The following is a 57,671-nucleotide window of genomic DNA, read 5'->3' as shown; positions in this document are numbered from 1 at the left end:
GGATAAGATAGCCTGGTCAGATACAGAAGGGCGTATACAATCCGCTGCAGCCTCATCAGATTCCAGTGTGAATATGGCGGTTAAGTACAGGACCATCATTGGTGAAAGTGAGAAGGGGAGCCTGGCAGTGTTCCCTGCACCACATCAATACTTCTATCCTTTGGATGAAGCCTTCAATTTAAAATTCACCTGGTATGGCAAAGACTACCGGCAGCTGGCGAAGGGATTCGGCATCGGGATCAGGCAGGACCCCATGGGTGATAACCGTTTTGTGCCCTGGTTTAATGCTCCGCCCAATACACAGCAGCGCCTTAACTTCTTTTGCCTGCTGGATACAAAGAAGGCTCCCGAAGCATTGGAAGCAGTAAAGCAGTTTACCCACGGCGATACTTATAAACCCCTACCCGGGTATAAAACCATGAGCAGCCATTTTCACAATGAATATGTGATGAAGCATATACTCGCTGGTAAACCCGTACCGGAAGATCCTGATTTTATGAAAGTGTTCAGGAACACCGGTATCAATATTGTGCACCTGGCGGAATTCCATTACACGGCACATCCAAAGGGCCCGGATGCCCAGCGGCTGAAAGAACTGAAAACGCTGCATGATATGTGCAAACAGTTCTCTAAAAACGACTTCCTGTTACTGCCGGGAGAAGAACCCAACGAGTTCTACGGTGGGCACTGGCTCAGCTTCTTCCCTAAACCCGTCTATTGGATCATGTCCCGCAAGCCGGATGCACCCTTTGTTGAAGCAGATCCGCAATATGGTAAGGTATACCGGATAGGTAATAAAGAAGAGATGCTGAAGTTGCTGGAGCTGGAAAAAGGCCTGGCGTGGACGGCGCATCCGAGAACAAAAGGTTCTACCGGTTACCCTGATAAATATAAAAATGAGCCCTTCTTTACCTCAGACCGCTTTTTTGGCGGGGCCTGGAAAGCAATGCCGGCAGACCTTTCCATAGAAAGGCTGGGCATCCGTGTACTCGATCTCCTGGATGACATGGCCAACTGGGGAGGTAAAAAACATATACTGGCAGAGGCGGACCTTTTTACTATTACCCCTCAGAACGAAATGTACGCCCACCTGAATGTGAATTACCTGCAACTGGATAAACTACCGGCGTATGAAAATGGCTGGCAGCCTATCCTGGATGCTATGCAGCAGGGGAAATTCTTTGTAACAACAGGAGAGGTGCTGATCCCTTCGGCCAAGCTCTCCCCGGATCACTCGCAGATTACGATGCGTATTAACTGGACTTTCCCTTTGAGCCATGCTACCATTATTTCAGGGGATGGGGAAAAGGTATACCGGGAACGGATCAACTTAGATGAAACGAAGGCTTTTGGGGATAAGGAGTTTACTTTTAAAACCAAATTGCAGAACAGGAAATGGGTAAGAGTAGAGGTTTGGGATGCTGCCGTGAACGGAGCATTTACCCAGCCCTTCTGGTTGGAATAATATAGGATTTTCCTATGTTGAGCCTATGTGAAGCCTATGTCAGGCATTAAAATCTTCTCCTTTTAAATGAAAAGAGGCCACTATGGCCTCTTTTTTCATGCTCCAAGGCCCCAAACTTATCCTGCTAGTTTAAAATCTTTATCATGATTATAAAAAACTATGAGTACTTTTTATTTTTTTTCAAAAGTAATTCCTACTTTCGTAACTGATACCATGAAATAGATCGGGGTTATAAGCTAACGTTATGTGCCTTCATTCAACCAAGAGGCCTTGATATTTCCAGGACGAATTTTTCGGAGAAGTTTTTATTTATAGTCAAACCAAAATTCTAATTGCAATGCGAACATCTCATGCATTTCTCATGCTGACGTTGCTACTATTCGGCAGTACGTCATCCCTTCTCGCACAACAAAAACAAACTATTACCGGAACTGTTACGGACAGTAAGGGTGGGTTGGTTATTGGGGTTACGGTGCTGGAAAAGGGAACCAGGAACGCCACATTTTCGGACGCAAATGGCTTCTACCGTTTGTCAGTGGCGCCTTCAGCCACATTGGTATTTTCGTATGTAGGATTTGCAACAAAAGAAGTTGTTACAGGTTCAAACACATCTATTAATGTAACCATTCAGGAAGATGCTAAAAGCCTGAATGAGGTAGTAGTTACAGGTTTTGGTGAAAACCGGGCAAAAAGGAATTTAGGATATGCCGTTACCCAGGTTTCCGGTGATGATATCAGAAGGACTGCTGCGGTGAACCCTATTGCTGCTTTGCAGGGTATGGTACCGGGCCTGCAGATCTCTCCAAACGTGGGTGGTCCGCAATCTTCCGTAAGATTCCTGATCAGGGGTAGCGCAAACCTGGACCCATTTGGAAACCAGCCGCTGATTGTAGTAGATGATATTGTGATGGATGAGCAGGTGGTTTTGCCTAACCGTGGTGGTGAGCAGGATTTTGGTAACATTCTGAAAGACATCAATCCGGATGATATTGAGTCTATCTCTGTACTGAAAGGTGGTGCCGTTACAGCGTTGTATGGTAGCCGTGCATCGAATGGTGTGATCCTGATCAAAACAAAGAAAGGATATTCTCAGAAGGGATTGGGTGTTTCTTTCTCCCATTCTATGATGTTTGAGCGTGCTTATAAAACAGTAGAACTGCAAAACCGTTTTGGTGCAGGTATTCATGGCAATGACTGGCTCAGAGGTACTAACGATACCTTGTCCATCAACCCTAACTATTACTATATGAGCTTTGGCCCTGAAATGAAAGGCCAGATGTTTAAAGATATCACGGGGATATACCGGGCTAATAATACAGGATACAATGATGTATTAGATCTTTACGAAACCGGTATTAACCGCAATACGAATATTGGTATTTCCGGTGGTAATGATAAAACCACTTTCCGTTTTTCCTTCTCTAATCTCGGTGCAAAATCCGCCACACCCAATAATGGTCTGGACAGGAACAGCTTTAGTTTCAGAGCTACACACCGCCCTGGTAAAGGTGTATTACTGGACGTAAATACTTCCTATACAGCAAGTACAACTAAAAACCCTGCATTGCAAGGTGGTAATGCACTTTTGTATGCTTTTACCTATGGTGTGCCAAGGAACTATGATGTGAATTACTGGCGGAACAATTACCTTGACCTCGTTAATGGTGGTGACGGTAACAGGGATATCACCAATGCTTCCAATAATGCTTTCTGGATGGTTGACCAGAATAAATATGAGCAGAAGGAAAATAACCTGAGAGCAGGTTTGAACCTGAGAGCTGATCTTACGCCATGGCTGCGTTTTGAAGGAAGCACATCCCTCAATACTTTCCAGACGGATTATTCTGCTAAAGTAAGAGGTAAAGATGCGCTCTTTGCAGGTGGTGACTATACAGTGAGCAATACAAACGTTAAACAGTTCCGCCACAGGGGAGCCTTGAACTTTACAAAGAAATTAGGTCAGATTGACCTGTTGGTGCAAGGTGGTGGTGAGCTCAATAAGTCTGAGCAGACTAATCTCTGGAACAGTATGCAGGGCATGGTTACGCCTGATCTTTTCCGCCTTTCAAATTCAAGAGAGAGACCGGAAGTCAGGGAAGGAAAACCTATGGAGTCAGAAATGGCTTCCTTGTTCTTCCAGAGCAGCATTGGGTTCAGGGACTATCTGACATTGAACCTGTATGGCCGTAATGACTGGAACAGTACGCTGGTGTACAACGATGGCCATGGTGACTATTCTTATTTCTACCCTGGTGCGGACCTCGCTTTTGTGTTCTCCGATATGATCAAATTACCAAAGGCAATTGACTTCGGTAAACTACGCTTTTCTTATGTAGAAGCCGGTGGCGGTACAACCCCATACAGGACCAGCACAGGTGCTTATCAGCCTAATGGTGTTTATGTGGATGCATATGGCGCGAGCATACTCAGGTATGGCTTCACATCAAACGAACTGGGAAACCAGAACCTTTTACCAGTGCGCAACAAGAAAGTAGAGGGAGGCCTGGAGTTTAAAATGCTCAACAACAGGCTGGGTGGTGACATTACTGTGTACAGGCAGATCTCCAGTAACCAGATCCAGGGTTTCAGTGTGGCTCCGCCATCAGGTGTTACAGCTGCACTCGTTAATGGTGGGAAGGTACGGAATCAGGGTATAGAGATCCAGTTGTACGGAACACCTGTTAAAACGAAAAATTTCTCATGGGATGTTATTGCTAACTATACCCGCAACAGGAACACTATTATCAGCTTATCATTCAATGCTAAATATGCATTGCTGGACGGCGGAGATGGTATCTATTCTGTAGGTCAGCCTGGTGGCGAGTATGGTGCTATCCGTTCCAACTATGGTTATGCCTCTTACCAGGCAAAAAATGGCGGTAACAATGTGGCCAGCCCATTGAACGGCATGCCGGTAGTAGTTTTCAATCCAACCGGTAATGTGTTGGGAGGTGGCTCCATTTACTACCAAAGAGCTGGTACCTATAATGGTACTGTGGGTGGTGAAACAGACCCGGTTGTTGGTTCTGCAACGCCTGATTTCCTGGGGAGCCTTCGTAATACATTTAACTATAAAAGACTTGCCCTTAGCATATTCCTGGATGGTAAGTTCGGTGGTGATGTTTATTCCTCCACACTGGCATTTGGTTCCCAGTATGGTATGCTGAACAGAACACTGGCTGGCCGTACTGCAGACCTGGGCGGTTTAAAGTATAACGGTACCACCAGTTACAACGGTATGTTACCCGGAGAACGTAATGATGGTATTCTGCCGGCAGGTGTATTTGCAGCAGGTACTGTAATACCGGCCAGTGCCAGCGGCGATGGTGTGCAGCATGATGTTGGAGGTATGACCGTAGCTGATGCACTTTCTAAAAACTTTATCAAACCTAACGCCGCATATGATTTTTATGATAAAACTTATGGATGGCAGTTCGGTATCAGACAAGCCAGCATGTTCGAATCTTCATGGGTATCTGTACGTGAGGTAACACTTACTTATGACCTGCCTGAGCGTATTGCCGGCAAATTGAAGCTGAATAACCTCAGGGCTTCCCTGATAGGCCGCAACCTCTTCTTCCTGTATAACAGCGCTCCTGACAAAGTGAATCCGGACAACCTGAGTTCTACCAGCAGTGGTGCGTTTATCGAGAATGGTGGTACGCCTTATTTCAGACAATTTGGATTCTCTCTGAATACCAACTTCTAAGCAGGTATTCAGCATAACAGAGAAGAACAGAAACAATAACAATCAGAATATTTAAAATATTTTTATGAGGAAGAAATTATTACAAGCCGGTTGCCTGCTGGCGCTTTTAGCAACTTCCTGCAGCCGCGAGAGATATGCGGAAGTAAATACAGATCCTGACCTGGTGCAGGTAGGTGAGATGAATCCTGCAACGTTTTTCCCTACTGCTCCTATTGCTATACATGCGAATGACTTTGAGGCGTTCTATGATATTCACCGTAACCTGGAATACTGGATCGGCGCCTGGGTACCTATTGGAGGTAATGGTATTATCATTACCCGTTTTAAAGTACCTATTTCTGCTTCCAACTACCCTTACAGGTACGAAAACCTGTATACAAGGGAGTCAACAGGGGCTGGTGGTGCTATGAGAGAATTAAGGAATATCATTGACAAAATGGCGCCGGCAGATGCTGCAAAGTATCAGCATATGAGGGCTATTTCCTATATTCCTGCTGCACTTGCTGCTTTTAATGTAACGGATATTATGGGAAGCATCGCTTTCTCTGATGCTTTTAAAGCGAGATATACCACACCTCCGGTATTCAAGCCTGTTTACGATACCCAGGAAGCATTGTATGATACCTTGAATAATCAGCTGAAAGCAAGTGTTGCCGCATTAAAGCTGCCGGCCCATGCGGATGAAAAGTTTTTAGGTGCATCTGATCTGTGGTTCCGTAGCGCGAATGCAGCTGCTGAAGCTACTAACTGGATCATGGCAGCAAATTCCCTGAGGATGCGTATTGCTATGCGCATGCTGAAAAGAAAACCCGCTGCAGCTAAAGCCATTATTGATGAAGTACTGGCAGACAATGTTGGACCTATCAACAGCAGGGCGGCCAACTGGAACTTCAAAGGTGGCCCTAACGTGGCCAACGGTGGTAACTATAACCTGGCAGCAGGTATTTCCGGCCAGAAAGCAGCTGTTGATTTTATGTATAAAACAACAGATCCCCGCATGAGAATGATCTATGCTAAGGTTGCATTGACTAAAGCTGACTTTGATACTTACAAGGCTAATGGTACCATTGCACCCGGTGAAGTATACCAGGAATACCGCGGCCGTTATACAAGTCCTGATGCTGTGCTGGAGAACGACAAGAAATTCTATTTCAACTATATTTTTGGTTCTACTGCTTATGTGTCTTTCATCAATCAGGGAATGTTCAATAATGCGGTAGGAGGTGTGGGTAGTTTTGTGAATTACCCGGTGATCACCTATGCGGATGTTTGCTTTATGAGAGCTGAGCTGGCTGCAAGAGGGGTTACAAACGAAGTAGCTGCTGACTGGTATTACAAAGGTATAGATGCTTCTGCGGCTGACTATGATGAATGGGGTAAAGATGCCAAGGTACCAGGTTACACAGCTGTAACAGCTGGAGAGCTGACTACATATAAAACTCATCCGGATATTGTTTACAATCCTGCAAAAGGTATTGAACAGATCTGTATCCAACAATATTTCAACTTCTGGAGAAATCCGAATGAAATGTGGGCGGTGATCAAAAGGACCGGATTCCCCAGCCAGACAGGCGTGGTGTTCCAGGCTGAAAGAATAAGAAGTGGCGGTATTGAAGCGGTAATGCCAAGAAGATGGAGCTTATTTGTTCCGCCTGTTGCTGATCTGAACTACGATAACGTGAAGAAGGCCATCACAGATATGCAGGCTGATCCTGAACTGGGCGACCTGACTGATATTACCGGAAGAGTTTGGTGGGATAAAAAATAGTTAATTATCTTATACAGTGAATTCAGGTGAAAACCTGAATTCACTGTATCTAAAATATGAAATGCCATAATAAATCGTTTTCCATGAAGCCTCTTTTTGTTATCTGCTGCTGCCTGTCCCTTTTATCGTTGCATGCACAGCAGCCTTCTCAGGAGGACATTAAAGTAAAAACAAACGGCGGTACTTCGCTTCCTTTATCAGGTGTCAAAAAACAATTGACGGCCATTGTATTCCTTTCCCCGGATTGCCCCCTTAGCCAGAACTATACACTGGTTTTGAACGAAATTCAAAAAAGCAGGAAAGAACTCCTGCAAATAATAGGCGTTCTCCCGAACGCAGGTGATTACAGTGAACAAGAAATAGTCACATTCAAAAACAAGTACGCCATCGGATTCCCGCTTTTGCGCGATAAGAAGGGCGTACTTGTTCATTACACCCATGCCACCATTACACCCGAAGTTTTTTTATATGACAGTAAAGCCGTTCTTTTGTACAAAGGCGCCATAGATGATTGGGCCATCAGCTTAGGCAAAAAGAAACGGCAAACAGATCAGCATTATCTACGTAATGCGATCGATAATTATTTACAACATAAAGAAGTTAGCCCTTCTGAAACCAAAGCAGTTGGTTGCTTTATCAGTAATAAATGACCCTATGCGGAGAGTTTTAATCACGATATTATTCAGCTGCGCGTTTGTAGGTCTTCGTGGACAAACTTTCCATGATGTAGAACCAATACTACAAAGCAAGTGCTCAGGTTGTCACAGACCGGGAGAAGCGGGACCATTCCCGCTTTTGAAGTATGAGGACTTTACCAAACGGCTTAATTTTATCAGGGAAGTGGTTTCCACAGGTTATATGCCGCCATGGCGGGCTGATACTTCCTATTCCTGTTTTGCCAATCAACGGGGATTAACGGCAGCCGAGAAAACAAAGATCCTGGCATGGATAGACAATAAAGCGCCGAAAGGGAATGCGCCTAAAAAGCAGGCGGTAAATACTGCGGTTGATAAACAACGGGCACCGGACCTGGTATTGCAGGTAAAAGATGCCTTCCTCGTTAAAGGAGATAACAAGGAGCGATTTATAGAATTTAAAGTGCCTTTTGAGTTACCTGCTGAAAAAAGCATCGAAGCAGTAGAGTTCGTGACCAACAACAGGAAGATCATACATCATATCAATTATGGATTCTATGATGTGCCTGATAAAGCTATTGATCTGAACGCCGGGATCAATGTAATCAACACAGATGAAGATCGTATCAACAGAATAGCTTTTGATCACTATAAAAAGAAGATGGTCTATTATACCGGATGGATTCCGGGATCTTCAGCAGAGTACTATCCAAAGGAATTTGGCTGGATGCTTCCGCGAAGAGGTGTAGTGATCTTCACCACGCATTACGCAGCAGTTGCGGCCAATGAAGAATCTGTAATAGGGGTGAACCTGTATTTTAAAGATGCACCCATACAAAGACCGGTACGGATCATCAGCCTGGGATCAGGCGGAGTAGGAGAACGGGACATTGATCCCATCTTCATGATCCCGGCAAATGAGGAAAGGACTTTCACATTGAAGATGAAGACACCGGAGGAACAATCCCTTTTATACGTATGGCCACACATGCATTTTCTTGGCAAGTCCTTTGAAGCATATGTGGTTACGCCGGCCAGTGACACTATCCGGTTGATAAGTATACCGCAATGGGATTTCCGCTGGCAGGAGCTCTACCGGTTCAAAAAGCCGGTGAAGGTTCCACGGAACTCTGTTATCTATATGAAAGGGACTTATGACAATACGAAGAACAATCCGCAAAACCCGAGTAACCCGCCGAAGTTTGTGTTTTCAGAAGGGAGCATGAATTCAAAAGATGAGATGTTTACGCTTCTGCTGATCTACGCACAGTACCAGGCGGGGGATGAATCAATGGAACTGGATTAGATGAGTGAAAATTTAATATTGTAATTATTTGGAGCGTGTTTGCATTTCGGAAGATTTAATTGTTTTTTTGCCAGAACATAATGTGTTTTTTATAAACAAAGTATAGAGATATGTGCATATGGTAAATAAAAATTATTATAAGACACTGGCCTTAAGAGAATTTTATTTTTCAGGTAAGCTTTCATCTACTGATCTGAGTGAGCGCATGGGTAAAAGTATCCCACACGTGATGAAGGTGATTGACGACCTGATAATAGATGGCTCCATTGCAGAGTCCGGGTATGCCCCTTCCAGTGGTGGAAGGCGTCCTGTTATTTATGCCCTGCGGCCCGATGCCATTTATATTTTGTCTGTATCCATGGACCAGATGTTTACCCGCATTACCCTGATGGATATTGAAAACAAAGCGGTTACGCCCGTTAAAGAGTTTGAACTGCCACTTAACAATAATCCGGATGCCATTGTACGGCTGGCGGAAAAAATGAGCGAAGTGATCCGTGAATCAGGCGTAGACAGGAAAAAGATCGTGGGCGCAGGTATAGGCATGCCAGGGTTTGTGGACTTTAAGAATGGCATCAACTATTCTTTCCTGCACGCAGGGAATAAAACGGTTACAGAATACCTGACAGACGAACTGAACCTCCCGGTATATATAGATAACGATTCCAGTCTGATTGCACTGGCGGAATTCCATTTCGGCGCTGCCCGCCAAAAGAAGAATGCCGTAGTGGTGAATATTGGATGGGGTATTGGATTGGGTATGATCTTAAATGGTGAACTGTTCCGGGGGCACGATGGTTTTGCCGGAGAGTTCAGTCATATTCCCATTTTCGATAACAATAAATTGTGCAGCTGCGGTAAAAGCGGATGTCTTGAAACAGAGGCGTCTTTGTTAGTGGTGATTGAAAAGGCTGCACAGGGTTTAAAGTCAGGAAGCCTTTCTTCACTGGGGGCCAAATTCCCCAGCGGCCATCCGGAAACGGATTGGGAAACCATTGTGAGGGCTATTCACAAAGGAGACCGTTATGTAATAGAGCTTTTGTCGCACACCGGTTATGATATCGGAAAGGCGGTGGCCATCCTTATTCACCTGATGAACCCGGAATGTGTGGTATTGAGCGGGCGTGGTACTTTAGCCGGTAAAGTATGGCAGGCGCCTGTGCAGCAGGCATTGAATGAGCATACGATCCCCCGGCTTGCCGCTAACACCACGCTGGCCATTTCAACATTGGGTTATCATGCGGAACTGATCGGCGCCGTTGCTTTGGTGATGGAGAATAAAGTAAAGGAATACAAAGTCAATCGTAAAAAAATAAAGGTGAAGGAGTTTTCCGAGTAGAAGTTCTTTCCGGCCTTAATCTATCTTTTTACATGAATAAGCTACACCGAGTAGTAGTTCTTTTCGCCGTTAATCTATCTTTTACATGAATAAGCTACATTACGCGTTGCTGCTTGTTTTAACATGCATGCAGGCTCCTGCTTTTTCCCAGGATACCTACCAGTTTAAGCAAGGTTTGATGGTTACCAGTCCTCAACGTTACGGAAGGGAAGCTATCTACACAGATCACCTGGCTTACCAGCTTTATACCAATCAATTAAAAACACCAATAGAAGGAGCCACCTTTGGCAACGGCGATAACGGGCAGCCATTAGTATGGCAGGCCGTTACTGCAGACAGTGCCAACCGCTTGTTCCGCCGTGGCGGAGGAAGAGGTGCTTTCGGAAGAGGGGCTTACATGTATCTTACCTATCAATCAGAGAAAGCAGGTCCTGCACTCCTGAATATTAAAGGGAACAGCGGATTGTATTTTAACGGAGAACCGCATACCGGTGACCCCTATAGTTCCGGTTGGTTATATATACCTGTACAATTAAAAAAAGGTCTCAATGAGATCTATGTACGTGGGGCGATGATCACAGCCAGCCTCAGTTTCCCTGCCAAAACGCTTCAGCTTATTACAGAAGACCCTACCATGCCGGCTATAGTGATCGGGGAAAAGAATGATGCGCTGCAGGGAGCCGTGGTAGTAATGAACACTTCTTCCAAAGAATGGAAAGGCCTGCAATACCGTGTAACATTACAGGGGAAACAGGTTACTACAGCTATTCCCGCTATCCCTCCCATGTCGTCACGGAAAGTTCCGTTCTCTTTTGATGGCAGTGCGGTGAATGCCACAGGAAAACCGGAATGCAGTATTGCATTACTGGATAAGAATGCTGTAGTGGATGAAAAGAAAATAATAGTGGAAGCAGTTACCGCTGCGGATAAATACAGCAGTACTTTCATTAGTGAAATAGATGGAAGCCTGCAATACTTTGCAGTGGCGCCACAATTGAATGGTACCAAAAAAGGATCAGCATTGTTCCTTTCCGTACATGGTGCCGGTGTGGAAGCGATCGGGCAGGCCAGGGCTTACCAGTCTAAGGATTGGGGAACACTGGTAGCAGCTACTAACCGCAGACCCAGGGGATTTAACTGGGAAGACTGGGGAAGATTAGATGCCCTGGAAGTCCTGAGCATTGCACGCAATAAATTCCAGCCGGACCCGCAACATATTTACCTTACCGGCCACTCTATGGGAGGTCATGGTACCTGGTTCCTTGGTGCTACCTATCCTGATAAATGGGCAGCTATTGCTCCCTGTGCAGGATACCCTACGCTGAAAGGATATGGATCTGCAGACGGGTTAGTTCCAGACAGCAGCAATTCTCCCATGGAACAAATGCTGCTGCGTTCCGGCAATCAAAGTGATGTGATCAAACTGGTACAAAACTATAAACCACTGGGTGTGTATGTATTTCATGGAGATGCAGACCGTACGGTATCCGTTAACTATGCAAGGCAAATGCGCGGTTTGCTGGGTGGATTCCATACAGACCTCAGTTATTATGAATATCCCGGAGGAGAACATTGGTTCGGTGATATCAGTGTAGACTGGAAACCTATCTTCGACTTCTTCAAATGGCATAACCGGCCGGTAGATACAGCGGTGAATGTGATCGATTTTATTACATCCAACCCTGGTATTTCTTCTTCCTTCCGTTGGGCTGCCATACAACAACAGGAACATCCTTTGCAGTACAGCCGCATTAAACTTAACAGGAACAGGGGAGCTAAAACCATCAATGGTACTACAGAAAACGTGCGCTTGCTGAAACTCGACCTCCATGATTTTGCTGCGGGATCAGATGTGAAAGTGAGTATTGATGGAACGGAGATCACTTCTAAAAACAATGGCCCGCTTTATCTGCTGCATACAAATGGAAAATGGGCAGCGCATCAGCAGCCTTCTCTGGATGAAAAAGGCCCGCACCGTTATGGCACATTGAAGGACGCTTTCAATAACAGGATGGTTTTTGTGTATAGCACAGGCGGATCACGCGAGGAGAATGAATGGAGTTTCAACAAAGCGCGTTATGATGCGGAAACCTGGTATTACCGCGGTAACGGAGCTGTAGATATTATTTCAGATAAAGAATATGCACTGGATAAATACAAAGACCGAGGCGTGATCATCTATGGGAATAAAAGTATCAACAAAGCATGGAACACCCTGCTGGCTAATTGCCCCATACAGGTAGAACGTAATAAAGTTACTGCAGGCAGTAAACAATGGACAGGTGAAGAGATCAGTGCCTGTTTTGTCTGGCCGCTCACAGGTTCCAATACAGCCTCTGTTGCAGTTGTAAGTGGAAGTGGTTTAACAGGTATGAAAGCAGCTTATGCTAACCAGTATTTTGCCGGTGCCAGCGGTTTCCCTGATTTCATGATCTACGATGCCAAAATGCTGATGACAGGTGTGGATGAAGTAAAGATGTCTGGCTTCTATGATAACCTGTGGAAACTGAGTGAGGCTGAAATGATATTGAAGTAATTCCATATATTTGCCGGGTAATTTATTTACCTATGAAAAAACTGCTCTTGCTGCCCCGCTGTTACAGACCATGAATAAGAACATAGAAGTGTTTGATGACGTGATCATAGTTGTATACCGGACTGAGATTGAAGAAGAGGAGCAAACAGCAGCCTACTTCAGGGGACTGAAGTTTTCGCCCGCTAAAGCAAAGGAACTGACAGATTATTGTTTGTATGCGGTTGCAGAGAGAAGTAAAGAGCGAACAGAGTCAGGTGATAAGGAGCGGGCGATCATTGGAATTGCTGATGAGGGAATTGTTACGGATGAGGATGATATCTTTACAGTGGTAGAACAACCGCCAACCTTTAAGGGTGGTAATGATTCCCTGATGCGATACCTGGACAGTAACATCAAATACCCAAAGGAAGCTCTTAAACAGAAGATCTCAGGAATAGTGGTTGTAATGTTCGTGATAAATAAAACCGGGAAGATTGAACAGGTGAAAACTATCAGCAGCGCAAAAGGAGGCGGACTGGAAGAAGAAGCCATGCGTGTTATAGCTGCTATGCCGGACTGGAACCCTGGTAAACAAAATAATAAATTTGTTATGGCGCAGTATACTTTGCCTGTAATTTTTAAATTGCCTTAAAAAAGGGAAGCATTTGCTTCCCTTTTTTATTTCACGCTATAAGGCAGTGATAACTTCTTAGACAGGATATTGTATACTTTATATACGCCGATCATCGGCATATTCTCTTTACTGGTATTCACCTGTAAATAGGATGATAAGGCATCAAACTTAAAGGATGTTTTAAACCTTATCCTGTAATCAGGCACTACTACACGAATGGCGTTACCTGCTGTGATCACCTGGAAACCCGGGGAATCAAAATAGGCAGCTAACCCCGGGTTGGTAGGCGGCAGTTTGACTGTTTTATCATTTTTATCGAACTGTTTAACGGAGAAACCTCCCGCCACTCTTTTGTCTTCTACCAGTACCACCCAATGTGGGTGCCAGTGGATCTTATCGTTTGCATAATCACCATCTCCATTCTCATCAAATAAAGGGGTGTCATCAAAATCAGGGTGAGCCGTTAATGCAAGGGCTACAATGCCTGCTGTTTTTGAGAAACCAATATCTTCTGCATTGAGGGTGGTTACAAATACATAAGCATCAATGGGGGCTTCATCAAACTGGCCACGGGGGATGGATATGCTGGCCCCCGCTCTTCCTGCCACACGTATCTCAAATTCGACCTGTCCCCACTTTTTATTATGGGTAACAGTAGCGCCTGTGATATTGTAGTCGGCTGCATTGATCTTTCCGATCCGGATCTTCATGCATGAATCACAGAAGGGACTTGCATACGTACTGAGGGCTGCTAAAGAAAGCAAAACAGATAGGATCTTTTTTCTCATGGAGTTTTAGAACAAATCTCCATAAGCAAATGAGAAAGGTCAATATCTATAACTACTGAAGAGTTGTATATCCTATTGATCTTTGAAAAGAGAGCGATCAAAACCTGTTCTTTTGATTCAGGGAGCGGGAGAAAGTCCGGATGGAACCGGGAGAGAAAAGCCTGCCTGGCAATCTGCTCAGGATCAATTGACGTATAATAGTTTTTGTCAATAAAAACCCTGGCTGCGGCAATTCGCTGGTATATATCCGTGGCCAGTTGCATTGCACCTTAATATAATTCATTTTTCTTAGATTAGTTTTTATAGTTTAGCGGAATATATCTAAAATAAAGTATTGTCAATCAACCAGGCATATGAGGAAAGGGCGCTGATCTCATCTTTTCAGCAGGGCGAACACAAAGCACTGCACCAGATCTATGAGTTATACATGCGGCCGCTCTGCTTTTTTACGGAACAGCTTATTTCCAATACCATGGCTGCGGAAGATATTGTTTCCGAATGCTTTATTAATGCTTTCCAAAGAAAAGAAAACTTCCCCACACTTGGCCAGCTGAAGGCCTTCCTTTTCACGGCAGCAAAGAATGCCGCACTCAATTATCTTAAGGCACAAAAAAGGCATGACGACATCCACCACTCCATAGAAAGAGGAGCGGAGCGTTTTACTATAGATGCGGAAAACGCTTATATCAAAACAGAAGTGATGCAGGTGATTTTCGGAGAGATCGAAAAACTGCCTCCGCAATGCCGGCAGGTGGTCCGCCTGTCTGTTGTTGAAGGAAAACGGGCGCAGGAAATAGCGGAGGAGTTAAATATGGCCTACCAGACGGTTCTGAACCAAAAGGCAAAAGGGATAAGCCTGCTCCGTACCGCCCTCCTGAAAAATGAGCTCCTTTCCCTGCCAGGGCTTGCTTTTGCACTATTCCTGCTGCAGCGGTAATTTTTTTTGAAAGAGGGCGGTATAAAAAGAAGAGTTAGTTGTTTTAGTAGTATAGCATGACTGAAAACATTCATTACATAGCCGGCCTCATCGGCAAACATCTCGAGAATAGCCTGAATGCTGAAGAGAATAGCGCATTGGAAGAGTGGATCAACTCATCCGAAAACAACCGTTCACTCTTTAATGAGATCAACGACCAGCAGCAGCTGACAGCTAACCTGCATCGTTTCTATGCATATGATTCAGACCGTATCTCTGCTAAGATCCGCGAGCAGATACCGGCATTCGGTCAACCTGTTCAAAAGCCAGCCAGGATTGTACACAGCAGATGGAAATGGGCTGCCGCGGCAGCTGTATTGCTCCTGGCAGGAAGCACCTACCTGTTGCTGACAGATCAGCAAAAGCAGCCGCCTGTAGTGGTTGCAGCGGATCCTGTAACCATCGCTCCCGGTAAAGAAGGTGCCATCCTTACACTGGCAGATGGCCGGGAAGTAGTACTGGATAGCCTGGGAAATGGTGTTATTGCGCAGCAGAACGGAACTTCAGTTGTGCTCTCCAACGGGCAACTGATCTACGATCCTGCCCGGGAAAATGCATCCGGTATGCAGTACAATCAAATGACCACGCCTAAGGGACGGCAGTTCCGGGTCACTTTACCTGATGGTACAAAAGTCTGGCTGAATGCTGCCAGCTCCATTCGTTATCCTACCGTATTTGCCGAAAACGAACGCAAAGTAGAAGTTTTCGGAGAGGCATGTTTTGAAGTTGCAAAAGATGCCCGCAAACCTTTCCTCGTAACCGTCAATAATAAAGCAGAAATAAGCGTACTAGGCACGTTGTTTAACGTAAATGCCTACGAAAATGAAGAAGCCATTAATACAACCCTGCTGAATGGAAGCGTGAAAGTAGCGATCCCCTCTTCAGCGCGGGCAGATGGTGTGATCCTGAAGCCCGGCCAGCAGGCAAGGATCGGTATGCATAAAGCCACAGAGGAAATACAGGTGCTCAATAATGAGGACCTGGAAAAAGTAATGGCCTGGAAGAACGGGTTGTTCAACTTTGAGGGCGCTCACCTGGAAGAAGTCATGAGACAGCTGGAACGCTGGTATAATATAGATGTTGTATATGAAAATGGGATCCCGGATATCCGGTTCCTGGGCGAAATGAGCAGGCAAATTGCATTAGCGGACCTGCTGGAGATATTAAGAAGAACAGAAGTGGATTTCAGAGTAGAAGGGCGCAAACTGATCGTGCTGAATAAATAAGTACCTGAAGAATTACAGAAAAGGCTGTATTTGACTATCCCCTGAAAGTAGATAGATAGGCCAGCTATTGGATAAAAAAACCGTCACGGATTGCGGCCATGACGGTGGATGACTTAGCTGGTCTCTAAACGGTTTATTGCTATTCACATTTATTAACAACCAAATCTCTTGCAATTTATGCAAAAAAAATGCTATTGCCCACCCGATCGTCCGGGGGAATATGGGCCCCTTACCAAAATCTTGTTGGCTATGCGACTTACTGTCATTTTATTAACAGCCGTTATGTTGCAGGCAAATGCTTCGGGCCTTGCACAAACCGTTACACTATCCGGTAAAGAGATTCCTTTAAAGAAAATATTCACTGCTATCAAGCAGCAAACAGGTTATGTTGTTTTCAGTAATACAAACACCATCAACGATGCACAGCATGTATCACTTTCTGTACGTGATATGCCGCTGAGAGACTTGCTGGATATAGTGCTGAAAGACTTTCCTGTTAGTTATCTGATCAAAGATAAAACGATTGTGCTCTCCCGTAAGGTGGTGCCGCCTGTTAACTTCCTGGAAATTCCGGCGCCGCCAGCCGAAATTTCAGGGGTTATCCGTTCAGCCACGGGAGAGGTATTGCAGGGTGTTTCCGTACGCATTAAAAATACCAGCAGTGGAACCAGTACAGGCCCCAACGGGGAATTTTCCTTTCTGCGGGTTCCGGAAAACGCTGTTGTGATTATTTCCATGCTGGGTTATGAAACCATGGAAATAGGGATCCGCAAAACGGGTAAGGGGTATACTGCCTATGCTGTTAATAATGCACAATCCGGCGGTGTAAAGTCTTCAGAGGGGAACATGGTGAATATCAATGTAACGCTGAATAAAAAAGAGCTGGAGATGCAGGATGTGGTGGTAACAGGTTATATGAACGTGAACAAGGGCATGTATGTGGGTGCTGTGTATTCCGTGAAGGCAGACGATATAAGGATAGGTGGTGAAACCAGTATTGACCAGATGTTGCAGGGCGTGGTACCAGGTATGTCTGTAATGGTGCAATCCGGCCAGGTTGGTGCTACTCCCAAGATCCGTATCCGTGGTACTTCCACTATCCTCGGAAACCAGGAACCACTTTGGGTAGTGGATGGCGTGATCCAGCGTGATCCTTTGCCTATTCCCAGTGGCAGCGGCGCACTGGCAGGAGATCCCGGAGAATTACGATTAATTGCCTCTAATGCTATTTCCTGGCTGAACCCTAACGACATTGATAATATCACCGTATTGAAAGATGCTTCTGCTACTGCCATCTATGGCTCGCAGGCTGCTAACGGTGTGATTGTACTCACTACCAAAAAAGCACGGCCGGGGCAGTTATCTGTTTCCTACAGCGGTAGCTTTTCCGTTGGCCAAAGACCCACCTATGGTACGTACGACCTGATGAACTCACAGGAGCTGATGCAGTTTTCCAAAGAGGTGTACCAGGGCCGTGACAGTTATACTTATGAGGTATTGCCAATAGGTTATGGCGGATTGATCCAGCAGTTACAGGATAAAACGATAGATTTTGCTACCTATACAGAAAGGTACAGGAAGATGGAAAACCAGAATACAGACTGGTTCAGTGCATTGTTCCGCAATACCTTTAACCAGAACCATAACGTGAGTATTGCCGGTGGTACTGACAGGATCGTAAACAGAACTTCCTTTAGCATGCAGCAGCAGAAAGGGGAAGCGAAAGGGAATGACCTGAAAACTTTCACGGCATCTTCTAATACAACACTCCGGTTCGGAAGCCGCCTTACTGTTAACCTGATGCTGAATGGAAGTATCAGGGAAACAGATGGTTTTACCTATGGTGTGAGCCCGTTTGATTATGCCTATAATACCTCCAGAACAATTCCGATGTATAATGATGATGGAACACTCTTCTATCATGAGAAAAGAGGAGAAGGCAGTACATCCATTCCTAATAAAACAAGTTACCTGTATAATATTCAGAATGAAATTAATAATACAGGTACAAAAAATACGACTACCACACTTTCTTCCACAGTTGATGTAAGGTTGCAGGTACTGAAAGGCCTGGAATACCAGGGGCTGCTGTCTTATACCACTGCTTCTTCCAATGTGAAATCCTTTGCTACGGAATTATCCTATTTCATCACACAGAAAAGAGGATATGAATTTGGCAGTGTACCGTCCAATTCCCCGGAAGAGCTGAGCAGCCGCTTGCCTTTTGGTGGCTTGGCACAGCTGGAAGCTGCCAGTAATAAAGGATATACTTTCAGGAACAGCCTCGTCTATAACAAACAGTTCGGCCACCTCCATAACATGATCCTGCAGGGAGGGGTAGAAGCAAGGTCTTCGCTTGCCGAGGGCAACACGGCCACGCGTTATGGTTATCTGCGTTACCGCGGGGAAAGTTATGCGCCCGTTCCGCTTGCCCCCACTTTTATTGTGGGCAGTGGTTTGGAGAACCTGCATGAATCCATGCGTTTGAATTCAAGGATCGTTAACCAGGAAAGTAATTACCTGAGTGAATACTTCTCTGCTGTATATGGTTTTGATCAGCGTTATATTATAAACTTTAATGGAAGGCTGGATGCCTCCAACCGTTTTGGCCAGGATAAGAATAAAAAGTTCCAGCCTACTTGGTCTGTGGGTGGAAGATGGCGTGTTGGGAACGAGAAATTCATGCAAAGGGTGAAATGGCTGAATTCATTCGACCTGTCTGCCACTTATGGTTACCAGGGAAATGCCGTAGAAGCGGTGTCGCCTTACCTGATCGCTACAGATGGCGGGCTTAGCCAGATATTCAGACAATATACCCTGAACATCAAATCACTGCCTTATCCTGATCTGGGTTGGGAAAAAACAAAAACCTGGAACCTGGGACTTGATTTCTCTCTGTGGAATGGCCGCTTTAATGCAGCGGCTAACTGGTACAAAAAGAGCAGTAACATTCTTGCATCCCGGCAGGTGCCTGTGGAGAATGGTATGAACTCAGCGATCGTTTTCGGTTCCCTGATGGAAAATACCGGGTACGATCTGATCATCAGCCTGATACCTGTACGCACAAAAGATTTCAGCTGGCAGTTCTCTGTTAATACAGGTCTTGCCAGGAATATACTGAAGCAAAATGAAAGAGTGAATACGAGAGAAGACTATCTCAATGGATCGGCTATTGTGAACGGAGAATCTTATTCCACATTCTACTCCTATGCATTTGCAGGTCTTGACCGCACGAACGGACGTCCTACTTTCAGATACATGGACATTAAACCAACACAGAACGACCTGGATTACCTGGTGAAGAGCGGTAAACTGGAGCCCGATTTCTCAGGTGGTTTTAATACCATGCTCAGGTATAAGAACATTTCACTGAGCGCGCAGTTTGCCATGGCTTTCGGAGCAACCAAACGTCTGCCGCTTTACTACAATAATAATGGTGCACCTACGCCGGAACAAAATGTTCCCCGGGCACTGAAGGATCGCTGGAAGCAACCCGGTGATGAACAACATACCAATATTCCTTCCATCCCTCCCGGCAATCCCCGCAGGTTTGAATTCAGCCTGCCGCTGTTGAATTCAGTATTTGTTACGCCTTATCAATTGTACAATCAATCTGATATCATGACAGCCAGTGCTGATTTTATCCGCTGCCGTTCCATAGGAATGAACTATGAGTTTACGCAGAAGCTGCTGAAACCAATGCGTATAAAACGCTTGAGTACATCGCTCAGTATGACCAATCCATTCCTGGTGGTGTTTGATGATGCATGGAGAGGATATGATCCGGAAACAGCCGGATGGCCTGCCCGCAGAATGGCAAACTTATCTTTTAATATGACCTTTTAATAATAGCGTATGAAATATAAAATATTCTATCTCTCCTTCATCGCCGGCCTGCTTGCTTTAAGCAGCTGCTCCAAACTCCTGGAAGAAAAATCCCAGAGTGAGGTGATCCCGAAAACCACGGTGGACTTCAGGGAATTGCTGATGGGATCCGGTTATATGCCTGCTGTGGAACCCATCAATTTTCTCTATTACATGGACGATGATGTGGATTTTTTCATTGAATATGGAAATGGCAATGGTTCACCTGTAGGTAGTTCCGCCGCTAAAACCAATTTCCTCTTTTATACCTGGCAACCCAGGCTGGGGGACAGGAACGGACTGGGAGACCTTATCAGTGAAGATCCTGCTTCCACAGCATACTACCGCCATTATGAATGGATAAAAGGATGTAATGCGGTATTGGACAATATCAATAATGCGATCGGCAGCCAGCCGGAAAAAGACAGGGTAAGGGCAGAAGCGCTGGCCATACGGGCTTTTTATTATTTCCGTTTGGTGAACCTATACGGAGAGCCTTATAACAGCAACCCTGCGGGACTGAGTGTACCATTAAAATTAACTTCCGGTCTTGTAGCAGAGAATATGCCAAGAGCCACAGTTGCGCAGGTATATGAAACGATCGTGAACGATCTGAAAGAAGCTTCCCGTTTAATGGACCCGCTGCCTATCGTTCGCAGGGATTTCCATATCAACCAGCCTGCTATTCATATCCTGTTATCAAGAGTATACCTCCATATGGAGAAATGGGCAGAGTGTAAAGCAGAAGCGGATAAGGTTTTTGAGCAGGGAGGCATGCTGAACGATCTCACAAAAGCTCCCGCCAGTTACTGGCTCTCTTATACAAACCCTGAAGTGGAATGGATGTTTGGCGGCAGCCCACAGGCTAATCAGAGCACCTATACACCCGCAGCTGATTTTCGTGCTACTTTCGATACAACAGATGTGCGCTGGAAGTATGGTTTCCTTATTCAACCGCAGAGTTTTAACCCGCTCCTTACTAAAATGATCCTGAGTTCCATAGACCTGGTACAATCGGTCCGTACAGGAGAAGCTGTTTTAAACAGGGCAGAAGCCAATGTGCAATTGGATAAGCTGCCGGAAGCCATGAAGGACCTGAACGATCTGCGCCGTACGCGTATTGTTGGTTACAGAGATACCAGCATCATCAGCAAAGCTGATCTGCTGCAGGCCGTAAGGACTGAACGCCGCAAGGAATTCTGTCACGAAGGTTTCCGCTGGTTCGATCTGCGCCGTTATGGAATGCCTTCCATCACGCACCGTTATCAGCATGAGCTGACAGAACCTATCGTGCATTACACACTGGCTGCAAAAGATCCGATGTATGTATTGCCTTTCCCCACCAGCCTGTTGCTGAGGAACCCTGCTTTGAAGCAGAACCCATCCGGCAGTATGCCAGACAGAATAGGGCAGTAATGTTTAACTATTAATTCAACACTAACATGAAAAAGATATTTATCATCGGTTGCCTGTTCCTGTTCTCCTGCAAAAAGGATGCAGAGATCGGTGCACCTATACCCATAGAAGTGGATTATGTTTTGCCGCAGGGGAATGCCTCCGCAGAAGCAAATGCTAAAATTCAGCAACTCTACGATAACTACGGGTCCTATTTCCTGTATGTATTTACACAGAAGGATTTTGAATGGACACAGGCTACCAGCACAGGCGCTTCAAAGATAGATTCTGTGGTACTGGGCAATCCTGCTTATGTGGGTGATATGCTCAGCTTCCTGGATGATATATGGCTGAAATTCCTGCCGGAATCATTTAAGAAAAGCCAGGGCATCCCTTACAGGGTAATGATGGCGGATACCATCAAACAACGCAGAGGTGGTACCGGATGGCCTCCGGGTATGGAATTCCTGTACTTCGATTATAAAGTGGTAGGTAAGTCCATCACTTTTGCAGGTATGAACAGTTCATTGCGTACTCTCACAGCAGCCCAGAAACTGGCGAAGAAAAATATACTCACAGGGGTTATCTGGAACTATTACATCAACAGCAAAATACTGGATGTGCCTGCAGCATTTTATAATGTGAGCAATTACGCAGCCGCTGCGCCTGCAACTCCGCTGAATGCAGCGAACCCTGCAAACGTAGAGGCATACCGCCAGAAGGGGTTTTTACCAAACGGCTATAATGCGGTGAGTGGCGTACCCACTGAATGGCATAACGGCACTTTTTCATGGACCACTGCCAGAACGAACGATATCAATTCCTTTATATTTAACCTTACGCAAAGAACGGATGCCCAGCTGCAATCTTATCTCACGTATCCGCTGATAAAGCAGAAGTATGATATACTGGTTAACCATTACAAAACAAAATACAATATAGACATACGCGCTATAGGTAATGCCACCTATTGATCCCTGATCTAACGGCTCCGGACCTGTTCCGGGGCTGTTATTTCCAACGCACATCATATAAGCACACCAGCTTATACAGATATTTTATTGATTAAACAATCCGTAATGAATGGAAAACGCCATTGTAAAAGTTGAAAACTTATCTCACCGTTACTCTTCGCAGTGGGCGGTAAGGGATATAAATTTTGAGATCCGCAGCCAGGGAGTTGTGGGATTGCTGGGTTCTAACGGAGCTGGTAAATCCACCACCATGAATATCATCTGTGGTGTACTAAAGCAAACAAAAGGAGAGGTATTCATCAACGGCATCAGCCTGAAGGATAACCCGGTAGCAGCTAAACGTAATATCGGTTTTATGCCGCAGAAGCTACCGCTTTACCAGGATTTTACGGTGGAAGAATACATCACCTATTGTGCAGACCTGAGAATGGTAGAAAAAACCGAGGTGAAAAAAGCAACGAAAGATGCGATGGAAAGATGCGGTGTACTGCACTTCCGGGAACGTTTGCTCCGCAACCTCTCCGGTGGTTATCAGCAAAGGGTGGGTATTGCACAGGCTATTGTGCATAATCCAAGATTTGTTGTGCTGGATGAACCTACCAATGGGCTGGATCCGAACCAGATCGTAGAAGTACGGAACCTGATCAAGGAAATTGCACAGGACCGTTCCGTATTGCTGTCTACCCACATTCTTACAGAAGTACAGGCTACCTGCCATGAGATCAAGATGATTGAAGAAGGGCAGATGGTGTTCTCCGGAACATTAGAGATGTTCGACAATTACATTGAACCAAATACACTCGTTGTTTCGCTGGATACACCTCCTGCCCAGGATGAATTACTGAAGCTGGAAGGCGTGAAGTCTATTGAACAACTGGCGCCTTCCCGTTTCAGAATAGGGTATGACGGGGACAAGAAAACTGCACAACGGATAGCAGAAATAAGTGTGAACAGCGGCTGGGGACTGATGGAACTTATCATTGAAAAGAGCTCGCTGGATGCTGTATTTGCCAGATTGTCCAGGAAAAACACCAAATAAAAATCTGATAAAAGATATTAAATGAGACGAATTTATAAGATCGCCAAGGCGGAATTATTCACCTTGTTCTATTCACCCATAGCCTGGATGATCCTTGTTGTATTTGCTTTTCAGACAGGGATGGCCTTTGTTGAACATCTGCAGGAAGCGGTAAGGGCACAGGCCACCGGTTGGGGAAATTCATTTATTACCGCCGGTATCTTTTCAGGGCAAAGGGGCTTGTTCGCTTCAGTACAGAATTACCTGTACCTCTACATGCCTTTGCTGACAATGGGGCTGATGAGCCGGGAATTAAGCAGCGGATCTATTAAGCTGTTGTACTCTTCCCCGGTAACGTCTTCCCAGATCATCCGCGGTAAGTTCCTTGCTATGATGACCTATAGCCTGATGCTGATCGGTGTACTCCTGGTGTATGTGGTGATCGGCTTATGTACAGTGGATCATTTCGACCTTCCATCTGTATGGTCAGGCCTCCTGGCTATTTACCTGCTGATGTGCGGATATGCAGCCATAGGATTATTTATGTCCAGCCTCACCTCTTACCAGGTAGTAGCGGCTTTGGGAACACTGGTGTTGCTGGCTGCATTGAGCTATATGAACAAGATCTGGCAGGACATTGATTTTGTACGTGATATCACTTACTGGCTTTCTATCTCCGGCCGTTGTAATGAAATGATCAGCGGACTGATCTGCAGCGAAGATGTACTGTATTTTGTGATCGTGGTATGCATGTTCCTGGCATTAAGTATCCTGAAACTGCAGTCTAACCGTACACATGCTTCCTTTTCGAGGGTCTGGGGGCAATATGCACTGGTAGTTGTTGCTGCTATGCTGCTGGGATACGCCACCTCCAGGCCAACGCTGATGGCATATTATGATGCTACTGAAACCAAGCGGAATACACTTACCCCTAACAGCCAGGAGATCATGGCAAAGCTGGATGGTGGAATGACCATTACCACTTATGTGAACCTGCTGGACAGGGAATACTATCATGGCATTCCTGCCCAGGTAAATGAGGATAAAGAACGGCTTAAACAATACATCCGCTTTAAACCGGAAACCAAACTGAAATACGTTTATTATTACGATAAGCCCAGTAATAATCCACGCCTGAATTTTGTTTATCCTAAAAAGAGCCTGTTTGAAATGGCCAAAGGAGAAGCAAATATCCGGGACCTTGACCTTGACCTGTTCATGTCGCCCAAGGAAATAAAGAAGAAGATCGATCTCTCAGGTGAAGGCAACACTTTTGTACGCCTGGTGGAAAGAGAGAACGGGCAAAAGGCCTGGCTGAGGATCTATGATGATATGATGAAATTCCCTTCTGAAGCAGAAGTATCCGCTGTTTTCAAACGGATGGTGATGAAGCTGCCCAGGATCGCTTTCCTGGAAGGGCACGGCGAGCGGAGGATTGAAGGAGAAAGGATCAAGGATTACACCATGTTCTCTTCCGTTAAAACTTTCCGTTACGCACTCACCAACCAGGGTTGTGATGTGGAAACACTGGATCTTTCCGGTGATAAACAGATCCCTAAGGAAGTGGATATCATTGTGATTGCGGATATGAAGGAAGAAATGGATTCCGTTGAAAAGAAAAAGCTGGACGTTTACATTGCCAACGGTGGTAACCTGGTGATCGCACTCAAGCCGAAATCAGAAATAATGGAAGCCTTCATTTCACAGTTCGGTGTAAAAACAGTGCCTGGTCAGTTAGTGCAACCCAAGCAGGATGTGGCAGCTAACGTTGTAATGAATGTGCCTACGGAAGCAGCCAAAGCACTGGCACCCATTTATGAGAGCATGCTGGAACGCAGGCAATGGGTAGGCACGGTGATCTCTGCAGGCCTTATTCAGGCGGAGAACAAAGGTTACAAAGCAATACCTGTTCTGCAAACAGTAGATACCATGAAAACATGGAGTGAAGTGCAGACCATAGATTTTGTGAACGATTCCGCTACCATAGACGAAGCAGCCGGAGAAAAGGCAGGCGTGTATACTACGGCCATGGCCTTAACCCGTAAGATAGGAAAGAAGGAACAGCGTATCATGATCCTGGGAGATGCTGATTGTATCAGTAACGGTGGCATGACACCTCCTTACAGACGTTACGGTGCAGCTAACTTCTCTATGATCCCGGGGATCTTCCATTGGCTGTCTTATGGTACAGTACCTGTTGATGTAAGCCGTCCGCGTTCTTCAGACAATGAGATATCGCTTACCAAAGACAGTGTGAAAATGGTGAAGTATGGATTAATGTGGGTGATTCCCGGCCTGTTGCTGTTAGGCAGTGCCATTTTACTGATCAGGAGAAAAAGAAAGTAGGTATATGAGCCTGATGACTGATAAACAAACGCTGAACGATCTGAATATTTTCGGCAAAGGAGGAGGAGATACGGTGTATGCCATCTTTAACCGCACCTTTACCCGTGGCGGATCAGAACTGCTGGAAGAAATGTTCCGCAGCCCGCTGTCTGATGAAAATGCGATCAATGCACGCAGTGCCATCATCCGTTCCTTTTCTGAGCGGGAAGTTAACTTCCCTTACGAAAGCGAATGGTTCGATGCGGCAGAGCAATACCTGGAAAACACAGATGAACGGACCCGGCTGACAGAAACAGATAATACGCTGAGCAGAAAGTTCAATCACCTGATCGCTGCTGATACGGAATATAAAGCCATTGAAAAAAGCGTACTGAGCCTGATCAGTATCCTACAGGCTACCAGGGCATTTGCCACTACTATCCGGCAACTGGCGGATATAGATGCGCTATTACAAATAGAAGAACTGCAGCCGCTTTTGCAGGAGAGCACTAAACAGAAATTTTCCTTTGCCAGGATAGCGGAGTACGATAAAGTACTTCGCTTCCGGCAGCGGGAGAACATCAAAAAACTGCTGGGGCATATCTACCTGGCAGATGTATACCTCTCTGTTGCACGCACCGCCAGGGAGCGTAAATTTGCCTTCCCTGTGGCATTAAAGAAAGAACTGCAAACTGTGGTGCTGGAAGATTTTTATCATCCGTCTTTAACTAAACCAGTGGTCAATTCTCTGTCTGTTAGTCCCCAAAGCAATATTATTTTTCTGACCGGGGCTAATATGGCAGGTAAATCCACTTTCATGAAAGCGCTGGGTATTACCATGTACCTGGCGCAAATGGGATTCCCTGTGCCTGCTGCAAAAATGGAATTCTCTGTGCGCGATGGTATTTACACTACCATCAACCTGCCGGATAACCTGAGCATCGGAGCCAGCCATTTCTATGCGGAGGTGCTGCGCATAAAAACAATAGCCCGTGAATTAAGCCGGGATAAGTACCTGTTTGTGATCTTTGATGAACTGTTCCGCGGTACCAATGTAAAAGATGCATACGAGGCAACCATTGCTATTACTTCTGCCATAGCGCGGAGGCAGAATTGCATGTTCATTGTGTCCACACACATTATTGAGGCGGGCGATGTGCTTAAAGAGAAATGTGATAACATCAACTTCGTATACCTGCCTACACTGATGGATGGCAATAAGCCTGTTTATACGCATAAGCTGGCCGCCGGTATTACTTCAGACAGGCATGGTATGGTGATTATAAAAAATGAAGGCATCCTGGATATCTTAACCAGGAGAAAATCAATAAAGAAAACCACATGAGCTTTATTGCAGACAAACAAACGCTGGATGACCTTTCTCTGTTAGGGAAATACAATGCCGGTTCCATTTTCAGCCTCTTCAACCAGGTACATACCAGGGGAGGGGAAAAGCTGCTGGATATAATGTTTCAACATCCTCTCACAGATCCGGATAAGATCAACAGCAGGAGTGAAGCCTTTCGTTATTTCAGCGATCATGCTGCTATCTTTCCTTTTGATGAGCAGCAGCTGAACAGCATGGAGGCATACCTGGAAGAAGGAGGTAGCGGCAATGCACCATTGGTATACTGGCAGGTAAGCAGGAAAAAACTGATGGAACTGTTAGTGAAGGATGATACTTACAGCCTGCTGGTGGAAGGTATCAACACCTGCATCCATGTATTGAAATGTTGTGCCGGGCTTCTCAGACAATTAGAAAAAGAAGACCGGGATAGTAACAGTCCCTGGGAGAAATGGGTCGCAGCAGCGAGAAGTATTATAGAGGATAAACGGCTTACCGACTATGATATAGCAGAAAGGTCTGTCTTTCAAACAGCCAGGCTGCATCACCTGTTCACACATGTGTTGCAAAGCAGGTTAAAACAGATGCTGGAACTGAGCTATGAAATAGATGTATATATCACGGTAGCCGATATTGCCAGAGAGCGGGGTTTTTCATATGCCCTTGCTTTGCCGAAAGGAAAGAATATCCTGGTGGCAGAAGGGGTAAGACACCCCAAGGTTGAAAAAGCGGTTCCCAATTCAATTGCTTTCAATGGAGATAGTAACATACTGTTCCTTACAGGGGCTAATATGGCCGGCAAATCCACTTTGATGAAAGCTACAGGTATCATGCTGTACCTGGCGCATATGGGCTTCCCGGTGGCTGCGGATGATCTGCAGTTCTCTGTGCTGGATGGTATTTATTCTTCCGTAAACGTACCGGATGATCTGAACAGGGGATACAGTCACTTTTATGCAGAGGTATTAAGAGTGAAAAAAGTAGCGGAGGAAGTAGATTCGGAGAAATACCTGTTTGTGATCTTCGATGAGCTTTTTAAAGGTACCAATGTAAAAGATGCCTATGATGCAACGCTTGCCGTCACTGCTGCGTTCACTGCCTTCAGAGAGTGTTTCTTTATAATTTCCACGCATATTTTTGAAGTAGGGGAGGAATTGAAGGCAGAAGGGGATAGTATCCAGTTTGTGTTCCTGCCTACCGTGATGGAGGGGACTGTGCCCAGGTATACTTATGCCCTGCAGAAGGGCATTACGGAAGACCGGCAGGGGATGATCATTATTGAAAATGAAGGAATCCTGGATATGCTTTAAACCGCCATTAGATAAACAGTAAAAGGTTGTGATCGCTGGATCGCAACCTTTTTTTATTCCCGCATAAGGGTAAAAGGCCGGAAGCGTGTTATTAGCATAACGGAGTAATTATGCTATTTAAGACAGCGATTGTAAAAACAGACAGAAAGGTTACCTATGGCCAGCTAACCAATACCCAACTGCTCGCAGTGACTTTTGTGCTGGCAGCTGTCTCTTACATATGGGCCGGGATATCTGATGGATTTTACCAGGGGGAAGAAGGGGCCCAATACATTAATATGCTCGATTTCTGGACGAACTGGAAAGTGATCCTGGGGAATTGGGCTAAAACCGGCTGGAAGCTGGTATATGTAGTGCCTGCCTTGCTTGGCCAGCCCGCAGTGCTTGCACTGAATTGCCTCTTATCTGCATTCACCGGTTTCTTTGTATATAAGGTTTGTGTACTGAAGGAAGTGAAACTGCCTGTGGTGGGGATCGTTATGCTTTTTTCACAGGTACTCTGGTTTCAGCTAAGCCACAGGACCTACTCTGAAATACTCACCGCTTTCCTGTTAATATTATCTGTCTATTTTTATTACAGGGATAAGTTCATCATCACAGCTCTTTTGTTCTCTTATATATTGGTCATCCGGCAGGAGTTCTATCCGCTGGCGTTCATTTTTGGTGTATTCCTGCTCTGGAAAAGAAAGTTCCTTCCGGCCGTATTGCTGGCAATATTCCCGGTACTGTATAACCTGGCCGGTTATTTTGCAACAAACGATATCTTATTTCTCTGGAACAATTCAAAGAAACTGGCAGATTTCACAAAAGACGCTTATCCCCGCCAGGGATTTGATCATTACTTCAGAGTATCTCCTGCCATCTTCGGCATCATTCCCCTGGCTGGTTTTATTGCTTATATCGCACTGTTCCTTTTTAGAAAGATCAAACCGGATTACCTGTTATTGGCCTGTGCAGGCATCTATTTTTTGACCCATTGTATATTGAACTGGCAATCTGTGGTCATTGGCGCTTCTACGGGTGGTAACTGGCGATACATGATCATCCTGTCGCCCATCATTGCAGTACTGGCAGCGGTAGCTTTTGATAAGGTGGTGACACTGGAGAAAAAATGGTTCCTGCTGGTGCTATTGGTACCCTGGTTCTTTTTAGTATTAAAATATGCCAGTTTTCATCACGACTGGGTGGTATACAATCACCAGGCACCTAACCGCGCTGTGATGATCTACAGCCTGCTGGCAGTTCTTTTACTGGTCATGCCCGTACATGCTAAAACGGCCTATTATGCATTGTTGATCATCGCAGGCGGGTTTATGCTGAAAATGATCAGGCCTATTAAACTGGTGGGCGAAAATGTTGCCATGAAGGAAGTATATCAGTGGTCAAAAGATAATAAGATAGATGAGCACAGGCATATCCTTTGTTCCTTGCCACTGTATAATTATTTCTATGATAAGCGGAACGATCAGTTCGCCAAAGGGAAGGAAGACCTGAATGAAACTACGCTTAAAAATGCACCGGTAGGGAGCTATGTTTTCTGGGACACACATTATGCCACCAAATATGGGAACGTGCCAAAAGAAGCGTTTACAACAGATAAATATAAGCTGATCAAAACATGGACGGATGTTGAACGTTCCATTGCGATTGCACTGGTTGAAAAAATAAAATGATGACGAAACTGGCTATTATTATTCCCTGTTATAACGAGGCAGAAGTACTGCCGGAAACGTCTTTTTGTATAGGCCAGCTCCTTGTTCAGCTGATCAGCAGGAAGATGATCTCAGTGGATAGCTATGTGTTATTTGTTGACGATGGGAGTAAGGACCGCACCTGGAGCATGATTGAAAAACTTCATCAGGAAAATGCCGCTTTCAGGGGTTTAAAGTTATCCCGCAATTTCGGGCATCAGAATGCCCTGCTGGCCGGATTATCACATGCAGACGATGCGCATGTGCTGATCTCTGTGGACGCAGATCTGCAGGATGACCTTTCTGCTATAGAAAAGATGCTGCTGGCATATGAGCGGGGATTTGAAGTGGTATATGGCGTAAGAGAAGACCGTAGCACGGATTCCTGGTTCAAACGGGCAACCGCATTGGGGTTTTATAAATTGCTCTCTATGATGGGCACAGAATCCGTTTACAATCATGCGGATTACCGCTTGCTGAGCCAAAAAGCCTTTGCGGCCTTCCGGGATTTTAAAGAAGTGAACCTGTATCTGCGGGGGATGATCCCTATGATCGGGTTTAAACAAACCGCGGTTTATTATAAAAGAGATATACGTAAAGCAGGCACCAGCAAATATCCCCTTACCAAAATGCTCTCTTTTGCCTGGGATGGATTAACGAGCCTAAGCAGCAGGCCATTACGGTTTGTTACGGTGACCGGAGGGGTGGTTTTCCTGCTGAGCATCGGCATGAGCATTTACGCACTGATCTCTTATCTCTCTGATGCAACCATCCATGGATGGGCATCTACCGTGCTGCCAATGTATTTTCTGGGTGGTATTCAATTGTTTTGCATTGGACTGATAGGGGAATATGTGGGGAAGATCTACCGCGAGGTGAAACAGCGGCCGCGCTTTATTATTGAGGAACATCTGAAAGGAGATACATTTGAGGCAGTTGAACATATCGCTTCAAAGATTTCCACCCTGGCAGGATAGTTCATGACACTTATCTGAAAATTACTGCTGATATTAGTATATCATACTAATACAGCTTATATGAACAGCCTTTCCACGAAAATTCTACTTTTAGCATTATTCCTTATGCCGGGGCTTTCCGGCCTGGCCCAGAAGATCAGCGTCAGTGATCTTACTGTGGAACATCTTGAAAACCCCTTGTCCGTGGATGCAGCTGCGCCCAGGTTAAGCTGGAAGATAACATCACCGCTTAAGAATACCCTGCAAACTGCCTATGAGATCAGGGTAGGCACAGATAAAAATGGCCTGACCGCAGGAAAAGGGATTGTGTGGAAAGGTAACGGCAAAACAAGCCAATCAGTGCTTATTCCCTATGAAGGCCCTGCATTGCAATCTAAAACACGTTATTTCTGGCAGGTAAGGGTCACTGATAACCAGGGTAATACTTCTCCCTGGAGCAGTGTGCAATTCTGGCAAACCGGTCTGAAGCCGGGAGATTGGACGGCTCAGTGGATCGCGGTCAGTGAAAAGGATACTTTGGCAAAGAGCCCCTTGTTCAGAAAAGAGTTTCCCGTAACAAAGAAAATAAGATCAGCCCTCGCATATATTACCGCCAAAGGTTTGTACGAAGCCAGTATTAATGGCCAGCGCATGGGCGATAGTTACCTTACACCGGGCTGGACGAGTTATCGCAACCACCTTCAATACCAGGTGTACGATGTAACGGCATCCCTGAAGAATGGTACTAACGCTATAGGCGTAACGTTGGGAGACGGATGGTACAAAGGGAGGATCGGTTTTGGTGACCAACGCAGGTTTTACGGAGATACCAGGGCTTTGCTGATGCAACTGGAGATCGAATATACAGATGGAACAAAAGAATCCATCAACACGGATCAAAGCTGGAAAACTGCCTACGGGCCGATCCAGGCAGCAGATATTTACGATGGGGAAACCTACGATGCCAGAGAAGAAAAGGCCGGCTGGAGCACAGCAGGATATAATGCTGCATGGGCGAATGTGCGCATACTCGAAAAAGGCACTGAGCAATTAGTTGGCATGAGTGGCCCGACCGTTAAAAAACACGAAACGTTTAAAGCCTTAAAAGTATTTAAAACACCCAAGGGTGAAATTGTAGCAGACTTCGGGCAAAACCTCGTAGGATGGGCTGTACTCAAAGCAAAAGGCCCTGCCGGCACCCGGATCAGTCTGAGCCATGCGGAAGTGCTGGATAAAGAAGGTAATTTTTATACAGTAAACTTAAGATCTGCAAAAGCACAGGCTAATTATATCCTCAAAGGAAATGAAGAACAGACGTTCGAACCGCATTTTACATTTTTCGGTTTCAGGTATGTGAAAGTAGAAGGTTATCCCGGTGAACTGAAACCAGAGGACCTCTCAGCGGTAGCCCTTTATTCAGATATGACCACTACCGGAAAGTTCACTACATCCAACACCCTGCTCAACCAGTTGCAGCATAATATACAATGGGGGCAAAAAGGAAACTTTGTGGACGTGCCCACCGACTGTCCGCAACGTGATGAACGCCTTGGCTGGACGGGCGATGCGCAGGCTTTTGCAAACACTGCCGCATATAATATGAATGTAGCCGGTTTCTTTACCAAATGGTTGAAGGATGTACAGGCAGACCAGCAGCCCAATGGCCTGGTCCCACACGTGATCCCCAATGTACTCGGGCAAAAGGATGGCGCTTCTGCAGGATGGGCAGACGTGGCTACCATTATTCCCTGGGACATGTATGTAGCCTATGGTGATAAACGTTTGCTGGAAGTACAATATGAAAGCATGAAAAAATGGGTGGGCTTCATTAGTACTGCTGCAAAGAATAATCTCTGGAACACGGGCTTCCATTTTGGCGACTGGTTGTTCTACCGCCCTGATGATGATAATGATGGCAGAGCTGCAGTGACGGACAAGTATCTGATCGCGCAGGCTTTTTATGCACACTCCACGCAATTATTGATCAATGCCGCACAGGTATTGGGAAAACAGGAGGATGTTGAGAAATACACCACTTTACTCAAAGAGATCAAAAAGGCCTTTATAAGAGAATATATGACGGAGACGGGCCGCCTGGTATCCAGTACACAAACGGCGTATGTATTAGCCCTGCAGTTCGACATGTTGCCGGAAGCGTTGAGGGCTTCATCCGCAGAGCGGCTGGTTAATAATATCAAAAGTTACGGTAATCACCTGACCACCGGTTTCCTTGGAACGCCTTATTTATGCCATGTACTTACCCGTTTTGGTTATACGAATGTAGCCTACGATCTGCTGATGCAGGAAAGTTATCCTTCCTGGTTATATCCTGTGAAAATGGGTGCTACCACTATATGGGAACGTTGGGATGGGATCAAACCGGACGGGAGCTTCCAGACACCTGGTATGAACTCATATAACCACTACGCGTATGGTGCCATCGGCGACTGGATGTACCGTCATATGGCTGGGATCAATTCAGATCCTTCTGCTCCGGGGTATAAAAGGATCTATATCAGTCCCAAGCCGGGTGGTGGTATAACCAATGTTTCAGGCGAACTGAATACACCCTATGGTATAGTGAGTTCTTCCTGGAAGATAGAAGATAAAGTGTTTAAGCTGGATGTACAGGTGCCCGCAAATACCACTGCAAAGGTAGTATTGCCTTTCGGAGGAAAGGAAACAGAAGTGGGCTCGGGGAGCCATCATTTTGAATGTAATGTGCAGTAAGTATAAAAAAACGCCGGAACATTATTTCCGGCGTTTTTATTTTATACTAGTCGGGGATCTGTACCTGCTGCTCTTCTTCAGGGATCTGAATATTCTTTATCTTTTCCAGCACCATGGATCCTGCAAACCTGTACTTTAACGGAAATGCCGGATTGGTGATATCATCATAATGATATTCCAGGTATACAGTGGTATATGTTTTCTCCAGGTATGGCTGTACCTCATCCATTCGTTTGCTGATGGTGTAGGTACCTTTTTGCTGCGCGAAATTGATGGCCGGATTGCCGGAGGTTAATGTAACCGTGCTATCCTGATTGAATCTTGCACTGATCTTATAACCAGCCCTGTCTATTGCTTCTTCTTCTGTTACACCTGCATAAAAGAATACGGAGTTTTCATTTACCACCCATGTATTCCTGTAAGGTGTGGTCAGCGCCGTCTGACCGTTCTCACTTCTTGTTCTGTCCCAAACAGCGCCGGCAACAGAGTATCTTCCGGAGAAGTTATTGAATGGTATGATACTGATCAGTGCCTTTTTATAATGCTTCAGTACAGAAGGCGAATACCTGGAAGTGGCAACGATCTCTAAGGGTAAGATGTATTTATTAACAAGGTCTATTCCATCCAGTTTCAGGTCGATTGTAAGATGCCCGGTGTTTGAACCCTTTGGAATAGTAGCCGTGAGCGTTTTAAAGCTATAGAACTCAGCGGGGAATTCTTTGAAATACAGGTCCTGCCGCAGGCGGAACCTGTCAAAGTTCAGGTTCTCCAACGTATCCTTATCCAGGGCAACGGTAACATTTACATCCATATTATTGTCCGTGGAGCCGCTTAATACGAGTGGGATCTTAAGCGGAATATTACCTCCCTGTTCCTTGTATTTCACATATACTTGCACAACACCATTTTTGCCAAATGCAACATACTTTGTAAAAAGTTCCTCTTCCCATTCTTTGTTACACGCGCAGAGCACGATCACCAGGAATAAATATAAATACTTCATGGTATTGTTGTTTTTAGTTGAATGTTGTCCATCCAGGGTTTTGTGTCAGTTTTCTATTCGTTCTTAACTCGCTATGTGAGATCGGCCACAGGTACATCTTTTTCACAAAGATGGTGGGCATGGAAGGGATGGCAACCGGAATATAGAACAGGTCCCGCTGATCTTCCGTCATATTCATATTACATCCCATCACTTGTGTGGATTCTTCTACGGGTGCATCTTTCCAGCGTCTCAGATCATAGTAGCGATGGCCTTCGGCAAATAGTTCGATCTGCCTTTCTCTTTTCAGGGCCTTCCTCAGGTTTTCTTTGGAAGCATAGGTGCCAGCATCAAAATCCGGAACGCCAGCCCTGATGCGTATCTGGCTGAGGTATTTGCTGATCTCCTCTGCATTTCTTGCAACGGTGATATTTCCTGTGCCCTGGTAGTTAGGAATATTGTGTGAGCCGTTTAATTCGTTCAATGCTTCTGCATAGATCAACAGCACCTCTGCATACCGGATGGCGGGTTCAATTTTTGGTACTACAAATCCACCTTCCATAAATGAGTCAAACGGGTTGTAATATTTTTTGATCCCTAATCCCGTTCTGATGTGGAAGGCAGGAGAGGAGGGTTGTTTGCCATCTGAATAGCCCCTGTAATAGAAAACCTGTTTATACCTGTCTTCCACTTTTCTGGCGCTGGTACCTTCCCACATACTACCGTTATAGGCTACAGAAGCATAAAAACGGGGCTCTCTGTTGGCGTATTGCAGGGATACTTTTGCCGGTAAAGGTTTATGGGAAGTATTATTTACAGTGAAGCCTGTTACCCGTGGGGTGAGCGGTACATTGGCCCCGTCATTCATGTAATAGATATCTGCCTGTTTCTGCGTGATGCCATGCGTATTCCATCCTTTCAATGAATAAGGTATCTGATGTAACACCATTTGAGCAACTCCTTCAGTGCTTTGTTCCGTAACGCGGGAAAAGATGATCTCGGGATTGGCGGTGTAGGCTAAAGCACCGTTAAAAAGCTGGCTGTAGGACTGAAAAGGGTCAATGTCTTTCCATCCCAGAGGGAAAGCCTTTTCTGAATAAAGGGCATTAAAAGGCGGGATAATTGTTCTGGGTTGTGTGGCACTCTGATCCTGGGCATTAAAAGGGGCAGTGAACAGTTTGTAAACATTCATATCTATCACATCTTTTGCGGCGGCAGCAGCTTTTGCCCATTTTACTTCATCATATGTTTGGGTGATCAGCTTACGGCCGGTATTGTCCACCAGGTCTGCCAGTTCTGTATTGCCATTAAAAAGCGGGCTTGCTCCATAGAGATATACTTTTGCACGTGCAGCAAGTGCTGCGCCTCTTGTTGGCCGCGCAGCCTCTCTATTGGTATGTTGCAGCGGAAGGTCTTTCGCGGCTATTGCCAGTTCCTTTGTAATGAAATCTACGCATTCATCATAGGAGTTCCTGGCTTGTGCTAAATTCTGATACTCTGTGGTGTAATCGATCCCTTCATCTGCAACAAGCGGTATAGGACCATATTTCCTTAACAGCAGCCAGTAATAGTAAGCTCTCAGAAAACGGGCCTCTGCTTTCTTTTGCAGGATCTCTTCCGGTGTCATCTCCCGGTTCTTATCGATATTATGTATGAAGATGGAAGCTTTGCGGATACCCTGGTAGCAGGATGACCAGGATGCCTGGTCCCATGTTTCATCGTACTCCCCGTTTTTGTACCTGCGGTATTTATCATCCCTGTCTCCAAAGAACATATCATCGGATATGAAATTGAAGGGTGTAAATCCTTTACTGGCAACATCCGCATTTTCATTGCGCAGGTGGGAGTAGGTGCTGGCCAGCCATTGGTCTGAGTAGTCTTTATTCGTAAACAGCGTATCTGTGTTCAGCCGGTCTTTAAAAAAGTGGTCCATGTCCAGGTACTTCTTACAGGAGCTCAGGAACAGGACTCCTGCAAATGCACAGAGGAACAGGGTCCGTTTATTCACTATAATTTTGTTCATAACATGCATTAAAAGTTGATAACAAGTCCGCCCGTAACGGTTTTGGCTAAAGGATAATTCATGCCGTTCCCACTGGCCAGTTCAGGGTCCCAGAGTTTCAGGTGATCCCATACCATGAGATTCTGTCCCATGAGATAAAACCGGGCACTATTGATATGTGCCCACCTGGTGATCCGCTGCGGCAGGGTATAACCCAGTTCAATATTTTTTAAGCGCAGATAAGCACCATTGCGTAACCAGTAAGTGGATGCACGGTAGTTATTGGCGTTACCACCATAACTGAGCCTGGGATATTTTGCATTGGGATTTTCTGTGGCAGGATCGCCGGAGATCTCTTTTTCAATCCACCTGTTACCTGGTACAGCCACATCCGTGAGGATATTACCCCAGGCCCCTTCTACAAAAGGATATACGCTGGGGCCATCAATGAAGTAAGATGATTTTCCCGCTCCCTGGAAATGAACATTCACATCTATACCACGCCACCTCAACGACATGCCTACTCCATAGATCAGGCTGGGGACCCTGGCTGCACCGATAGGAACAATATCATCATCGTTGATGAGCCCGTCTCCGTTTACATCCTTGTACTTCACATCTCCGGGCTGGTAAGCGCCATACATTTGCTTCGGACTGTTCTTAATATCTTCATAATCCCTGAATAAGCCCTGCGCGATCAAACCTCTTGCCTGGTTCAGCCTGAAGCCCTGGGTCATTCTGTAAGGCAGGTTATTAGCTTCTTCATCAAAAGCGATCACCCTGTTCTTAAAGTAGGTGATATTACCTCTCATGGTGATGTCAATGGCGCTGACCTTTTTGTTCACGTTGAACTGCGCATCAAAACCCTGGTTTTCCATCACCCCCACATTAGCCCATGGTTGGCTGACAATACCTACCATAGCTGGGAGATGTGATCTTTGCTTATAGATCCGCTCTCTCTTTTCTTTAAACAGATCAATAGTGATGGTGAATAAATTGTTCAGTAAGTTCATTTCAATGCCCAGATCCTGTTTGCGGGCTACCTCCCAGGTCAGTTGCTCGGAGGCTACCTGTGAGTAATACAGCCCGGTGTAAGGATTAGGACTGATGCTTTCGCCAAAGTTGTAACCATCTCCGGTACCTATGGTACTCAGGTAAGAAAAGCGGCCGCCGAAATTGTCGTTGCCCACTTCTCCGTAGGAATAACGAATCTTGAGGAAGTCCAGCCAGTCGTAGTTGTCTTTAAAGAATTTTTCTTCTGATATATTCCAGGCAGCAGAAACAGCGGGGAAGAAACCGAATTGATGACCAGGTTTAAAATTCTCCGAGCCCGTATAACCGAAGTTAAATTCAACGAGGTAACGGTTATCATAACCATACATCAAACGTCCGGATACGGACTGGTTCCTGCGGGGAATACCATTTACGATATCTGTTCCCAGGTTCACTGTTTGCCTTTGTTCCCGCTGGAAGTATTTGGCCAGCCCTTCCACCCGGTGCTTTTGAAATGCACGGCTATACCTCAGTTCCAGTTCGTACACTGAAACCCGCTCGCCAGCCGCACTGGTTTCCTGGAACATCAATGATTCGGGAGAGATGCGGTGCATGATGAGGTTACCATTCCTATCCCTTCTTTTTTCTACATTGTATTGTTCCGGCCATTTTTTTCTGCTGATGTTGTTTTCATTATTAGCGTCAAATGCAAGGCGGGCGGTGGCTCTCAATCCTTTGGTGATAAAATCCAGGTTCTGGTCTATCACAAAGTTGGTTTCTGCTTTGTTCCGCCAGTATTCTCTGTAACCGGTCTGTGTGGCCAATACCCATGGATTGGTTTTATTGCCGGTGCCATAAGCCGGCACAAGGCCGTTGGAATAAGCTTTTGGGATGGATACGGGAGACTGGCCCACGAGGGAATACCAGATATCGTCTTTCAATCCCGGATAGTTTTTCTTTTCGAGAAAACCTGCTACGCCAATCCGGAACAAAGTGGTTTTGGTAACATCCAGGTCAAGGTTGATCCTGTAGTTCCACCTGGAAAGATTGGCATTGGTCTTATATTCCCTTAAGGAAGCGTCTGATTTATACAAACCTCCTTCGTCAATATAACTACCGGAAACATAAAACCTGGCGATGGTAGCACCACCATTGATATTCAGTGATGTTCTGTTGATGTTTGCACCGCTTTTCAGCATTTCATCCTGCCAGTTCACGTTGGGATACAGATCCGGGTCAAGTCCAAGACGCAGGATCTCCAGTTCATTGGCCGTGTACATCGGTTCCTGGTTCCTTGTTATTTTGGCTTCATTGACTAAAGCGGCGTAAGCATTCCCATCTACAAATTTGGGTGTACGGGTACGGGTGCTATAGGTATGTTCCACCTTTCCGTCAATATTTATTTTACCCGTTTTCCCTTTTTTTGTGGTGATCAGTATTACGCCGTTTGCACCTCTGGAACCATAAATGGCGGTGGCGGAAGCGTCTTTTAATACAGAGAACGATTCTATGTCCTCAATATTTATTTCGTTAAAGGGACGTTCGAAGCCATCTACCATTACCATGGCCGCACTGTTGGCGCCGAAGGTGGAGATACCCCTTATCCAGAATTCGGATTGGTTACTGCCCGGCTCGCCGTTCCGCTGCATGGCAATTACACCTGCCACATTACCTGCCAGGGCATTGGTAATATTGGCCCCTGCCGTTCGCAGGTCCTTTGGGTTTACGGTTGTGATGGCCCCGGTAACCGTCACCTTTTTCTGAGGTCCGGCGGCAGTGATCACTACCTGTTCCAGGGCATTGGTATTGGCGGATTTCAGGACTACATTCACTACCCGGTTTTCCCGTATAGCTACCTCTGTGGTAACATATCCTACAAAGGAGAATATCAGTGTTTGAAAAGGGTCTACAGTGATCTTGTATCTTCCTTTCTCGTCCGTCATGGTGCCCAACCCCACTCTGTCTTTCACCACAACATTGGCGAAGGGCAAAGGAAGATTATTCGTATCGCTTACGATACCGGTGACTTCTACTGTTTGTTGTGATAATACCCTGGTTGAAATAGCAATGAAGATCAGGGATAAGTAAAAAATTCTCATTAGAAGACAATTAATTTATTCAACGGAGATTGTTCTGATCCTGCGGTTCTTTTGGTCTGCCACATAAAAAGTAGCGGCAGCCTCATCATAGGCGATGCCCTGAGGCCTGTCGAACTGCGCCTTTCGCAAGGGGCCATCTGCATATCCGTATTCACGGGGTCTGCCGGCAAAAGTGCTCACCACACCTTCGGGTGTTATTTTCCGGATGCAGTGATTCATCACATCCGCCAGGTAGAAGTTATTGTTCTTATCAAAGGTGCCCTGCTGTGGATGATCAAAACGGGCATCTGCTCCAACGCCATCGCGGTGAGCATGCTGCCCTCTGCCTCCGGCAAAATGCACAGGGGCATCCAGCATGCCGGTTTCCCTGTTGTACTTGGTTCTCAGTACATAACTTTGGTTCACTACAACGATGTAGGCAAAATCGCCGCTGGGTGCAAACTGGATATTAAACTCCCAGTTCACATCATCTACCCGGTACATTAACCTGGAAGATTTTGTGGTACGGTCCCATTTAAACATCTCACCTTTTGCATAGGAGTTGAAAAAGAAATCCCCGGTTTTAGGATTGGCATCTCCTCCGTTTGTGGTTTGTGAAAAGATGAGTGAGTTCCATCTCGTAAAGCCGGTTTCAGGTGTGAGGATGGCTGTGCTCAATCCCCGTTCATCCCATTGGTCGTTGGTCACATAAAGAGTGTCAAAAGTAGGGTTAAAGGCCAGTGTTCTGGGCCTGTCCAGCCCGTTCCCGGTCCTGAACAGGGTTTTTACCGTGGTACGTGCAGAATCGATGAATCTTAATCCCCTGTGTTCTTCCAGCAGGTAAAGGTTCTTATGCTGATCAAAAGTAAGCCAGTAAGGTTCTTCAAACTGTGCTTTCTTAATATCACCATCCACTATCGCGGTTTTTCCGTCTTTGTCTGTAAAGCCGGCCAGTGTGCCTACCACAGGATTAAAAAGATAATTGAAGTTAGTGGTTGAGGTAACCTCTTTCATGGCAGCATCTGCACCAACTTTTACCTTTACGGGTCCCTCGCCTGCCTGGGAGGGGATCAGTACAAAAATGGTGTTGTTCTTCACACCCACAACCGGTGCGGGAACATCATTGATAAATACTTTTACAATAGCGGCATCGCTGCCAAAGTTCTCACCATAAATGATCATCTGCGTACCTACTCCTCCGCTGTCAGGTGTGAACCTTTGCAGTGTCAGTGGTTTGGAAGGATCATATTTGGGAATGGTATCAGACTGTTTGTTCTTGGAACAGGCAGATAATAACAGGGCGCCGCAGACGGCAATGGGAATGCTTCTCCGAAGCATCTTCAGGATTTTAATCATAACGTATCGTGCTTTTAATTACTCAAAGCATTTTTTGGTCTTTGAAATGTTACAGCAATTTTGGACGTGGATAAGGTGGATTTTGGTCGAGATCCGGCATCTTCACAGGTATTCAGCCAGCACCGGATATTTAAAAGTAAATGTACAGGTTGCCGGAATGTGCATGCGGCTATTTCGAATCAAAAAAGATTTATATTGTATCATTCTTTCCCGCAGTATGAAAAACTGACAATCCTGTCTTAATTTAAATTATTGATAATCAGTACCTGCTTTTCCACCTTATGCAAAAACGTTTCATTTGCACCCTCATCATATTGTTTCTGCTAGCTGAAAGCAGTGCACAGCCCATTTATTTCAGGCATTACGAGGTGGAGAACGGGCTGTCCAATAATTCAGTGATCACCTCTTTGCAGGACAAGGATGGCTTTATGTGGTTTGGTACGGGGGATGGGTTAAACAGGTTTAATGGCTATAGTTTCAAGATCTTCAGGATAGGGGAGGACAAGTCCAACAACCCGATCTTTCACTTGTACCAGGATGCTGCGGGAACATTATGGGTAGCCACACTTAAAGGCCTGTTCTATTTTAATCCGGAAACCGGGGCGTTTACAAAACTCGCGCGTACAAAAGGGCAGCTGGTAAGGGTCATTCACGGGGATGCGCATAACAATATCTGGTTTGTTGAAGGCACGGTATTGTACAGGTATAATATCAAAACGGAACATATTGAGGCTTATGGCCAGTCGTCCCTGCAAAACATCACAACCCTGTATAAATCGGCGAACGGTACCCTGTGGCTGGGTTGTGCTAATGGCGTGCTGGCCAGGTATGATATAGAACACAATAACTTCGTTTATTACACCTCTGATAAAGTGGTCCGCACGGCTAATACAATTGAAACAATATCTGAAGACAAAGAGAATGAATCGCTGCTGATCGGCACTTCACAAACAGGGTTGCTCAAATTCAGTATCCGGGATCAGCAGTGGAAGCCAATAGTACTGTCACCCGCAAAGAATGCAAGCCTGTTTGTAAGAAGCCTGCTCAAGGTGAATGATACTGCTTATTGGGTTGGTACAGAATCAGGACTGTACATTCTAAATAGCCGGACCAACAGTATACAGCATATCTGCAAAGTTCCGCATGATCAATATTCCCTGACGGACAATGCCATTTATTCGATCTGTAAAGACAAAGAAGGAGGGATCTGGGTCGGTACCTTTTTTGGCGGTATAAACTATTATGCTCATCATACCATCGCCTTCGAAAAGTTCTTTCCTACATCCGCTTCAAATTCCATAGAAGGGAATGTGGTACGGGAAATGGTACAGGATAAATATGGGAAGATCTGGGTGGGGTCTGAAGATAAGGGAGTGGCCGCATTTGATCCTGGGAAAAGGAGCTTTGTTAATTATAGCCATCCGGGCAATATACATGGGCTTTTAGCCGATGATGATCAGCTGTATATCGGCACTTTCAAAGACGGGTTGTATGTGCTTGATCTGAAGACAAATAAGATCGTACAGCATTATGCGGCATATACTAACAACGGCTTAAACAGCAACTATATCAATATTTTATATAAAACCGCAGCGGGTGCCATCATTGTATGTACCTCCAATGGCGTGTACAGTTTTGATAAAGCAAACGGACAGTTCTACCATTTGCAGGGGCTGGTAAGGGATGAATTTTATTCTGCTATTACCCAGGATAGCAAAGGGCGCATCTGGCTGGGTACGCATGGCAACGGTATTTATTATATTGATTCAAGTCAAAAGGCGCGAAAACTATCTGTGCAGGTAAACGGGTATTATCCGTTTGATGACAACAAGATCCTGGACTTCCTGGAGGACACCGCACATCATCTCTGGATCTGTACAGAATCCGGTCTTTTCAGAATGGACCTCAGTAATCATTCTGTTAAAGTTTACAATACACAGTCTGGTATGCCCAGTAATATTGTTTACAGTACAGTGCAGGATGATCGCAGTAATATCTGGGCTTCCACATCCATGGGGCTGGCGCATATAGATCTGAAAACAGGGCAGATAAAAACATTCAAACAAAGCGATGGATTGTTAAGTGACCAGTTCAATCACCGCTCCTCCTTTAAGGATAAGGAAGGAAAGATCTATTTTGGCTGCCTCAAAGGCCTTGTGAGATTTAACCCGCGTGAGCTTACTACTGCTGACTATACACCGCCTATCTATCTCACACAGCTGGAGGTGTTCAATAAAGAAGCTACTGTTAATTCCCGGCACCTGTTCTACGATTATCCTTTCCTGCATGAAAAGAATATCCGGCTGCCTTATAATAATTCAACTTTCAGTCTTGATTTTGTAGCGCTTAGTTTCACGGCACCGGATAACATCAGGTACGCTTACATGTTAGACGGAATTGACGAGAACTGGAACTTTACGGAGAAAAACAAAACCATTCATTTTAATAATCTATCACCCGGCAACTATACTATTAAAGTGAAATCCACTAATAGCAGTGGCATATGGGCATCCAACGAAACGGCTTTTAAGATAAATATCACACCTCCGTTCTGGAAAACCGGTGTGGCTTATTTCATTTATACTTTGGTCATTATTGCCATGATCTATTTTGCCACGAAATATTATAGCAACCGTTATAAAGAAAAACAGCTGCGCCTGATGGAGATCTTTACATTGAATAAAGAGAAGGAACTCTACCAGGCGAAAATTGATTTCTTTACCAAAGTAGCACATGAAATAAAAACACCGCTTACGCTGATAAAAATGCCGATGAGTAAGATCCTTAAAAACGTGGAATCTATCCCCGGTATGAAACATGAGGTAATGGTGATGAATAAGAACACAGACCGGTTACTGACCTTAACGAATCAATTACTGGATTTCAGAATGGTAGAATCGGGGAATTACTTTTTACACCTGGATGCCAGGAATATTGTTCCTGTTATTGAAGAGGTGTATAGTAGTTTTCAGCCAGCTATCAATAAGAAAAAGCATACCTGGGAATTGATCATCAAAGATCCTGTGCTCATTTGTAATATTGATGAGGATGGGGTGATGAAAATTGTGAGTAACCTGGTAGATAATGCCATTAAGTATTGTAATTCCCGGATTTCATTGACCATTCTGTTAGAAGGGGGGCATGCGGTACTGCGTGTAATGAACGATGGGGACATTATCCCGGAAGAGGAAAGGGAAAGTATTTTTGAGCCTTTTTACAGGTCTGGTAATACCATGGCTGCAGGAACCGGCATTGGATTATCCCTGGCAAAATCCATTGCATTGCTGCATAACAGTAGCCTGGAATATAGTGTGGAAGGGGGGCTTAATACTTTTACGCTGGTAATGCCGCTTTACAGGGAGGACTTTTGATAAGCTTTATCAATATATTCTGAGGGAGACATTTTGAAATACTTGTAAAAATTCCTCCTGAACTGCCCTGCGGAATTATAACCCGCTTCTTCCGCCAGTTCATTTACCCTATGGTTGCCGGAATGGATGAGGTCAGCTGCCTTCTTTAAACGGGTGAGGTTGATGATATCGTGGGGGGACAGATCGGATATAGATTTTATCTTCCGGTAAAGCGTGGGTTTACTCATGTTCATGAGTACGCTCAGCCGCTCTACATCCAGTTGTGTTTCATCCAGGTGTGTAAGGATGGTGTTCACCAGCCGCTCCAGGAATGCTTCATCCATTTGCGTGTGTGCAATACTGTTGATATGTACATGCGGCAGTTGGGCATAACATTGTTTCAGCTTTAACCTGCTGGCCAGCAGATTTTCTATCTGGGCATATAAATGATCTAAGGAAAAAGGTTTTTCTATATAGGCATCGGCTCCTGCTTTTAATCCCTGTATCCGGGCCTGCAAGGTGTTTTTTGCTGTTAGCAGAATAACGGGTATATGGCTGAGTTCTAAGGTAAGTTTGATCTTCTCACATAATCCGAAGCCGTCCAGCTTAGGCATCATCACATCACTGACCACTAACTGGATCATCTCATGTTGCAGGATAGAAAAAGCCTTATCGCCATCTTTGGCGGTAAAGATCTGATAACTCTTTTCCATGTCGTGGGACAGGTATTCGAGAATATCATCGTTATCATCAACGATGAGGATGCCGGGTTTGGCATTCTTGAGAATTTGGCTGATCCCTTCCATGGATACAATTTAAAGAATAAAATACATCCCGGCAACTCTATCATCTATCACCTTGATACCGAATAGGGAAGGTCTTCAGGTTGCAGCTTTCTTTGCTGATCAGCTGTACTTTTCATGTCAAAAGAAAGGGTACCGCCTGCGTTAATGTCCTGGTAAGTGATAAATGTTTTGGAATAGGGTTTGCCATTCAGCATGGCACGATGGGTGTATACATTTTCAGCTGAATTGCCATTTGCGGTGATGATGAATTTCTTTCCGTTTTCCAGTTTGATTGTTGTTTTGTTAAACACCGGGCTTCCGAGTACATACTGGTTGGTCCCGGGACATACGCTATAGAATCCAAGGGCGCTCAGCACATACCAGGAGGAGGTTTGCCCCTGGTCTTCATCACCGGGGTATCCGTCTTCAGATGCATTGTATAATCTTTTCATCACCTCCCGTACATGAAACTGTGTTTTCCATGGCTGGCCTCCATAGTTGTAGAGATATACCATATGCTGGATAGGCTGATTGCCATGTGCATATTGTCCCATATTGGCCATCACCATCTCCGTCATTTCATGTATCATACCACCGTAAGTACCCACTTTTACTTTGTTCGGTTCTGTAAATACGGCATCCAGTTTTGCACAGAAAGCTTCATCTCCGCCAAGCATTTTTTTCAGTCCGCTGATATCATGGAACACAGACCATAACCAATGCCAGGCATTACCTTCTGTATAAGGGCCTCCCCATTCTATAGGGTCAAAATCCTTCAGCCATTTCCCATTTTCATCTTTGCCCCGCATAAAGCCCGTAGTGCTGTCATAAACATGGCGGTAGTTAAACATCTTTTGCGCAAAGCCCTGTTTGTATTTTTCCTGTTTTGCATCTGTAGCCAGTGCATAGGCGCAGAAATCATCGTAGGCGTATTCCAGTGTTTTGGCAGTGGCCTCCCTGTATTTAGGGTAAGGCACATAACCTAACTGATTATATTCTTTGTAACCATCTCTGCCGTTTGCGGGACCCCAGGGACCTTTGTTGTTGGCTTCATGATAATAAGCTTCCAGGGCGGCAGCCGGATCAAAAGTGCGTATGTCTTTTGCCCATGCATCGGCCAGCAGTGATATGGCATGGTTGCCGATCATACTGCCCTGTTCATTAGGGAAGGACCAGGAAGGCAGCCAGCCGCATTGCTCATTTGCTTTAAGCAGTGCCTGCATGTACCGCCCGTGCATTTGCGGGTGGAGCAATGCATTCAATGGGAACTGTGCCCTGAAGGTGTCCCAGAAGCCGGTATCGGTGAACATATAACCTTCATGTACTGTGCCGTCATAGGGGCTGAAGTAATAAGGCTTTCCGTTTTTATCCAGCTCATAGAATTTTCTTGAGAATAAGCTGGCTCTGAAAAAGCAGGAGTAGAAAGTTGCTTTATCTTCTTCCGTACCACCTTCTACTATGATCCGTGATAAATGTTCGTTCCAGATCTTCTTTGCTGCGGCCTTTGTTTGCTCCAGTGTTTTATGGTTGCCCAGTTCCCTGGAAAGGTTGAGTTTTGCCTGTTCTTCACTGATATAAGAGGAAGCGGTTTTAACCTGTATGGTAGCTCCTTCTTTGAACTGCAGGTATACACCTGTTCCTTTGCCTTCAGCCTGCAGATTGCCCTGTTGAATGGCGCCTGTTGTATTTTCCCAGGTGCCATAAGCTGCAAAGGGCGTATCAAATACTATGACAAAAAAACTTTTCCATCCTCTCTTAAATCCTCTGCCATTATTTACAAAGCCGGTAACCATTTTTTCTGCAGGGTGGATCTTAACGCCACTCAGGCCGGTATAACCATCGAGGATAATGTTTCCTTTATGCCCTTTGGGAAAAGAAAACCGAAGATGAGCGCCCCGCTCTGTGGGCGCCATTTCCGTGTTGATCTTATTGTTAAGTGTTACACTGTAATAGTATGGCTTCGCTACTTCATTTGTATGTTCAAAATCAGCGGCTCTTTTATCTTCATTTACTATAAGGCTATCCATAACAGGAAACAGCGAAAACACCGCATAGTCATTGGACCAGGAGCTGCATTGGTGTGCCTGCTGAAAGCCCCGGATGCTTTTTCTGTGATACTGGTATTTCCATCCATCTCCGTTGTTGCCTGTCTGCGGCGTCCAGGTATGCATACCAAAAGGAAGGGCAGTGGTTGGATAGGTATTGCCCCTGGTTAATTCATGTTTGGAATTTGTTCCCTGCAACGTATTTACATAATCTGCAAGTGCAGTTTGCTGGCATAGGGCACTTCCGGTAGCGGCAAGCTGGATAGTTAAAGCTAAAAGTAGTTTCTGCATGGCAAACTAATATAAGCCATTATTTATTTAGTTTATCACTTAATACCTTCATGAAATAACCGCCTACCACACTTCTTGCCTGGAAGCCCACCTGTTTGCCGTTGGTTGTTTCATGCCAGTCGCTGATAGGTACTCTGCTGCTTGTTTCTGCTGCATATTTCCGCAAGGGAAGAATGAATTTTTCAAACTCCGTATTGTCTTTTGTCATTACAGCCGTCCATATGATCCAGTCGGATTTGGTATAGGTTTTACGTGAATCCAGCGGGAGGCCATAAGTCAGTTGTTTAGTGAGGTAATAGCTTATTTCTTTTTCAAATACACTTTCAGGGAAGAGATGGAAATCCAGCACTTTATCCCATACCAGGTTGTATTTCTGGCTCCAGGTATTTTTCTTGTCGAAAGTTAAGCTGAAGTGGTCTCCATCGCCAGACATCTTTATCCAGTTCTGCATCATTTCCTGGCTGCGGCCGAGGTAGTATTGCGCATCTGCTTTATGCCCGAGCTTATCGGCCAGAAAAGCATAACTGCGTAATGCCATGATGGCTTTGGCGGAAAGGTTTACGTTCCTTGCCAGGTGGCCGGCAAAATCATCTGTGCAAAGCTGGTTGGCGGGATCAAAACCTTCTTTATCCAGGTATTTGGCCCAGGTTGTCAATACAGGCCAGTGTTTCTTTGCATAATCTGCCCCGCCTTCTACCTTTGCGATAGCTGCTGTGAGGATCACCATATTGCCAGCTTCTTCCACCGGCATATCTTCACCATATACCTGGCCGTTTGCAAGCGGATAAGTACCCAGGTCGTGAGCAGCAAAAGGTTTGGTCCATTTACCACTTTCACTGTAATAGAAGATGCCGTTCATCATACCCTTTTCCAGTTCCGGATTGTAAGCCAGGTATAAAGGAGCGGAAGGGTAGGTGAGGTCTACCGTTGCAATGCAGCCATTACTGAAGTTTTCTTTGGACAAGAATAACAGTTCTTTCTGAGGGCTTTCTACTAATCCATGAGCAGCAATACTCTGGCGGTAAACCAGTTCGCATAGTTTTGCATAAGCTTCGCCTCCGGCTTTAAAAGCATCAGTATAGATCGTATCCTCGAATTGTTTTACTTTTTTGATAACGGCGTTATAATTCGCAGCCGCTGTATTCATTAAAGTGCTGAATTGCCGGTTACCGTTTTTATTCCACCAGGGGCGCAGGTTTGTGCCGAAATATTGAATAGCATACACTTCATCGTATCCCAGCAGCATAAACTTTTCTATGGGCTGAACGCCTACCTGGCCAAAGGAAACAACGGTGTTGAGGTTTAAACGTTTTCCTGTTTTCTCCGTAGTGCCCTGGTACCTGCCCTGTAAGAACTGGCTGATACCGGTTTTCTCATCAGCAGAAATATATTGCTGGGAATAGTCTTTTGATGCACCTATATAAAAATAGCCCCAGTCTATACGGCGGTCGTCACCCTGTTTCATCAATACAGGCTGTTCAACAGTTCCTGCCTGCAGCAGTTTTACACCGCCTGTGGCAGTGGCTTTTGCAGTTACCTGTTGCGTAGGCTGATCGGTTGCGATATCGGTGCTTGCGCTTAAGAAAACGGATACCTGGTGTTTATTACCATCGTTGGACTTTACTTTGTAGCTCACATAAGATATGGGAGTGGCTAACAGGTCAAGGTCTTTTATCAGCAAAGGAGATGTGAAGGTCAGTTCAAGGTCTGCCTTTCCGCAGCTGAAAAGATATTTTGTTGCCATGGCTTTTATGTCAACATCCTTTTGCGCTGCTACCCTGATCAATTTGCTGTCTGCCGTTTCTATCTTTCTTACAATACCAGCATCCAGGAAGCGGCCGCCGGCAGTATTGCGTACATGAAATGCGAGTACGTTCTTACCTGCTTTCAGGTTAGCTTTCAGTTGTTCCTGCAGGTCCAGGAAAGTATAATTATTTACCCAGCCTTGTTTATGATAGATTGCTTTACCATTCAGGTAGATATCGATATTGTCATCATGATTGATCCTCAGGAAGAGCTTGTCAAAATTTACCTGGTTATTCAGCGTAAAGGTTCTTCTTACCCAGAGATCATCCGTGTTCCAGTAAGTTTTTGCTTTTTTTCTGTCATCTGAAAAAGGTGCTTCGCCGGTTTTCCAGGCTGCATCATTGAATGCCGGTTCGTTCCAGCCTTGTTCCGGTTTACTGAATGTATACGCTACCTGGTACGGCGTTTCATCTGCTGTTGGGAGCACTGTGGTAAACTCATCGGTTTCTTTTCCGAGGAAACGGTAGTAGGCATCATCTACTTTAATAATGCCGAGCAGGGAATGATCTGCCCCTGTCCAGTGTTTTGTAACAGATCCGTTCAGTTGATCTGTATTGCTCCAGATACTAAAATAGGGAGTATGCGTTATAAGCGGGTAGCTGGGCGCTTTTTGTTCCTGCGCGAAGCTGGTTACAGACTGAAGGAAACCACACACAAGGATAACAGCCATTCTGAATTGCCGATGGACCAACATTTTTGTTCAGTTTTTAATGATTACGAGACGAAGGGCGAATTTCTTAAAAAAAGGGCTTAGGGAGGTAGTCAAAACGTTTCAATATCTGGTCAAATTGCGTCATTTTGAGGGTTTTTCATCATGTATTTGGCTTGGAGCGACAGGAGTGTTAAGCACAAATTGGCCTTTTTTCACTGCAATATTATTGCAGTGGCGTTTCTTAATTTGAACAAACGTAAAATATACACATACAGGAAACCCAGAGGATTCACAAATATTAATTGCTGCCGCAGGCGAGCGGGGCCTTTACAAATTCCACTTTATGAATAAACAGCATCAACTTGTCTTTGAAGACATTGTACGACGTTGGCTGCGAAGCCTTGGCATTAAAACACACAGGCAGTTCATTGCCAAAGAGTTGCAAACCCATCCTGATTATCCTTCGCTGGTTTCGCTCACTGACTTTTTAGATATGGGCGGTATGCAATATTGTGCCACCGAAAGTGACAGATCCAGTATCATGGATTTCAATTATCCGCTGCTGGCGCATGTAAACCAGGGAGGCAACGATTACCTGATGCAGGTAGATAAACCCGCCACCTTCGAATCCGATGAAAAGCTCCGCCATAACTGGAGCGGCATAGTTGTATTTGCAGACGGGAAAGCCGCTTGGAAAGTACCTGAAAATACGAAACTGCTGCAGCGGCAGCATGCTTTTACCGCCATAGGTATCATCGCCGGATTGCTGGTACTGGCGGCTGTGGGTACGGCTTTTAACTTCAACCCGGGTTTGGCATTGCTCACATGGGGCATCCTGGCATTGACCGGACTTACCTTCGGCGTATTTACCATTACTACGGAACTGGGTATGCAGATAGGTATTGTGAACGAAGTCTGTAACTCCGTTGGCGGGAGGGCAGGTTGTAAAGCGGTACTCAGGAGTAAGCTCGCCAAAGTATATGGCAGCATTACCGTAGCCGATCTCGCACTTTCCTATTTCCTGACGCAGTTTGTGTTTTTTGTGGCTGCTGCCTGGTACCCTGCTCTCATGGCCATGCTAATGGTGATTGCGATGCCGCTCATTCTTGTAGCGGGCGCGAGCTTGGTTATACAGAAATTCAGGTTGAAGAGGTGGTGTGCCCTCTGCCTCGTTATCGTAGGTGTGCTCAGCCTGCAAAGTGCCCTGGCCTTTGCCTTTTTTAACGCTGCTTTTCCCCTGCTTGAGCCCCTTACCATCGGATATTTTTTCGTAGTACAAGCCATGCTTTGCCTTGCCATTCAGCCGATCAAAGCGCATTTGAAAGACAGTACAGAGAAAGATAATCATGCTCAGGACCTGCTCAAATGGAAACGCGATCCCCTGCTCTTCATTGCCCAGTGGGAACGTATGCAAGAAGTAGATACCACTACAATGCCGCATGAGCTGCATTTTGGTAATCCTAATGCAGCACTGGAATTAGTGGTAGCCTGCAACCCTTTCTGCGGACCCTGCCAGTACGCACATGGGGTGCTTGATGAGATCTGTGAAACCTATAAAGACCAGCTATCTGTGAAAGTGCGCTTCCTGAGCATGGAAGATCGCGCAGAGAACATTACCGAAGCTGTTACGGCCATCTTCCAGTGTGCACGTGGTTTGCAGTCGCCGGAAGAGGTGGCGCATATGTTATCCGACTGGTTCAGGTATATGAATCTGGACAAATGGCGAAAGCGCTGGCAATACAATACTTCGCTGGATGTAAAAGACCAATTGATGGCGCATCGTAAATGGATGAATGAGGTCGGCCTCAAGGGTACGCCTACTTTCTATATCAACGGCCGCAGAATGCCGAAGAGTTATGTACTGAAAGACCTCATGCACCTGGTGCCTATTCTTGCGGCTTCCGAAATAGCCTTGCAGCCGCAGGATGATCTGTAACCTGTAACTCCGCATTTATACGCGCAGTATGTGCGCTAACGATATTGGTTATTAAACAAGCCAATTTACACGTATGAAAACACTTTTCAGAACCCTCAGCAGAAACAGCCTCCGCGCTGTAAATGGTGGCAGAACCCAACTTAGTGCCTCATGCGGCGATTTCCGTTGCATCGCCGACATTGACTTTACGGAATGCGCATTGTCAGGACCTGTTTGCAGTTGCATGATGGATACCTGGTGTAACTTTGAATGATTTGATTTAACAGGAAGAGCCTGCGTCACCTCCCTGGTGGCGCAGGTTTTTTTATTGGTAGTATAAAATTAAGGACGGCGGTAATGTTTACTGCGCCTGATAAAAAGCGGTTAGGGAATGTACAAATGGTGTACAGGAAAAAAAATGATGATAAACACTTTATTATAGTTAACCCTCTTCTTCCCACTGGCTAGGTAGTCAGAACGTCTCAATACTTTGTCGAAATGATTCATTTTGCCGCTCTGCTTCCGCGGGGCCGGGAAACTATTTTATATTTAGTTACCGCCACTGATACTTCTTATTCCACGATCATAAACCCTTCACCCAAAAGTAAACCCAATGAAAAAACAACTATCCACACTTATTATTGCATTAGTTTTTGCGGGATGCGCAGAGAAAGAAACCACACCAGCAGAAGCGTTACCTTCTGGTACTTTAAGAGGTAATATCAGCCTGCTAAGCGCCATCGGCCTGATGAGCGGCAACCCGATCCTGCCGGTTGCAACAGCTGATCCCGATATTATTTACGCCAATGGTAAGTATTACATTTACCCCACTGCCAGCGGGCCGAACGCCAGCCAGTTCCATGCCTACTCATCCACAGATCTGCTGAACTGGACGGATGAAGGTATTGTGCTGGACCTCGCGAATGTAAGCTGGGCGCACACGGATGGATGGGCGCCTGCTATAGTAGCACGTAACGGAAATTATTACTTTTATTTTACTGCCGCCAAAAAAGTAGGTGTGGCTGTGAGTACCACCCCTACCGGACCTTTTGTGGATAAAGGCAGTGCATTGGCAACGGGTGATGGTACCGACCCCATAGACCCGATGGTATTCATAGATAGCGATGGACAGGCTTACATGTATTGGGGCAATACCACGATGAACATTCAGCGCTTGAATAACGATATGATCTCACTGACAGGTACGCGGGGGCATAATAAGCCATCTAACTATTTCGAAGCGCCCTATGTGATCAAACGAAACAGTATCTATTACCTGATGTATTCCATTAATCATTTCGGCAATGATGATTACCATGTGGAATATGCTACCTCTTCCAACCCAATGGGACCCTGGACTTACAAAGGGCGGATCACCTCTCCGCGTGGTGCCATAAAAGGGCCGGGGCATAATGCAGTGATCAGGAAACCCGGTTGCAGTGATGAGTATTTTTTTGTGTATCACCGGCGTACAAGCACCAATATTCATGAACGCCAGGTAGCGATCGACAGGATGTTCTTTGATGCAGCAGGCAATATTGTGCCGGTGAGTATCACTAACTCGGGCGTGGTACAATCGGGAGGAGGAACGCCCTGTTATACCCCTAATCCCATAGCAAACGGACAGTATGCCATCAGGTCCAAGATGAACACTACTGCAGGCGCAGGCCTGTATGTTGACATTGCAGGATGTGCTACCGGGAATGCGGATGTAAGGACCTGGACGCGTACCACCTGTAACGGGCAGAAGTGGAACCTTACCTACCAGGGTAACGGATATTATAAGATTCTGTCAGAGCTGCCTACTCATAAGGCCTTAGACCTGGATGCCTGTGGAATAGACCGCGGCGCAAATATCCAGGTATGGGATGTTTTCCCGAACGATTGTCAGCAATGGCGCATTGAGCCTGCTGGCGGCGGCTGGTACCGTATTATGTCCAAATCAAGTAATAATGTACTTGATATTGCGGACGGAAGTGTAACGCCGGGTGCGGATATCCGGTCCTGGAACTGGAATGGTACGGATGCGCAACTATGGAAGTTTGAAGCGCCATAATAAAGAGTAGCACCCCCGCAGCTCAATGGAGCTGCGGGTATTTTAATATACTATTTGTCCTTTGTTGATCAGCGATCTTACAGGTGAAATTCTTGCAACTGCTTCTGCAGAACAGCTGGCATCTATCAGCACCAGGTCTGCAAAATCCCCTGCTTTAGGCCATTGCTGTACACCTTTATCATCAAGCGGAAGTACATTCCCGGTAGCCAGCTTCAGGCTTCTGGACAACAGGAACTCGGTGGAGTAGCCATATAACTGTGCCATTGTATGGGCTTTTTCCAATACGCTTCCAGATCCGAATGTGCTCCAGTGATCGATGATGCTGTCGTTTCCAGTCATCACGTTTACATTGTGCTTATAGAGTGTGGGTATAGGCATAATAAGCCCTCCGAATGGAATGGTAGAAACAATACCTATACCTGCAGCACCCAGTTGTTCAGCAATTTCTTCCTGTTTTATCTTATCGATCCTTCCCAGCACAAAGCAGTGACTTAAGAATGTTTTGTGCTGAAGTGCGGGGTTTTCGTTTACTTTCTTAATCAGGTATTCTACTGTTTTTAGTCCGGACTCGCCCGATTCATGCAGGTGGATATCGATCCCTTTTTTGTTATCCAGCGCCAGCTGTACCGTGAAATCTATTGTTTTTTCAATGGCACCGTCAATAGTATAAGGATCAAGGCCCCCAATGAAATCGATGTTCATCTTTGCAGCTTCCTTTAAATAGGGAACTGAATCAGTGTAGAATACGCCATGCTGCGGGAAGGCTACCAGTTCAGCGCCAAAGGAGCTCTTCCTGTTTTCCAGTGCTTTGAGAAGATTGCTGAGCGATTGCAGTTTTGAAGTGGGTTCAATGTTGACATGGCTCCTGGCGAAATTAGTGCCTTTGGATTGCAGCAACTCAATTAGCTTTTCTGCCCGGTTTGTAGAAGTTTTCAGCATCTCCGGAAGGATCTTCTGTTCCAGGGCAATCATACCCTTAACACCACCCGGGCCTCTTCTGGTTGCCTGCCAGGGGCCACCGTAGAATGTTTTATCAAGGTGAATGTGCATATCCTTAAATGCAGGAAGCATCAGCCAGCCTTTTGCATCAATAGCCCCGGCGGCGTTTGGTTTATTAGCGGAAATACTTTTAATCTTTCCGTCTTTTATTTCTACGCAGAATAATTCAGTTTTTGTGTGGGATACCTCTCCTCCTTCATATTCAAACCCTGTTTCCAGCCGCACGTTCTTTAGCAGGAGGTTGTCTGCTCCTGCAGCGGGTATAAAGCCTGAAGCAAGTGTTACTCCTGCCAGTCCCAATCCGGACATTTTTAGAAATTCTTTGCGGGATAGTTCGGTTTTCTTCATGTTCCCATCATTTTTTACAAAATTAACCCTCACAGCTGGTTATCCTGTGAAGGATTCATGCCATGCCTTGAAAGATTTATTAATTTGCGGGTATGAAGATCTATGACGAAACAGGTAACATCCCCGTTTTAGGTATCCATGAATTCCGGAAAGGCCAGCAGGCTGGCAGGGAGGAATTCCTCTTCAATGAACTGCATGGTGAACGGCATATCGACAAGCCGCATAAGCATGATTTTTTTATCATCAACCTGTTTGAATCGGCAAAAGGGGTGCATAATATCGACTTCCACGATTACCCCATCGGGAATAAACAAATTCATGTGCTGTTTCCCGGACAGGTGCATACCTGGAGCATCAGGCCTGGTACAACAGGTTACCAGCTGATGATACAACAGCAGTTTTTCGAGCGCTTTGCATCATTTTTCCGTTTCTCGTTTTCTAATTATATTAATCATCCGGTGATCCCGCTGACCAGTGATAATTTTAAATTGCTGAAGTATGAATTTGATGCTATCAGAGATGAGTTGAATTCGCCGGACTCAGTGCAGGAGGTTATCAGTGCAAGGGCAGCTGTGATCGCTGCGATTGTGAGTAAGGAGGCGGAGAAGATCTTTACTGATCTGAAAGTGTTCCAGTCTCATCCGAGGCTTGCGGAGTTCAGTCAGCTGATTGATAAATTTTACAAGCAGGAGAAACTGGTTAGTTTCTATGCTTCCAAGCTGCACATCACTGCCAACTATCTGAATATCCTTTGTAAGAAACACCTCCATGTGCCGGCCACGAAATTGATCCAGGAACGTGTGCTATTAGAAGCAAAACGTTTGCTTCAGACAACGGATCTCTCCATCAAGGAAATTGCATTTGAACTGGGCTTTATTGATCATGCGTATTTTTCGAATTTCTTTAAAGCCCAGGCGGGGATTACGCCAACGCAGTTCAGGGAGGGGTAGGGGATAGTTGTGTTCTGAAATGAAAAAGCCCGCACTGAGTGCAGGCTTTTAATTTTGGTGCCCAGAACTGGATTCGGCACAAACCCGTTACTGCCTTTTTGAATATTCATAATACCCTGATTATTAAAATGTATTACCGATTTTCTGATTCTCGGCACAGGAGTTAAACCTGTTATTTACGGCCCCGCTCTGGACCCGTTTTGCCCTTAGAATCATTACCCACTATGCCCCCCAGCCAGCTCCAAACCTTTAGTCTTTATATTGCTGAAAGAATTCACCCACCTTAGCATCGAATACTCTTTTGAAGTCTGCACAACAGGTATTTACCAGGGAGGTAGTTATGGATGCGCCCGGCGAGAGCAGGGAATCCCCCATTATTTCTATTTTGCCAACAGGTACCACGTCCGAATGATTGTGGCAGTTCATTTCTCCCAAATATGCTGACATCTTCTGGGCGATTTGGTGGAGGGCTTCATTGGTCGCCCTTAACTCCAGAGTATCAATGGTATCCTGAATTGTCCCTTGGTGGGAATATTGTTTTTCTATAACTTGAATCTCCATGAATTTAGTTAGGTTGGTTACAAAATAAAGTATTAACCACGTTTTAAAGGCGCTATTAAGGCCATAAGGGATTTTTTGCAAATTCTTCTAAGAACATCCGCAACAGGATTGTCGTAACCATTTACTAACCTTGCGCTACCCCAAGTGTCTGTTGTTTTTCCGTAAAGGTTTCCAGTTTTATTTTCTATTATAAGAATATTGCCCTTTGCCCTTCCCAATGACATTTTTTTAATATTTGATTTCAAGGTATAGTCGGCGCTATCTTCTTTAAAAGTCACTTGAATGTTCTCTTCGAGTAACTTATCTATAATTACCTTTTCGGATCCTCCATCGGCCTTCTCAACAAAGAATTTCTGTGCATAGGTTGAGAACGTTAATACCAGAAAAATCGCTGTCAATATTAATTTTTGTCTCATAACGTTACCTCCTTACACTTTTTTAATTCACCAGGAAGGTATTTGTCTGCGATTTTTCGGTAAATACCAAAAGCGGCATTGTATCCATTAAATGCGGTCGGGCCCCCTTTTACTATT

At 45.4% G+C, this 57,671-nt stretch carries 38 protein-coding genes (2 of these 38 only partly in view); 25 read left to right on the top strand and 13 right to left on the bottom strand.

Annotated elements, in window-relative coordinates:
* The 8 genes from AAHN97_RS15385 to AAHN97_RS15350 all read left to right on the top strand — a co-directional run.
* Positions 1 to 1,465, top strand: partial view of a hypothetical protein gene (locus tag AAHN97_RS15385; protein ID WP_343302932.1) — the 3' portion only. The gene continues 566 nt to the left of window position 1, outside the view; only the last 1,465 of its 2,031 coding nucleotides appear in the window; the start codon falls outside the window, past its left edge; its stop codon occupies positions 1,463 to 1,465.
* A gap of 337 nt (positions 1,466 to 1,802) precedes the next feature.
* Positions 1,803 to 5,174 carry a SusC/RagA family TonB-linked outer membrane protein gene (locus AAHN97_RS15380; protein WP_343302931.1) on the top strand — a complete coding sequence of 1,124 codons (3,372 nt, stop codon included), beginning with the start codon at positions 1,803 to 1,805 and terminating at the stop codon, positions 5,172 to 5,174.
* A 64-nt stretch (positions 5,175 to 5,238) separates the two neighbouring features.
* Positions 5,239 to 6,942, top strand: coding sequence for a SusD/RagB family nutrient-binding outer membrane lipoprotein (locus AAHN97_RS15375; protein WP_343302929.1), 1,704 nt, complete (start codon positions 5,239 to 5,241; stop codon positions 6,940 to 6,942).
* Positions 6,943 to 7,025: 83 nt separating this feature from the next.
* A complete protein-coding gene (locus AAHN97_RS15370; protein WP_343302928.1) occupies positions 7,026 to 7,592 on the top strand; it encodes a hypothetical protein in 567 nt (188 codons plus the stop codon).
* Positions 7,593 to 7,596: 4 nt separating this feature from the next.
* Entirely contained in the window at positions 7,597 to 8,883 is a 1,287-nt protein-coding gene (locus tag AAHN97_RS15365; protein ID WP_343302927.1) for a c-type cytochrome, read from the top strand.
* A 205-nt stretch (positions 8,884 to 9,088) separates the two neighbouring features.
* Entirely contained in the window at positions 9,089 to 10,222 is a 1,134-nt protein-coding gene (locus tag AAHN97_RS15360; RefSeq protein ID WP_343302926.1) for an ROK family protein, read from the top strand.
* Positions 10,223 to 10,307: 85 nt separating this feature from the next.
* Entirely contained in the window at positions 10,308 to 12,758 is a 2,451-nt protein-coding gene (locus AAHN97_RS15355; RefSeq protein ID WP_343302925.1) for an alpha/beta hydrolase-fold protein, read from the top strand.
* A 10-nt stretch (positions 12,759 to 12,768) separates the two neighbouring features.
* Positions 12,769 to 13,389, top strand: coding sequence for an energy transducer TonB (locus tag AAHN97_RS15350; protein ID WP_343302924.1), 621 nt, complete (start codon positions 12,769 to 12,771; stop codon positions 13,387 to 13,389).
* A 26-nt stretch (positions 13,390 to 13,415) separates the two neighbouring features.
* On the opposite strand, the gene AAHN97_RS15345 is transcribed toward AAHN97_RS15350, so the two are convergent.
* Positions 13,416 to 14,159 (bottom strand): hypothetical protein, encoded by a 744-nt coding sequence (locus AAHN97_RS15345; RefSeq protein WP_343302923.1) that lies wholly within the window; start codon positions 14,157 to 14,159, stop codon positions 13,416 to 13,418.
* Positions 14,156 to 14,422 carry a hypothetical protein gene (locus AAHN97_RS15340; RefSeq protein WP_343302921.1) on the bottom strand — a complete coding sequence of 89 codons (267 nt, stop codon included), beginning with the start codon at positions 14,420 to 14,422 and terminating at the stop codon, positions 14,156 to 14,158. The genes AAHN97_RS15345 and AAHN97_RS15340 overlap by 4 nt, the downstream gene beginning before the upstream one ends.
* Positions 14,423 to 14,493: 71 nt before the next feature.
* On the opposite strand from AAHN97_RS15340, the gene AAHN97_RS15335 reads away from it, so the two are divergent.
* The 12 genes from AAHN97_RS15335 to AAHN97_RS15280 all read left to right on the top strand — a co-directional run bounded on the left by AAHN97_RS15335 (position 14,494) and on the right by AAHN97_RS15280 (position 33,969).
* Complete coding sequence (locus tag AAHN97_RS15335; protein WP_343302920.1) at positions 14,494 to 15,096, top strand: RNA polymerase sigma factor; 603 nt, start codon at positions 14,494 to 14,496, stop codon at positions 15,094 to 15,096.
* A 56-nt stretch (positions 15,097 to 15,152) separates the two neighbouring features.
* Positions 15,153 to 16,361: a FecR domain-containing protein gene (locus AAHN97_RS15330; protein ID WP_343302919.1), complete on the top strand. Its 1,209-nt coding sequence runs from the start codon at positions 15,153 to 15,155 to the stop codon at positions 16,359 to 16,361.
* A gap of 249 nt (positions 16,362 to 16,610) precedes the next feature.
* Positions 16,611 to 20,207, top strand: coding sequence for a SusC/RagA family TonB-linked outer membrane protein (locus tag AAHN97_RS15325; protein ID WP_343302918.1), 3,597 nt, complete (start codon positions 16,611 to 16,613; stop codon positions 20,205 to 20,207).
* Between the two features lie 9 nt (positions 20,208 to 20,216).
* Complete coding sequence (locus AAHN97_RS15320) at positions 20,217 to 21,641, top strand: RagB/SusD family nutrient uptake outer membrane protein (protein ID WP_343302917.1); 1,425 nt, start codon at positions 20,217 to 20,219, stop codon at positions 21,639 to 21,641.
* A gap of 26 nt (positions 21,642 to 21,667) precedes the next feature.
* The gene (locus tag AAHN97_RS15315) at positions 21,668 to 22,594 is read left to right on the top strand and encodes a hypothetical protein (RefSeq protein ID WP_343302916.1); all 927 of its coding nucleotides are present in this window, start codon (positions 21,668 to 21,670) and stop codon (positions 22,592 to 22,594) included.
* Positions 22,595 to 22,703: 109 nt separating this feature from the next.
* Entirely contained in the window at positions 22,704 to 23,633 is a 930-nt protein-coding gene (locus tag AAHN97_RS15310) for an ABC transporter ATP-binding protein (protein ID WP_343302915.1), read from the top strand.
* 21 nt (positions 23,634 to 23,654) lie between these two features.
* A complete protein-coding gene (locus AAHN97_RS15305) occupies positions 23,655 to 25,958 on the top strand; it encodes a Gldg family protein (protein ID WP_343302914.1) in 2,304 nt (767 codons plus the stop codon).
* 13 nt (positions 25,959 to 25,971) lie between these two features.
* Complete coding sequence (locus AAHN97_RS15300; RefSeq protein ID WP_343302913.1) at positions 25,972 to 27,282, top strand: MutS-related protein; 1,311 nt, start codon at positions 25,972 to 25,974, stop codon at positions 27,280 to 27,282.
* A complete protein-coding gene (locus AAHN97_RS15295) occupies positions 27,279 to 28,592 on the top strand; it encodes a MutS-related protein (protein WP_343302912.1) in 1,314 nt (437 codons plus the stop codon). The genes AAHN97_RS15300 and AAHN97_RS15295 overlap by 4 nt, the downstream gene beginning before the upstream one ends.
* Before the next feature lie 110 nt (positions 28,593 to 28,702).
* Complete coding sequence (locus tag AAHN97_RS15290; RefSeq protein WP_343302911.1) at positions 28,703 to 30,265, top strand: hypothetical protein; 1,563 nt, start codon at positions 28,703 to 28,705, stop codon at positions 30,263 to 30,265.
* Positions 30,262 to 31,260 (top strand): glycosyltransferase family 2 protein, encoded by a 999-nt coding sequence (locus AAHN97_RS15285; protein WP_343302910.1) that lies wholly within the window; start codon positions 30,262 to 30,264, stop codon positions 31,258 to 31,260. Before AAHN97_RS15290 ends, AAHN97_RS15285 begins: the two co-directional genes overlap by 4 nt.
* A gap of 60 nt (positions 31,261 to 31,320) precedes the next feature.
* Positions 31,321 to 33,969: a glycoside hydrolase family 78 protein gene (locus AAHN97_RS15280; RefSeq protein ID WP_343302909.1), complete on the top strand. Its 2,649-nt coding sequence runs from the start codon at positions 31,321 to 31,323 to the stop codon at positions 33,967 to 33,969.
* 46 nt (positions 33,970 to 34,015) lie between these two features.
* Here AAHN97_RS15280 and AAHN97_RS15275 read toward each other — a convergent pair whose 3' ends face one another.
* From AAHN97_RS15275 to AAHN97_RS15260, 4 genes are read right to left on the bottom strand one after another with little or no spacing between them, the layout of a single operon-like run.
* Positions 34,016 to 34,972, bottom strand: a complete 957-nt coding sequence (locus AAHN97_RS15275) for a DUF4973 domain-containing protein (RefSeq protein WP_343302908.1) — start codon at positions 34,970 to 34,972, stop codon at positions 34,016 to 34,018.
* Between the two features lie 13 nt (positions 34,973 to 34,985).
* The gene (locus AAHN97_RS15270; RefSeq protein WP_343302907.1) at positions 34,986 to 36,974 is read right to left on the bottom strand and encodes a RagB/SusD family nutrient uptake outer membrane protein; all 1,989 of its coding nucleotides are present in this window, start codon (positions 36,972 to 36,974) and stop codon (positions 34,986 to 34,988) included.
* Positions 36,975 to 36,982: 8 nt separating this feature from the next.
* Positions 36,983 to 40,045, bottom strand: a complete 3,063-nt coding sequence (locus tag AAHN97_RS15265) for a SusC/RagA family TonB-linked outer membrane protein (RefSeq protein WP_343302906.1) — start codon at positions 40,043 to 40,045, stop codon at positions 36,983 to 36,985.
* Positions 40,046 to 40,060: 15 nt separating this feature from the next.
* Entirely contained in the window at positions 40,061 to 41,362 is a 1,302-nt protein-coding gene (locus AAHN97_RS15260) for an IPT/TIG domain-containing protein (RefSeq protein ID WP_343302905.1), read from the bottom strand.
* A 299-nt stretch (positions 41,363 to 41,661) separates the two neighbouring features.
* Here AAHN97_RS15260 and AAHN97_RS15255 point away from each other — a divergent pair, with 299 nt between their 5' ends.
* On the top strand, positions 41,662 to 44,751 hold the full coding sequence (locus AAHN97_RS15255) for a ligand-binding sensor domain-containing protein (protein WP_343302904.1): 3,090 nt from the start codon (positions 41,662 to 41,664) through the stop codon (positions 44,749 to 44,751).
* On the opposite strand, the gene AAHN97_RS15250 is transcribed toward AAHN97_RS15255, so the two are convergent.
* From AAHN97_RS15250 to AAHN97_RS15240, 3 genes are read right to left on the bottom strand one after another with little or no spacing between them, the layout of a single operon-like run.
* On the bottom strand, positions 44,733 to 45,536 hold the full coding sequence (locus AAHN97_RS15250) for a response regulator (RefSeq protein ID WP_343302903.1): 804 nt from the start codon (positions 45,534 to 45,536) through the stop codon (positions 44,733 to 44,735). The genes AAHN97_RS15255 and AAHN97_RS15250 overlap by 19 nt on opposite strands.
* A 47-nt stretch (positions 45,537 to 45,583) precedes the next feature.
* Positions 45,584 to 47,851, bottom strand: a complete 2,268-nt coding sequence (locus AAHN97_RS15245; RefSeq protein ID WP_343302902.1) for a GH92 family glycosyl hydrolase — start codon at positions 47,849 to 47,851, stop codon at positions 45,584 to 45,586.
* Positions 47,852 to 47,870: 19 nt separating this feature from the next.
* Positions 47,871 to 50,327, bottom strand: a complete 2,457-nt coding sequence (locus AAHN97_RS15240; RefSeq protein WP_343302901.1) for a glutaminase family protein — start codon at positions 50,325 to 50,327, stop codon at positions 47,871 to 47,873.
* A gap of 325 nt (positions 50,328 to 50,652) precedes the next feature.
* Here AAHN97_RS15240 and AAHN97_RS15235 point away from each other — a divergent pair, with 325 nt between their 5' ends.
* The 3 genes from AAHN97_RS15235 (at position 50,653) to AAHN97_RS15225 (ending at position 54,280) form a co-directional block, all read left to right on the top strand.
* Positions 50,653 to 52,245 carry a vitamin K epoxide reductase family protein gene (locus AAHN97_RS15235; protein WP_343302900.1) on the top strand — a complete coding sequence of 531 codons (1,593 nt, stop codon included), beginning with the start codon at positions 50,653 to 50,655 and terminating at the stop codon, positions 52,243 to 52,245.
* A gap of 73 nt (positions 52,246 to 52,318) precedes the next feature.
* Positions 52,319 to 52,498: a hypothetical protein gene (locus tag AAHN97_RS15230; RefSeq protein WP_343302899.1), complete on the top strand. Its 180-nt coding sequence runs from the start codon at positions 52,319 to 52,321 to the stop codon at positions 52,496 to 52,498.
* Between the two features lie 339 nt (positions 52,499 to 52,837).
* A complete protein-coding gene (locus AAHN97_RS15225) occupies positions 52,838 to 54,280 on the top strand; it encodes a family 43 glycosylhydrolase (RefSeq protein WP_343302898.1) in 1,443 nt (480 codons plus the stop codon).
* A gap of 42 nt (positions 54,281 to 54,322) precedes the next feature.
* Here AAHN97_RS15225 and AAHN97_RS15220 read toward each other — a convergent pair whose 3' ends face one another.
* Positions 54,323 to 55,627, bottom strand: a complete 1,305-nt coding sequence (locus AAHN97_RS15220) for an amidohydrolase (protein WP_343302897.1) — start codon at positions 55,625 to 55,627, stop codon at positions 54,323 to 54,325.
* Between the two features lie 92 nt (positions 55,628 to 55,719).
* Here AAHN97_RS15220 and AAHN97_RS15215 point away from each other — a divergent pair, with 92 nt between their 5' ends.
* A complete protein-coding gene (locus AAHN97_RS15215) occupies positions 55,720 to 56,577 on the top strand; it encodes an AraC family transcriptional regulator (protein ID WP_343302896.1) in 858 nt (285 codons plus the stop codon).
* Between the two features lie 249 nt (positions 56,578 to 56,826).
* Here AAHN97_RS15215 and AAHN97_RS15210 read toward each other — a convergent pair whose 3' ends face one another.
* From AAHN97_RS15210 to AAHN97_RS15200, 3 genes are all read right to left on the bottom strand, one after another.
* Entirely contained in the window at positions 56,827 to 57,024 is a 198-nt protein-coding gene (locus tag AAHN97_RS15210) for a hypothetical protein (protein WP_343302894.1), read from the bottom strand.
* Positions 57,025 to 57,170: 146 nt separating this feature from the next.
* Entirely contained in the window at positions 57,171 to 57,554 is a 384-nt protein-coding gene (locus AAHN97_RS15205) for a hypothetical protein (RefSeq protein ID WP_343302893.1), read from the bottom strand.
* A protein-coding gene (locus tag AAHN97_RS15200; protein WP_343302892.1) for a hypothetical protein crosses the window boundary here: on the bottom strand, positions 57,551 to 57,671 show its end. It continues 272 nt past the right edge of the window; 121 of the gene's 393 nt are visible here — the last part of the coding sequence; its start codon lies beyond the right edge, outside the window; it ends in the stop codon at positions 57,551 to 57,553. The genes AAHN97_RS15205 and AAHN97_RS15200 overlap by 4 nt, the downstream gene beginning before the upstream one ends.

This window comes from Chitinophaga niabensis, assembly GCF_039545795.1.
In the GTDB taxonomy this organism is placed as follows: Bacteria; Bacteroidota; Bacteroidia; order Chitinophagales; family Chitinophagaceae; genus Chitinophaga; species Chitinophaga niabensis_B.
This window is presented reverse-complemented; position numbering and strand designations above follow the sequence as displayed.

Coding starts and splice junctions, on each gene's coding strand:
- AAHN97_RS15380 (WP_343302931.1), top strand. CDS start 1,803: ATGCGAACATCTCATGCATTTCTCATGCTGACGTTGCTACTATTCGGC.
- AAHN97_RS15375 (WP_343302929.1), top strand. CDS start 5,239: ATGAGGAAGAAATTATTACAAGCCGGTTGCCTGCTGGCGCTTTTAGCA.
- AAHN97_RS15370 (WP_343302928.1), top strand. CDS start 7,026: ATGAAGCCTCTTTTTGTTATCTGCTGCTGCCTGTCCCTTTTATCGTTG.
- AAHN97_RS15365 (WP_343302927.1), top strand. CDS start 7,597: ATGCGGAGAGTTTTAATCACGATATTATTCAGCTGCGCGTTTGTAGGT.
- AAHN97_RS15360 (WP_343302926.1), top strand. CDS start 9,089: ATGGGTAAAAGTATCCCACACGTGATGAAGGTGATTGACGACCTGATA.
- AAHN97_RS15355 (WP_343302925.1), top strand. CDS start 10,308: ATGAATAAGCTACATTACGCGTTGCTGCTTGTTTTAACATGCATGCAG.
- AAHN97_RS15345 (WP_343302923.1), bottom strand. CDS start 14,159: ATGAGAAAAAAGATCCTATCTGTTTTGCTTTCTTTAGCAGCCCTCAGT.
- AAHN97_RS15340 (WP_343302921.1), bottom strand. CDS start 14,422: ATGCAACTGGCCACGGATATATACCAGCGAATTGCCGCAGCCAGGGTT.
- AAHN97_RS15330 (WP_343302919.1), top strand. CDS start 15,153: ATGACTGAAAACATTCATTACATAGCCGGCCTCATCGGCAAACATCTC.
- AAHN97_RS15325 (WP_343302918.1), top strand. CDS start 16,611: ATGCGACTTACTGTCATTTTATTAACAGCCGTTATGTTGCAGGCAAAT.
- AAHN97_RS15320 (WP_343302917.1), top strand. CDS start 20,217: ATGAAATATAAAATATTCTATCTCTCCTTCATCGCCGGCCTGCTTGCT.
- AAHN97_RS15315 (WP_343302916.1), top strand. CDS start 21,668: ATGAAAAAGATATTTATCATCGGTTGCCTGTTCCTGTTCTCCTGCAAA.
- AAHN97_RS15310 (WP_343302915.1), top strand. CDS start 22,704: ATGGAAAACGCCATTGTAAAAGTTGAAAACTTATCTCACCGTTACTCT.
- AAHN97_RS15305 (WP_343302914.1), top strand. CDS start 23,655: ATGAGACGAATTTATAAGATCGCCAAGGCGGAATTATTCACCTTGTTC.
- AAHN97_RS15300 (WP_343302913.1), top strand. CDS start 25,972: ATGACTGATAAACAAACGCTGAACGATCTGAATATTTTCGGCAAAGGA.
- AAHN97_RS15295 (WP_343302912.1), top strand. CDS start 27,279: ATGAGCTTTATTGCAGACAAACAAACGCTGGATGACCTTTCTCTGTTA.
- AAHN97_RS15290 (WP_343302911.1), top strand. CDS start 28,703: ATGCTATTTAAGACAGCGATTGTAAAAACAGACAGAAAGGTTACCTAT.
- AAHN97_RS15285 (WP_343302910.1), top strand. CDS start 30,262: ATGATGACGAAACTGGCTATTATTATTCCCTGTTATAACGAGGCAGAA.
- AAHN97_RS15280 (WP_343302909.1), top strand. CDS start 31,321: ATGAACAGCCTTTCCACGAAAATTCTACTTTTAGCATTATTCCTTATG.
- AAHN97_RS15275 (WP_343302908.1), bottom strand. CDS start 34,972: ATGAAGTATTTATATTTATTCCTGGTGATCGTGCTCTGCGCGTGTAAC.
- AAHN97_RS15270 (WP_343302907.1), bottom strand. CDS start 36,974: ATGAACAAAATTATAGTGAATAAACGGACCCTGTTCCTCTGTGCATTT.
- AAHN97_RS15265 (WP_343302906.1), bottom strand. CDS start 40,045: ATGAGAATTTTTTACTTATCCCTGATCTTCATTGCTATTTCAACCAGG.
- AAHN97_RS15260 (WP_343302905.1), bottom strand. CDS start 41,362: ATGCTTCGGAGAAGCATTCCCATTGCCGTCTGCGGCGCCCTGTTATTA.
- AAHN97_RS15255 (WP_343302904.1), top strand. CDS start 41,662: ATGCAAAAACGTTTCATTTGCACCCTCATCATATTGTTTCTGCTAGCT.
- AAHN97_RS15250 (WP_343302903.1), bottom strand. CDS start 45,536: ATGGAAGGGATCAGCCAAATTCTCAAGAATGCCAAACCCGGCATCCTC.
- AAHN97_RS15245 (WP_343302902.1), bottom strand. CDS start 47,851: ATGCAGAAACTACTTTTAGCTTTAACTATCCAGCTTGCCGCTACCGGA.
- AAHN97_RS15240 (WP_343302901.1), bottom strand. CDS start 50,327: ATGGCTGTTATCCTTGTGTGTGGTTTCCTTCAGTCTGTAACCAGCTTC.
- AAHN97_RS15235 (WP_343302900.1), top strand. CDS start 50,653: ATGAATAAACAGCATCAACTTGTCTTTGAAGACATTGTACGACGTTGG.
- AAHN97_RS15230 (WP_343302899.1), top strand. CDS start 52,319: ATGAAAACACTTTTCAGAACCCTCAGCAGAAACAGCCTCCGCGCTGTA.
- AAHN97_RS15225 (WP_343302898.1), top strand. CDS start 52,838: ATGAAAAAACAACTATCCACACTTATTATTGCATTAGTTTTTGCGGGA.
- AAHN97_RS15220 (WP_343302897.1), bottom strand. CDS start 55,627: ATGAAGAAAACCGAACTATCCCGCAAAGAATTTCTAAAAATGTCCGGA.
- AAHN97_RS15215 (WP_343302896.1), top strand. CDS start 55,720: ATGAAGATCTATGACGAAACAGGTAACATCCCCGTTTTAGGTATCCAT.
- AAHN97_RS15210 (WP_343302894.1), bottom strand. CDS start 57,024: ATGTCAGCATATTTGGGAGAAATGAACTGCCACAATCATTCGGACGTG.
- AAHN97_RS15205 (WP_343302893.1), bottom strand. CDS start 57,554: ATGAGACAAAAATTAATATTGACAGCGATTTTTCTGGTATTAACGTTC.